General features: G+C 64.3%; 51 protein-coding genes (2 of these 51 only partly in view). 27 read left to right on the top strand and 24 right to left on the bottom strand.

What is annotated here, in order from left to right; translation table 11 throughout:
- The 3 genes from AB4068_RS08375 to AB4068_RS08365 form a co-directional block, all read right to left on the bottom strand.
- Positions 1–1,641: the 5' portion of an ABC transporter ATP-binding protein gene (locus tag AB4068_RS08375; RefSeq protein WP_307055851.1), read on the bottom strand. 189 nt of this gene lie to the left of the window's left edge; only the first 1,641 of its 1,830 coding nucleotides appear in the window; its start codon is at positions 1,639–1,641; its stop codon lies beyond the left edge, outside the window.
- Between the two features lie 154 nt (positions 1,642–1,795).
- The gene (locus AB4068_RS08370; RefSeq protein ID WP_441433130.1) at positions 1,796–2,758 is read right to left on the bottom strand and encodes a metallophosphoesterase; all 963 of its coding nucleotides are present in this window, start codon (positions 2,756–2,758) and stop codon (positions 1,796–1,798) included.
- Positions 2,751–5,063 (bottom strand): transglycosylase domain-containing protein, encoded by a 2,313-nt coding sequence (locus tag AB4068_RS08365; RefSeq protein WP_253257446.1) that lies wholly within the window; start codon positions 5,061–5,063, stop codon positions 2,751–2,753. Before AB4068_RS08365 ends, AB4068_RS08370 begins: the two co-directional genes overlap by 8 nt.
- On the opposite strand from AB4068_RS08365, the gene AB4068_RS08360 reads away from it, so the two are divergent.
- The 3 genes from AB4068_RS08360 to AB4068_RS08350 are packed head-to-tail and all read left to right on the top strand — an operon-like array spanning position 5,062 to position 6,685.
- Entirely contained in the window at positions 5,062–5,217 is a 156-nt protein-coding gene (locus tag AB4068_RS08360) for a DUF4177 domain-containing protein (protein ID WP_009359196.1), read from the top strand. The two genes, AB4068_RS08365 and AB4068_RS08360, sit on opposite strands and share 2 nt — an antisense overlap.
- 2 nt (positions 5,218–5,219) lie before the next feature.
- On the top strand, positions 5,220–5,756 hold the full coding sequence (locus tag AB4068_RS08355) for a RidA family protein (RefSeq protein ID WP_059389482.1): 537 nt from the start codon (positions 5,220–5,222) through the stop codon (positions 5,754–5,756).
- A 17-nt stretch (positions 5,757–5,773) separates the two neighbouring features.
- Positions 5,774–6,685 (top strand): NUDIX hydrolase, encoded by a 912-nt coding sequence (locus AB4068_RS08350; RefSeq protein WP_284990336.1) that lies wholly within the window; start codon positions 5,774–5,776, stop codon positions 6,683–6,685.
- An 85-nt stretch (positions 6,686–6,770) separates the two neighbouring features.
- Here the strand turns inward: AB4068_RS08350 and AB4068_RS08345 are convergent, their stop codons facing one another.
- Entirely contained in the window at positions 6,771–7,448 is a 678-nt protein-coding gene (locus tag AB4068_RS08345) for a Crp/Fnr family transcriptional regulator (protein ID WP_011775987.1), read from the bottom strand.
- 247 nt (positions 7,449–7,695) lie between these two features.
- On the opposite strand from AB4068_RS08345, the gene AB4068_RS08340 reads away from it, so the two are divergent.
- Positions 7,696–8,880, top strand: coding sequence for a MarP family serine protease (locus tag AB4068_RS08340; protein ID WP_284990337.1), 1,185 nt, complete (start codon positions 7,696–7,698; stop codon positions 8,878–8,880).
- Between the two features lie 34 nt (positions 8,881–8,914).
- Here AB4068_RS08340 and aroQ read toward each other — a convergent pair whose 3' ends face one another.
- From aroQ to AB4068_RS08315, 5 genes are all read right to left on the bottom strand, one after another.
- Positions 8,915–9,379 (bottom strand): type II 3-dehydroquinate dehydratase, encoded by a 465-nt coding sequence (gene aroQ / locus AB4068_RS08335; RefSeq protein WP_059389485.1) that lies wholly within the window; start codon positions 9,377–9,379, stop codon positions 8,915–8,917.
- Positions 9,380–9,526: 147 nt separating this feature from the next.
- Positions 9,527–11,716, bottom strand: coding sequence for an alpha-galactosidase (locus AB4068_RS08330; RefSeq protein ID WP_284990368.1), 2,190 nt, complete (start codon positions 11,714–11,716; stop codon positions 9,527–9,529).
- Positions 11,717–11,831: 115 nt separating this feature from the next.
- Positions 11,832–13,184, bottom strand: a complete 1,353-nt coding sequence (locus AB4068_RS08325) for an ABC transporter substrate-binding protein (RefSeq protein WP_059389486.1) — start codon at positions 13,182–13,184, stop codon at positions 11,832–11,834.
- Between the two features lie 51 nt (positions 13,185–13,235).
- The gene (locus AB4068_RS08320) at positions 13,236–14,195 is read right to left on the bottom strand and encodes a carbohydrate ABC transporter permease (RefSeq protein ID WP_059389487.1); all 960 of its coding nucleotides are present in this window, start codon (positions 14,193–14,195) and stop codon (positions 13,236–13,238) included.
- Positions 14,196–14,207: 12 nt separating this feature from the next.
- Positions 14,208–15,149, bottom strand: coding sequence for a carbohydrate ABC transporter permease (locus AB4068_RS08315; RefSeq protein WP_059389488.1), 942 nt, complete (start codon positions 15,147–15,149; stop codon positions 14,208–14,210).
- A gap of 228 nt (positions 15,150–15,377) precedes the next feature.
- On the opposite strand from AB4068_RS08315, the gene AB4068_RS08310 reads away from it, so the two are divergent.
- On the top strand, positions 15,378–16,580 hold the full coding sequence (locus AB4068_RS08310; RefSeq protein ID WP_306959269.1) for a Gfo/Idh/MocA family protein: 1,203 nt from the start codon (positions 15,378–15,380) through the stop codon (positions 16,578–16,580).
- A 13-nt stretch (positions 16,581–16,593) separates the two neighbouring features.
- Positions 16,594–17,613, top strand: coding sequence for a LacI family DNA-binding transcriptional regulator (locus AB4068_RS08305; RefSeq protein ID WP_441433129.1), 1,020 nt, complete (start codon positions 16,594–16,596; stop codon positions 17,611–17,613).
- A 19-nt stretch (positions 17,614–17,632) separates the two neighbouring features.
- On the opposite strand, the gene AB4068_RS08300 is transcribed toward AB4068_RS08305, so the two are convergent.
- The 6 genes from AB4068_RS08300 to acs form a co-directional block, all read right to left on the bottom strand.
- The gene (locus tag AB4068_RS08300; RefSeq protein WP_284990340.1) at positions 17,633–18,412 is read right to left on the bottom strand and encodes a DeoR/GlpR family DNA-binding transcription regulator; all 780 of its coding nucleotides are present in this window, start codon (positions 18,410–18,412) and stop codon (positions 17,633–17,635) included.
- A 29-nt stretch (positions 18,413–18,441) separates the two neighbouring features.
- A complete protein-coding gene (locus AB4068_RS08295) occupies positions 18,442–20,502 on the bottom strand; it encodes a beta-galactosidase (protein ID WP_441433128.1) in 2,061 nt (686 codons plus the stop codon).
- A gap of 5 nt (positions 20,503–20,507) precedes the next feature.
- Entirely contained in the window at positions 20,508–21,413 is a 906-nt protein-coding gene (locus tag AB4068_RS08290; RefSeq protein WP_059389492.1) for a carbohydrate ABC transporter permease, read from the bottom strand.
- Positions 21,410–22,414, bottom strand: coding sequence for a carbohydrate ABC transporter permease (locus AB4068_RS08285; protein ID WP_059389493.1), 1,005 nt, complete (start codon positions 22,412–22,414; stop codon positions 21,410–21,412). Before AB4068_RS08285 ends, AB4068_RS08290 begins: the two co-directional genes overlap by 4 nt.
- A gap of 14 nt (positions 22,415–22,428) precedes the next feature.
- Positions 22,429–23,745, bottom strand: coding sequence for an ABC transporter substrate-binding protein (locus tag AB4068_RS08280; RefSeq protein WP_306959257.1), 1,317 nt, complete (start codon positions 23,743–23,745; stop codon positions 22,429–22,431).
- A 197-nt stretch (positions 23,746–23,942) separates the two neighbouring features.
- Entirely contained in the window at positions 23,943–25,979 is a 2,037-nt protein-coding gene (gene acs / locus AB4068_RS08275; protein WP_441433127.1) for an acetate--CoA ligase, read from the bottom strand.
- Between the two features lie 422 nt (positions 25,980–26,401).
- On the opposite strand from acs, the gene AB4068_RS08270 reads away from it, so the two are divergent.
- From AB4068_RS08270 to AB4068_RS08260, 3 genes are read left to right on the top strand one after another with little or no spacing between them, the layout of a single operon-like run.
- A complete protein-coding gene (locus tag AB4068_RS08270; RefSeq protein WP_441433126.1) occupies positions 26,402–27,622 on the top strand; it encodes a hypothetical protein in 1,221 nt (406 codons plus the stop codon).
- Between the two features lie 11 nt (positions 27,623–27,633).
- Entirely contained in the window at positions 27,634–28,425 is a 792-nt protein-coding gene (gene nth / locus AB4068_RS08265; protein ID WP_284990347.1) for an endonuclease III, read from the top strand.
- Positions 28,422–29,102 (top strand): NUDIX hydrolase, encoded by a 681-nt coding sequence (locus AB4068_RS08260; protein ID WP_059389496.1) that lies wholly within the window; start codon positions 28,422–28,424, stop codon positions 29,100–29,102. Before nth ends, AB4068_RS08260 begins: the two co-directional genes overlap by 4 nt.
- A gap of 53 nt (positions 29,103–29,155) precedes the next feature.
- On the opposite strand, the gene AB4068_RS08255 is transcribed toward AB4068_RS08260, so the two are convergent.
- The 3 genes from AB4068_RS08255 to AB4068_RS08245 form a co-directional block, all read right to left on the bottom strand.
- Positions 29,156–29,356, bottom strand: a complete 201-nt coding sequence (locus AB4068_RS08255) for a YegP family protein (RefSeq protein WP_084784587.1) — start codon at positions 29,354–29,356, stop codon at positions 29,156–29,158.
- Positions 29,357–29,576: 220 nt separating this feature from the next.
- The gene (locus tag AB4068_RS08250) at positions 29,577–30,440 is read right to left on the bottom strand and encodes a CHAD domain-containing protein (protein ID WP_441433125.1); all 864 of its coding nucleotides are present in this window, start codon (positions 30,438–30,440) and stop codon (positions 29,577–29,579) included.
- A 44-nt stretch (positions 30,441–30,484) separates the two neighbouring features.
- Positions 30,485–32,179, bottom strand: coding sequence for a bifunctional 3'-5' exonuclease/DNA polymerase (locus AB4068_RS08245; RefSeq protein ID WP_441433124.1), 1,695 nt, complete (start codon positions 32,177–32,179; stop codon positions 30,485–30,487).
- A 309-nt stretch (positions 32,180–32,488) separates the two neighbouring features.
- Here AB4068_RS08245 and ssd point away from each other — a divergent pair, with 309 nt between their 5' ends.
- The 7 genes from ssd (at position 32,489) to AB4068_RS08210 (ending at position 38,110) form a co-directional block, all read left to right on the top strand.
- Entirely contained in the window at positions 32,489–33,622 is a 1,134-nt protein-coding gene (gene ssd, locus AB4068_RS08240; RefSeq protein ID WP_441433146.1) for a septum site-determining protein Ssd, read from the top strand.
- Positions 33,619–34,884, top strand: a complete 1,266-nt coding sequence (locus AB4068_RS08235; protein WP_441433123.1) for a TadA family conjugal transfer-associated ATPase — start codon at positions 33,619–33,621, stop codon at positions 34,882–34,884. The genes ssd and AB4068_RS08235 overlap by 4 nt, the downstream gene beginning before the upstream one ends.
- Before the next feature lie 176 nt (positions 34,885–35,060).
- Positions 35,061–35,726, top strand: a complete 666-nt coding sequence (locus AB4068_RS08230) for a hypothetical protein (RefSeq protein ID WP_370872163.1) — start codon at positions 35,061–35,063, stop codon at positions 35,724–35,726.
- A complete protein-coding gene (locus AB4068_RS08225; protein ID WP_306959241.1) occupies positions 35,726–36,358 on the top strand; it encodes a type II secretion system F family protein in 633 nt (210 codons plus the stop codon). The genes AB4068_RS08230 and AB4068_RS08225 overlap by 1 nt, the downstream gene beginning before the upstream one ends.
- A gap of 200 nt (positions 36,359–36,558) precedes the next feature.
- Positions 36,559–36,948 carry a DUF4244 domain-containing protein gene (locus tag AB4068_RS08220; RefSeq protein WP_306959239.1) on the top strand — a complete coding sequence of 130 codons (390 nt, stop codon included), beginning with the start codon at positions 36,559–36,561 and terminating at the stop codon, positions 36,946–36,948.
- A gap of 119 nt (positions 36,949–37,067) precedes the next feature.
- The gene (locus AB4068_RS08215; protein ID WP_370872164.1) at positions 37,068–37,586 is read left to right on the top strand and encodes a TadE family type IV pilus minor pilin; all 519 of its coding nucleotides are present in this window, start codon (positions 37,068–37,070) and stop codon (positions 37,584–37,586) included.
- A complete protein-coding gene (locus AB4068_RS08210) occupies positions 37,583–38,110 on the top strand; it encodes an Rv3654c family TadE-like protein (protein WP_441433122.1) in 528 nt (175 codons plus the stop codon). Before AB4068_RS08215 ends, AB4068_RS08210 begins: the two co-directional genes overlap by 4 nt.
- 64 nt (positions 38,111–38,174) lie before the next feature.
- On the opposite strand, the gene AB4068_RS08205 is transcribed toward AB4068_RS08210, so the two are convergent.
- Both AB4068_RS08205 and AB4068_RS08200 read right to left on the bottom strand, forming a co-directional pair.
- On the bottom strand, positions 38,175–40,499 hold the full coding sequence (locus AB4068_RS08205) for a DEAD/DEAH box helicase (protein ID WP_441433145.1): 2,325 nt from the start codon (positions 40,497–40,499) through the stop codon (positions 38,175–38,177).
- A 66-nt stretch (positions 40,500–40,565) separates the two neighbouring features.
- On the bottom strand, positions 40,566–41,261 hold the full coding sequence (locus AB4068_RS08200; RefSeq protein ID WP_059389501.1) for a GNAT family N-acetyltransferase: 696 nt from the start codon (positions 41,259–41,261) through the stop codon (positions 40,566–40,568).
- A gap of 125 nt (positions 41,262–41,386) precedes the next feature.
- Here AB4068_RS08200 and trhO point away from each other — a divergent pair, with 125 nt between their 5' ends.
- A complete protein-coding gene (trhO, locus tag AB4068_RS08195; RefSeq protein WP_059389502.1) occupies positions 41,387–42,280 on the top strand; it encodes an oxygen-dependent tRNA uridine(34) hydroxylase TrhO in 894 nt (297 codons plus the stop codon).
- On the opposite strand, the gene AB4068_RS08190 is transcribed toward trhO, so the two are convergent.
- Together AB4068_RS08190 and AB4068_RS08185 are read right to left on the bottom strand one after the other, a co-directional pair.
- Complete coding sequence (locus AB4068_RS08190; RefSeq protein WP_441433121.1) at positions 42,210–42,827, bottom strand: hypothetical protein; 618 nt, start codon at positions 42,825–42,827, stop codon at positions 42,210–42,212. The genes trhO and AB4068_RS08190 overlap by 71 nt on opposite strands.
- 43 nt (positions 42,828–42,870) lie before the next feature.
- The gene (locus AB4068_RS08185; RefSeq protein WP_441433120.1) at positions 42,871–43,308 is read right to left on the bottom strand and encodes a hypothetical protein; all 438 of its coding nucleotides are present in this window, start codon (positions 43,306–43,308) and stop codon (positions 42,871–42,873) included.
- Between the two features lie 101 nt (positions 43,309–43,409).
- Between AB4068_RS08185 and AB4068_RS08180 the strand changes: the two genes are divergently transcribed.
- The 8 genes from AB4068_RS08180 (at position 43,410) to proC (ending at position 53,470) form a co-directional block, all read left to right on the top strand.
- Positions 43,410–45,074 carry a DUF7059 domain-containing protein gene (locus AB4068_RS08180; RefSeq protein ID WP_441433144.1) on the top strand — a complete coding sequence of 555 codons (1,665 nt, stop codon included), beginning with the start codon at positions 43,410–43,412 and terminating at the stop codon, positions 45,072–45,074.
- A gap of 36 nt (positions 45,075–45,110) precedes the next feature.
- Positions 45,111–45,752: an ArsR/SmtB family transcription factor gene (locus AB4068_RS08175; protein WP_059389506.1), complete on the top strand. Its 642-nt coding sequence runs from the start codon at positions 45,111–45,113 to the stop codon at positions 45,750–45,752.
- 119 nt (positions 45,753–45,871) lie between these two features.
- Positions 45,872–48,598 carry a type I DNA topoisomerase gene (topA, locus tag AB4068_RS08170; RefSeq protein WP_284990357.1) on the top strand — a complete coding sequence of 909 codons (2,727 nt, stop codon included), beginning with the start codon at positions 45,872–45,874 and terminating at the stop codon, positions 48,596–48,598.
- Positions 48,599–49,177: 579 nt separating this feature from the next.
- Entirely contained in the window at positions 49,178–49,801 is a 624-nt protein-coding gene (locus AB4068_RS08165) for a hypothetical protein (RefSeq protein ID WP_441433119.1), read from the top strand.
- A 120-nt stretch (positions 49,802–49,921) separates the two neighbouring features.
- Entirely contained in the window at positions 49,922–50,413 is a 492-nt protein-coding gene (locus AB4068_RS08160; protein WP_441433118.1) for an SseB family protein, read from the top strand.
- A gap of 71 nt (positions 50,414–50,484) precedes the next feature.
- On the top strand, positions 50,485–51,549 hold the full coding sequence (locus AB4068_RS08155; protein WP_084784591.1) for a Ppx/GppA phosphatase family protein: 1,065 nt from the start codon (positions 50,485–50,487) through the stop codon (positions 51,547–51,549).
- Position 51,550: 1 nt separating this feature from the next.
- Positions 51,551–52,387, top strand: coding sequence for a sugar phosphate isomerase/epimerase family protein (locus tag AB4068_RS08150; RefSeq protein WP_059389509.1), 837 nt, complete (start codon positions 51,551–51,553; stop codon positions 52,385–52,387).
- Between the two features lie 252 nt (positions 52,388–52,639).
- Positions 52,640–53,470 (top strand): pyrroline-5-carboxylate reductase, encoded by an 831-nt coding sequence (proC, locus tag AB4068_RS08145; RefSeq protein ID WP_332602650.1) that lies wholly within the window; start codon positions 52,640–52,642, stop codon positions 53,468–53,470.
- A 15-nt stretch (positions 53,471–53,485) separates the two neighbouring features.
- Here proC and AB4068_RS08140 read toward each other — a convergent pair whose 3' ends face one another.
- Both AB4068_RS08140 and AB4068_RS08135 read right to left on the bottom strand, forming a co-directional pair.
- The gene (locus AB4068_RS08140; protein ID WP_171983496.1) at positions 53,486–54,124 is read right to left on the bottom strand and encodes a potassium channel family protein; all 639 of its coding nucleotides are present in this window, start codon (positions 54,122–54,124) and stop codon (positions 53,486–53,488) included.
- Between the two features lie 40 nt (positions 54,125–54,164).
- Entirely contained in the window at positions 54,165–55,598 is a 1,434-nt protein-coding gene (locus AB4068_RS08135; RefSeq protein ID WP_441433117.1) for a TrkH family potassium uptake protein, read from the bottom strand.
- A 111-nt stretch (positions 55,599–55,709) separates the two neighbouring features.
- On the opposite strand from AB4068_RS08135, the gene AB4068_RS08130 reads away from it, so the two are divergent.
- Together AB4068_RS08130 and AB4068_RS08125 are read left to right on the top strand one after the other, a co-directional pair.
- Positions 55,710–56,921 carry an acetoin utilization protein AcuC gene (locus tag AB4068_RS08130; RefSeq protein WP_441433116.1) on the top strand — a complete coding sequence of 404 codons (1,212 nt, stop codon included), beginning with the start codon at positions 55,710–55,712 and terminating at the stop codon, positions 56,919–56,921.
- A 96-nt stretch (positions 56,922–57,017) separates the two neighbouring features.
- Positions 57,018–57,054: the beginning of an ArsR/SmtB family transcription factor gene (locus AB4068_RS08125; protein ID WP_441433115.1), read on the top strand. It continues 548 nt past the right edge of the window; only the first 37 of its 585 coding nucleotides appear in the window; it begins with the start codon at positions 57,018–57,020; its stop codon lies off the right edge, out of view.

The following is a 57,054-nucleotide window of genomic DNA, read 5'->3' as shown; positions in this document are numbered from 1 at the left end:
CGCCACGCGGTCGGCGAGGGCAACGGTGGAGGGCCTGTGCGCGACGATGAGCGTGGTGGTGTCCCGGAGGACTTCGCGGAGCCTGGCTTCGACGAGTTCCTCCGTGTTCACGTCCAGGGCCGACAGGGGATCATCCAGCACGAGGACCTTGGGCTTCGCCGCGATGGCCCGGGCGAGCGCGATCCGCTGCCGCTGGCCACCGGAAAGGCTCAGGCCTTCCTCGCCGATAAGGGTCCCGACGCCGTCGGGCAGCGAATACGCGAAGTGCGCCTGCGCGACGTCGAGCGCTTCCTCAAGGGCTTCCTCGGAAGCGTCGGGCGCGCCGAGCAGCACGTTGTCCCGGACCGAGCTGGAGAACAGGGTGGTGTCCTCGAAGGCGACCGCCACCACGGTCCTCAGCTGCTCGACGCTGAAGTCTCGGACGTCGACGCCGTCGATGGTCACGGATCCTTCGCTCACGTCATAGAGCCGGGGAACCAGCTGGAGCAAGGCGCTCTTTCCGCTACCGGTAATGCCCACAAGCGCCATGGTTTCGCCGGGCCTGATGTCCAGGGTCACGTCGTGCAGGAGCCGGGCGCCGTCGTCGAAACCGAAACCGGCGGCCTTGAAGCTCAAGGCCCCGCGCAGTTCCTTGGGTGTCCTGGGGTTCGCCGGACTGGTGATGGTGTTGGGCGTGTCCATGACCTCGAAGTGGCGATCGAGGGCGGTCTTGGCGGTCAATGCCATGGCCAGGAGGGTCCCCGAGAATTCCACCGGTGCCGCGACCACCGCTGCGGTGCCGAAGAAGGCAACCAAGGAACCGATGCTGAGTTGGCCCATGGAGACGAGCAGGACGCCCGCCACCAGCCCGACGCCGAGCGCCAGCTCGGGCAGCAGTGTCACCACCAGCGTGAAGGTGGCTTGGTGCTTGGCCTTTGCGATCTCGGTCTGCCTCAGCTCCTCGGCCTGTTCATTGAAGTTCTCCAGTGCTTCGCGGCTGCGGCCGAACGCCTTGAGCACACGGATGCCGTGAACGGACTCCTCGACCGTGGTGGCGAGGTCGCCGGCCTGGTCCTGGCTGAGCCGGGTCACCAGGCTGAAGCGGCGGCGGAAGCGGAAGGAATAGACCATGATGGGCACCGCGGCGGCCAGGAAGATCAAAGCCAGCTGCCAGCTCATCGCGAACATCACCGCGACGCCGATCACCACGGTCAAAGTGGTCACCACCAGCATGATCGCGCCGAACGCCATCCAACGCCGCAGGAAGTTCAAGTCCGTCATCGCCCGGGACAGGAGTTGCCCTGACCCCCAACGGTCGTGGAAGGAAACGGTGAGGTCCTGCAGGTGCCCGTAGAGGGAAACCCGCATCCTCGATTCCACCGTGGTGGCGGGATTGATGACGAACTGGCGCCGCAGCGCCACAAGCCCGGCTTCGGCGATGCCGAGTGCCAGAACCACGACGGCGGAAATCCAGACAGCGTCGGTAGGACCACCAGGGTGGAGGGAGCCGTTGATCAGGACCCGCAGCACCTGGGGGATGGCAAGCGCCATGATGCTGGCCAGCAACGCGCTGACCAACCCCATGAAAAGCCGGGGGAGGATCGGTTTAACGTGCGGATAGAGACGTTTGACGGAGGTAAAGAATGAAGTCTGTTTGGCCATGCCCGCTTCTCAACAGCTTTGTCCCGGCGTTCCTGGGTTTTCGTACGACGCACGGAGGTAGTTTCCTATAGCAACTACCCTATGCCATCGCGTAACAGGATTCACAGCACCATTGCGTTGCGTGATACGAGGTATTCGGAACTGGTGGCGCTGGTTATTGACGGGGCGTCAGCGTCAGCAGCACTGCTTCCGGCTTGCACGCGATCCGGACCGGGGCGAAGCGCGAGGTGCCGATGCCGCCCGAGACGTTGACCGGCGTCGCGCGTCCGTTGTTCTCCCACTTATGCAGGCCTTTGGCGCGCCACGTGGGGAGATCGCAATTGGCAACCAGGGCGCCGTAGCCGGGGATGCAGATCTGGCCGCCGTGGGTGTGTCCGGCGAGGATGAGGTCCGCGGCGTCGTTCGTGAAGTGATCCAGGACCCGTTGGTAGGGGGCGTGGATAACGGCTACGCGCAGGTGCGGGCGGGAGTCCTGTCCCACGGTGCCGCGTGGCCAGCCGGTGTAGCGCTCCCGATTGAGATGGGGGTCATCCACTCCGGAGAAATCGAAGCGGATTCCGTTGATGGGCAAGGACTGGTGCCTGTTGGTGAGGTCGATCCAGCCCGACATCCCGAATCCTGAGCGCAGGCGCGGCCAATCGAGCTCGACCGGATTGTCCTTGACGCGGGACGGGCCGAGGAAATATGTGGCTGGGTTCTTGAACCGAGGGGCGTAGTAGTCGTTGGAGCCTGGAACGAAGACGCCGGGGAACTTCAAGAGTGGCCGCAACGCATCCAACAGCGGAACGACGGCGTGGGGGTGGCTGAGATTGTCGCCCGTGTTCACCACAAGGTCCGGCTCAAGCGCGGCGAGAGAACGCAGCCATTCGGCCTTCTTGCGTTGGCTTGGCACGAAATGGATGTCGCTTATGTGCAGCACCCGGACGGGAGCCGAGCCTTCAGGGAGGATGGGCACGGTCTCCTCGCGGAGTACGAACTGGTTCTTTTCCCAGAGGCCATAGGCGAAGCCTGCCACGCCAGCGGTTGCGCCCGCACCCGCAGCGACGGCAAAGCCGCGTCCGACGCTTCGGACGCGGCTTGCCAGCGATTCAATGACGGGCTTGGAGCCGCTAGCCATTGTTCTTTCCGTTGCCATTTCCATTGCCGTTCCCGTTGCTGCTCGGCTGGGTGCTCGGAGAAGTGTTGCCCGGAGTGGTGGTGCTAGGCGTCGAAGGCTTGAACCCGGGCGGGTCGAGCAGGTTCGACGGCGGAGCCGGGAACGGGTTGGTTCCATAAGTGGGAGCGACCTGGAGCATGTAGTTGGCGAACTGCGGACCAGCGATCATGTAACCGTCAATGCCCTGGTAGAACTTGCCATTGATGGTGACGTTCTGACCCGCTCGGTTCTGGCTGCCCAACGGATCGCCGAACCACGTGGCCGTTGCGAGGCCGGAAGTGTAGCCGGCAACCCAGGTGGAACCATTGGAGTCGTTGGTTCCGGTCTTGCCCGCGATGGGGAAGTTGGTCTTGGTGGAGATTCGAGGCTGGATCAGCGAGCCGGAGCCCTTATTCAGAACCTCTTGCATGGCGTAGGCAACACCATGAGCGACCTCGGGGGTGACCGCGCTCCTGCAGCTCGTGGACTGGGCCGGCAGCTTGGCGCCCGTCTGGTCGGTTACCGAGGTGATGGCGATCGGCTCGCAGTACGTGCCATTGTTGGCAAAGGTGGCGAAGGCGCTGGCCATGGTCAGTGGCGCGGTCTGGGTGGAACCAATCAGGTTGCCCAACGTTGTCATGGGAACCTTCGGGTTGGGATTGCTGGCGTCCGGCAGGCCGCCGTGGATGCCAACAGCATCGACGATCTTCTGGATGCCACACAGGTCAACCCTTGCAGCCGTGGCAAATGTCATGGTGTTGATGGAGTTGGCCAAACCATCCACCACTGTCATGGGCTTGTAATATCCACCCTCGGCGTTCTGGAGGTCATGGGTGCCATTGGTGCTGTCATACCAGCCGACCGTCGGAGTCGGGCAAGTGTTCTTCCACGGGAAATTCTGGGGATACCGCCGGACGGTGCCATCCAGCACCGTATTCATCGACTTGCCCTCGTTCAACCATTCGGCAAAAGTGAAGGGCTTCATGGTTGAACCGGGCTGGAATCCGCCCAGTCCGTTGAGGTCATTGCCGTTGGCATCCAGTTTGTCTACGTTGAAGTTCTGCTCGGCCTGGAACTTCCCGTCGGCCGGCAGCCAGACGGTATTTTGGGCCATCGAGATGATCTTGCCGGTGCCCGGCTGGACCGACACCAAGGAAGCGCCCCATTTGTCCGGGTTAGCGCCGGCGGAAGCATCTACCTGGGCCTGGGCCACGGCCTGCGCCTTCGGGTCCAGTGTGGTCTGGATGGTCAGGCCACCCCGCGAGACGCGGTTGACGCGATCGTCGATCGTCGCGCCGTAGGCCGGGTTGTTGTAGAGCAGGTGCAGTACGTAGTCGCAGAAGTACGCGGCAGTGGCGGAGTAGGGGCAGCCTTGGCGAGGTTGCGTCACCTTGGTGGTCACCGGCGTCGCGATGGCGGCGTCGTAGTCGGCCTTCTTGATCTTTCCCTGGTCCAGCATGAGGCCGAGCACCAGGTCGCGACGCTGCTTCGCGTGGTCCGGGTTCGTCACCGGGTCGTAGTAGGACGGGCTGTTGACGACGCCGGCCAGCAAGGCGGCTTGCGGCAAGGTGAGGTCCTTGGCGCTGGTGCTGAAGAAGAGCCTTGAGGCGGCCTCGATGCCGTAGGCGTCCTTGTTGAAGAAGACGATGTTGAGGTAACCCTCGAGGATCTGCTGCTTGGAGAACTTCTTCTCCAAAGCGATGGACAGCTTCATTTCGCGAAGTTTGTCGCCCACGCCTTTGTTCACGCCATTGAGCTTGACGTCGGCACCCTTGTTCTGGGACACGAGCGACTCATTAATGACGTTGTTCACGTACTGCTGGGTGATGGTGGAAGCGCCCTGTTTTTGCCCGCGCGCCGTGCTCACGATGGCGCGCATGATGCCGGTGGCGTCAATGCCGCCGTGCTCATAGAAGCGGCTGTCCTCAACCGAGACGATCGCATCCTTGATGAAAGGGCTCATCTGGTCGAGCGAGACCCGCGTGCGGTTCTCGGAGTAGATCGAGGCGATCTGACTGCCGTCCGCGGCCAGGATGGTGGTCGCCTGGCTGGGCGGGTTCACCTGAAGCTCCGCCGGCAGCGTGTCGAAGAACTGAATGGACCCACTCGCCGCACTGCCCGAAACGGCGGCCGCGGGAACGAGCAAGCCCGCCACCAGGACACCACAAATAGCGCTCACACCGAGGAATCCGAGGATCTTTCCAAGAGTGGTGGCAGTGTCGAATAGAGGGTTCCTACGAGTCACCATGTTCACCACTTTACCGGCAAGGGCTAGTCTTTCTTTCATGACCAAATGGGAGTACGCGACGATTCCGCTCATCATTCACGCTACGAAACAGATTCTGGACCAGTGGGGAGAGGACGGCTGGGAGCTCGTCCAGGTTGTTCCCGGACCCGACGGAAACGGACTTGTTGCATACTTGAAGAGGGAGAAGCAGTAACAATGACAACCCCCGCAGAAGCCACAGTTGGCGCGGATTCCACGGCTCCGGCATCCGCCGTCGAGCAGCGCCTTGCAGAACTGGGACTGACCCTTCCGGCCGTCGCAGCTCCGGTGGCCGCCTATGTTCCGGCCATCGTCTCCGGCAACCACGTCTACACCTCCGGACAGCTGCCCTTCATTAACGGCAAACTCGAAGCTACGGGCAAAGTCTCCAGCGGTGAAGAGGGCCTTTCGGACGAGCCCACGGTGTCTCCGGAAGACGCGCAGAGGTATGCAGCTGTCTGCGCCGTCAACGCCTTGGCCGCCGTCAAGAGTGTCATCGGGGACCTCGACCGCATCACGCGCATCGTGAAGGTCGTCGGCTTCGTGGCCTCCGATACCTCCTTCACCGGCCAGCCCGGTGTCATCAATGGTGCATCCGAGCTCCTCGGGCGTGTCTTCGGCGACAAAGGGCAGCACGCGCGTTCCGCCGTCGGCGTTGCAGTCCTTCCGCTCGACTCTCCCGTCGAGGTCGAGTTGATCGCTGAATTCAGCTAAGGAACCGGTTCACTCCATTGCCACAACTAGCCCGACGCTTGTTTGCGTTACCCCCTGAACTTGAAGGGGCTGCACGGAATTGGCTTGAGCTCGGCGAACGGGCCCCCCGCGCCGCGCGTTTTGCATCATCTGTTGTCCTGCTCCGCGATTCGCCGACCGGCCTGGAAACGTGGATGGGTTACCGTCCCGGTTCCTCGCCTTTGGGCGTTGTCGCGTTTCCGGGCGGCTCGCTGGAACCCTCCGACGACGACGCCCTCGGCTGGCTCGGCCCCTCGCCTCAGCATTGGGCAGAGACGCTGGGGACCGCCGACGTCGGACTTGCCCGCCGCCACGTGGTGGGCGCCATCCGCGAACTGTTCGAGGAGACCGGCGTGCTGCTGGCCGGCCCCGACTTGTCCTCCACAGTGGAGGCGACGTCCACTCCCGAGTGGATGAAGGCCCGCGAGGCCGTGGCGGCCCAGGACAAGTCGTTCACGGACGTCCTGGCCAAGCGCGGCCTGTCGCTGCGGACGGACTTGCTCAAGCCGCTGGTCAACTGGCTCAGCCCGGACTTCGCGCACAGGCGCTTCAATACCCGCTACTTCGCCGCCACTCTTCCCGTGAACCAGCAGCCATCGCTGCTGGCCAGCAAGGGTGTCTGGGGGCGTTGGGTGTGCGTTTCCAAACTCATGGCCGAGCGCGAGACCACTGCGCTTGGGGATGAAATCGGCCAGGAAAACACCGTTGGCTTGCCACTGGGCCAATTGCTGGTGCCGGGCTCGGAGATCATCCTTGAGAAGATGGCCGCTGCCCAGGGTTGCATTGCATACCTCAGCTACAAACGGAAGCCGCACATGTACCAGCCGCGGCTCGTTCAAGAGGATGGCGCGCTCATGCTCGAAGTCGAAGCGGCCCGGACGGTTTCAGGGGAGCCGCAGCGGGAACGCTGACGACACCCAAATCCGCTGGCGACACGAAAAATGCCTGGTGACTCCGGAATTCCGGGGTCACCAGGCATTTTCTGTGTCGTAGGAATTAACGGGAGCGCTGGCGGAGGCGCTGCATGTCCAGGATGACCACTGCGCGGGCTTCCAGGCGGAGCCAGCCGCGCTGTACGAACTCGGCGAGGGCCTTGTTGACTGTCTCGCGGGAAGCTCCGACCAGCTGGGCCAGTTCCTCCTGCGTGAGTTCGTGGGCCACCAGGACGCCGTCGGTCGCGGGCCGGCCGAAGCGGTCCGCGAGGTCCAGGAGGGCCTTGGCGACACGGCCCGGGACGTCCGAGAACACGAGGTCGGACAGGGAATCGTTGGTGCGGCGCAAGCGGCGGGCAAGTGCTTGGAGCAATTGTGCGGACACCTCGGGGCGGGTGCGCAGCAGGGCGTTGAGGCTTTCGTTCTTCAGGCCTGCCAGACGCGTTTCGGAAACGGCCGTGGCCGTCGCGGTGCGCGGGCTGGGATCGAACAAGGCCATTTCGCCGAAGAGCTCGCCCGGGCCGAGGATGGCCAGCAGGGATTCGCGGCCGTCCGGAGAGGTGCGGCCGAGCTTAACCTTGCCGGACACGATGAAGTAGAGCTGGTCACCCTGATCGCCCTCACGGAAAACAGACGCTCCGCGTGAAAGGTCCACCTCTGTGAGTTCGTCCGTCAGCAGACGGAAAGCGTCGTCGTCAAGGGTGGCGAAGAGGGGTGCGCGGCGCAATACCTCGATATCCATGAAATCTCCTGAGTAAAAGTTCGGCTGGGGCGCTTCAGCCATTGTTTCAGAATTTTGTCGCGTCTGTGACGTACTTGGCAGCCGAAACGCCCTAAATCACGCGGAAGAGGCCCAAAACCGCGCCTCAAACGGCCGGGAATGCCCTGCTCGGCAGGGGCTTCGCGATCTGGACGACGGCCTGCTTCCGAAGGGAAGCTGTCAGTCTGTGCAACTACAATTGGGGCTTACCCGGCTGTGAGGAGCTTTGGTGTTCGGCTTGACCATATTGGACCTGGCGTTGATTTTGACGCTTCTTTCCTACCTGATCTACGGACTGCGCAACGGCTTCTTCGTGACGCTTGGAGGAATCGCGGGCTTCGCCGTAGGAGCAGCCGCGGCCTTTATCGCGGTCCCGCTCGTCGGCGAGTGGGTGAAGGACAGCGGCTGGAGGCTGACTGCCATTATCGGCTCGGCCGTGGTCCTCATTGTCTTGGGGCACGGTCTGGGTACCTGGATTGGCCAAAGGGTCCGCAAAGCCTTGCGCATCCAGCCTTTGCACGCACTTGACCGCGTGCTGGGTGGTTTCGTCAGTTTGGTTGTTGCCGCACTCGTGATGTCCATGTTGGCTTTCAGCATCGGTTCCTTGGGCGTGCCCTTCGTTTCGCAGCAGCTGGCCGATTCCAAGGTGATCCGCTTCATCGACACCATGACGCCCACACCAGTCAAGGCCAGCGTGGCGCAACTGCGTTCCAAAGTCATGGGCAACGGCATTCCGCAGCTCATCGAGGGCATCGGCCCCGTTACTCCGGTGCCCGTTCCGAACACGAGCACCGACACTCCCGCACTCAACAATGCGGCCCACTCCGTGCTGAAGATTGCCGGGACGGCCTACCAGTGCGGCCAGAACCAGACAGGCTCCGGCTTTGTTGTCTCCCCTGGCCGCGTGGTGACCAACGCCCACGTGGTGGCCGGAGTGTCGCAACCTGTAGTGGAAATCCCCGACGGCGGTGCGTTGCCTGGTCGCGTGGTCTACTTCGACAGCCAGCGCGACCTGGCCGTCATCGCCGTCGACGGCCTCCCGACGGCGCCGCTGCAGTTGAGCCCGGATCTTCCGGCCGGTTCGCCCGCGGCTTTCGCCGGCTACCCGCATGGTGGTCCGTTCCAGTCCAAGCCGGCCGCGGTGGAGGGCATCTCGACCCTGCTGGTCCCGGACATTTACGGCAACAACCCGTCCCCGGAGCAGGTCTACAAGTTGGCGGGAGACGTGCAACCGGGCAACTCGGGCGGTCCGCTGCTGACCACCCAGGGACAGGTTGCCGGCGTTGTCTTCGCCAAGACCACTTCGGATGTGGCGGTGGGCTACGCCCTCACCATGGACGAGCTCTCTCCGGTGGCACAGCAAGCACCATCGCTCAGCGACGCCGTCTCGTCGGGCCAGTGCACCAAGAAGTAGGCCGCCCACCAAGGGACATGCTTAGTCCGAGGGTCTAGACCGCGGTGGCGAGGTAGTCGATGGCCAGCTTGTAGCCCTGGACTCCTGCGCCGACGATCACCGCGGAGCACACCGGGGACAAGTAGGAGTGGTGCCGGAATTCTTCGCGCTGGTGCACATTGGTGATGTGGACTTCGACGGCGGGAAGCTGCACTGCCGCGAGCGCGTCCCGCAGTGCCACCGACGTGTGCGTGTAAGCACCAGCGTTGATGACGATCCCGACGGCGGTCCCGCGGGCGCCATGGATGGCGTCCAGGAGGTCGCCCTCGTGGTTGGACTGGACACAGTCCACCGTGAAGCCGTTGGCCTCGGCGGCGGCCATGGCGAGCTGTTCGACGTCGGCCAAGGTGGACGTGCCGTACTTTTCCGGCTCACGCGTGCCCAGCAGGTTCAGGTTGGGGCCGTTGAGGACGAGGATGGTGCCGCGACCGGCTTCGGTGGCGGTGGGAGCTTCAGTCATGACTCCCAATCTATCGGTGCGCCGAGCCTGTCCGGCGTTTCTTACGCTGCCCGGCTGCGCCGCGGCAGCGTAAGAAACACCGAACAGCGTAAGAAACACCGAACAGCGTAAGAAACACCGAACAGCGTAAGAAACACCAAACGGCAGCTACACCGCAGTAATGCTGAGCAGCAACGCGTGCTCAGGGTTCAGGACAGGCACGGGGAGTCCCACCTCCGCAAGGAAGCGCCCGCTTGCCTCAGCTCCGGATGGCAGCCATGCCGGAGGTTGCACCTGGGTGAAGGTGCGGGCATAGTCCGCATCGCCAGGCGCGGGGAAAATTGCTTGCACCCTGTAAGAGCGCTCGGGGTCGAGGCCCGGAACAGCGATACGCCCGGGTTGTTCGGCGAACGACGTCCGGGTGCTGACGACGGCGAACAGCGCGGACGCGCCGTCGTCGGACACCACACCGTGCAACATCAGTGAGTCGTCGGGAACGTCCGCGCGGACCATCCGCCCGCTGTGGATGAGCCCCCGGTGCTCCTTGTACAGGCCGATGAAGCGCTTGAGCTCCTCGCGTTCGGCGCCTTGGACGTGGCGGACATCCCATTCCATGCCGAAATGCCCGAATAGCGCAGTGATGGCGCGGAAGGAGAGATCGTGCGTGCGGGCCGTGGTGTGCGAGGTGGTGGGGCCGATATGCCCGCCCACCAGTTCCGGCGGAACCACTACGCCGGTCCAGCGCTGGATGGTCTGCCTCTCGAGGGCGTCGTTGCAGTCCGATCCCCAGATCCGGTCGGTCCGCTCAAGGATGCCGAGATCCACCCGGGCCCCGCCTGAGGAGCAGCTTTCGATTTCGACGCCGGGGTGGGCCTTGCGGAGCTCGTCGAAGAGCCGGTACGCGGCGAGGGTTTGCGCGTGTACGGACGCACGGCCCGCATGGCCGTGCTCGGCGAGGTCCCGGTTCTGGTCCCATTTGAGGTACTTGATGTTGTTTTCCCCGAGCAGGGCGTCGATCCGCTCGAAGACGTACTGCCAGGCCGCCGGGTTGACGAGGTCGATGATGTGCTGGTGCCGCCATTCCAGAGGGAGGCGGCCGCCGTCCTTGTGGGAGAGTGCCGCGGGGCCCACGATCCAGTCGGGGTGCGCCCGGGCGACATCGGAATCCAGGTTGACCATTTCCGGTTCCACCCAGAGCCCGAATTCCATGCCATGGGAGTTCACGGCTTCGATGAGCGGTGTCAGGCCATCGGGCCAAAGGGTTTCGTCGACGTACCAATCGCCCAGGCCTGCGTGATCGTCGCGGCGCCCGCGGAACCACCCGTCGTCGAGCACGAAGCGCTCAACGCCCAGCTCCGCAGCGGACTCGGCGAGCTCGATCAGGGTGTCCAGCTTGTGGTCGAAGTACACGGCCTCCCAGGTGTTGAGGACCACGGGGCGGGGCTTGCCGGCGGGGAGTCCCGTGGAAGCCGCGGGAAGGACGTGATGCGGGCGCGAGCGGAACCAGCTGTAGAACGCTTCGCTGATGCCGTCGAGGCCACGGTCCGAGTAGGCGGCAAACAGGGCGGGTGTGGTGTAGCCCTCGCCGGGCTGGAGGACTACTTCGGCCGGGCCCAGGAGCTCGGAGCCGCCGATCATCGTGCGGCCATCGGCCACGGTGTCGGCGAATTGTTCGTGGTTGCCGCTCCACGCCAAGTGGGTGGCCCAGACCTTTCCGTGGCGGTTGCCGAATCCGGCGGTGCCCGCCGCGAAAAGCAGCGAGGAATCGTGCCCCGTGCGGCCGTGGCGACCCGTGCGCACCCACGTCCCTTGCTGCACGGGCCGGCGCTGTGGGTGCCGTTCGCGGCACCAGCGCCCGGTGAGGTCAAGGAGTTCGACGGCGTCCGGCCCCACCGGGAGGACGGTGGCGAGCTCGTCGAGCTGGAAGGGGGACGTGCCGTCGTTGACCGCGGTGTGGCGCAGCTCCAGAAGGCCGCCGGGGTGAAGGGTGAGTGTGGACGTCACGGTGATTCCGGCGTCGGGGTCCTTCTGGACAATCGCTGCGGAGGCGACGGCGGAGCTAGGGTCAGCCTGCACATCCACCACGCGAAGCCGGAGCGAAAAGTCCAGTCCCGGAACGCCGTCGGCGATTCGCTGGCCGCGCAGGCCCGGGCGGCCCAGCCACGCGGAGGAGCCCTGCGGGAGGAGTGCGGCCGGTACGTTGGCGTCGACGGCGGAGTGCGGAATGGGTTCGCCCAGGATGGCAAGGTCCGGGAGGGTGCTGCCGAGATCGGCACCCCAGTGGATGACCTCGGCCTCTCCGTTATCGAAACTGACCACCAGGCTTGTGCCGGCGGAACGGAGGTGGAGCGGGTCCATGGGCTGGTTCACTTTCAGAGAGTCGTGTGTCGCGTGATGCGGGAGTGGAGAGTCCGGGCGCCGCCGTCAAAGGAGTGAAAGCGGCGGCGCCCGGACTGGCTTGGCGGGACTGGTGTTACTTGAAGAGGTTGTTGACCTGGTTGTTGGCGTCGGAGAGGGAGCTGGCAGGCTTCTTGCCGCTCAGTACTGCATCCATTGCGGGCTTCATGATGCCGTCAACTTTGGCAGCCTTGTCCGCGATGGGGAAGAGGAAAGTGGTCCCGTCTTTGACCTGCTGGGTGAAAGCGGAGACGTCAACACCCTTGGCCGCGAACGCCTTGGCGGCCAGGTCCGAGGACGTGCTGATCGCCGGGAACACAACAGCCTTGTTGGCGACGACGTCCTGGCAAGCCGACGAGCCAAGGTACTCGACCCACTTGGTGGCCGCTGCCGGGTTCTTGGTGCCGGCCCAGATGGAATCGGCGAGGCCATTGAACATGGACGCGCGCTTACCGCTCGGACCAACCGGCGTGGGGGCGATTCCGGTCTGGATGCCCTTGTAGGCGGTGTACTGGCCGATCATCCATGAGCCGCTGGTATTGATTGCGGCCTTGCCCGCGCCGAAGTTGTCCGACACGCTGGCGCCTACCGTTGTTTCGAGTTTGGGCATGTAGCCCTTGTCCGCCAGTCCTGCCCACCAGGCGATGGTTTCCTGGAACTTGGGGTCGTCGTAGTTGAACTTGGTGCCCCACGGGTTCTTGTCGGTAGCGGTCCAGCCGGTGGTGGCTGCGAGGAAGCTCCATTGGGTCTGGCCCTGGCCGGAACCGGAGGACTCCAAGCCCAAGCCGTAGACGGCCACGTTGTTCTTGTCGAAGCCGGCTTCGTCTCCGCGCTTGCCGTTCTTGTCCACGGTCAGGTGGGCAATGGTCTTTTCGTAGCTGCCGCCGTCCTTGGGGTTCCAATCGAGCTTGGCCATCTGCTCGGCGGTGATCCCGGCGGAGTCAGTCATCGCCTTGTTGTAGAAGAGGCTGATGGTGTCCCAGTCCTTCGGGAGGCCGTAGCGCTTGCCGTCTTGGCCTACCCAGAGATCGGCCAGGCCCTTGTTGTAGCTGTCCAGCTTGACGCCGTCCTTGGCTACGGCATCGTCGAGGGCCAGCAACTGCTTCTTGGAAGCAAACTCCGGGTACTTGGACAGGTGGTCGGTGAAGACGTCCGGGGCGGTGCCGGACACGAAGCCGTTGGTCAGGGTGGTCCAGTAGTCGTCCCAGCCGCGCTGGGTGATTTTGACCGTGATGTTCGGGTTTGCCTTGGTGAAGTCGCTCGCGCACTGCTGGTATGCCGGGAGCTGGTTGGCATCCCACAGCCAGTAGTTGATCTCGCCCTTTGCTTCGCTGGAGACGGGGGTGGAACCGCCACAGGCGGAGAGTGACAGCGCGGCTGCGGCAGCGACGGCGACGGCGGCTGCGACGGTGCCAATGGATTTCTTCATGGTGGACCTTTCAGGGGGTTGCGATGGAACGGGGCGGTGCTGGGGGATGACTTACTTGATGCCGGAGAAGCCGATGGAGTTGACCACCTTCTTGCCGAAGGCGATGAAGAGGATCAGGACGGGCAGCGCTGCCACGAGGGTGGCGGCCATGAGCCCACTCCAGTCCGGCGCCCCTTGCGGGGACTGGGACTTGAAGACGCCCAGTCCCACAGTGAGGACGCGGACACTTTCGTCCTGGCCCACCAGGAGCGGCCAGAAGTACTCGTTCCACTGACCGATGAAGGTCAGCAGGGCCAGGGTGGCCAGGGGTGCTGCGGCGTTGGGGATCACGATCTGGAAGAAGATCCGGAGGTGCTTGGCGCCGTCGAGCATGGCTGCCTCTTCCACTTCGCGGGACATGCTCAGGAAGAACTGGCGCAGGAAGAAGATGGCGAACGGGGTCATGAACATGAAGGGCAGTGCCAGCCCGGCGAAGGTGTTGAGCAGGCCCAGGTTCTTGATCATCAGGAAGTTGGGCAGGGCGGTGAAGATCGGCGGGACCATCATGGTGGCCAGGAAGATCGCGAACACTTTGTTCCGGCCGGGCCAGCGCAGGCGGGAAAAGGCATAGGCGGCCATTGCGCTGAAGAACACCTGGCCTGCGGTGGTCATGGTGGCGAAGACGATCGAGTTGCGCAGGTAGAGCCAGAAGTTGATGTCAGCGCCGGAACCGCCTTCGGCGATTGCCTGCTCGGGGCTCTGTAGCCCGAAGACCCGCTGGAACGCGCCCCAGCTGAAGTCCGCGGGAAGGAGGTTGCCGGCGTTCGAGGCGAGCGAATGGTTGCTGGACAGTGCAGTCCGGAGCATCCAGAGGAACGGTGCCAGGGTGACCACGACGGCGATCGCTACGAGGACCCAGGCACCTGCGCGGCGCCAGTTGAAGGGTTTCGTGCGGGGGCGGCGCGATTGCGGAGAGCCGACGACGGCGGTGGCGGACTCGCGCGAACGGCGGGAATTGGTGGAGGTACTCATGGCGGGGCTTCCTTAGTCCAGGTCCGTCTCGTTGCCTTTGAGGAACTTCATCTGGATGAAGGCCACGAGGGCGAGAATGATGAAGAGAATGACGGACAGCGCTGAGGCGTAGCCGAAATCGGACTCGCCGAACGCCTTTTGGTAGATGTACATCTGGATGACCCGGGAGGCATTGACGGGTCCGCCTCCGGTAGTCACGGCAACGGTGTCGAAGACCTGGAATGAACCGATGACGGTGACCACAAGGACCAGGACCAGCACCGGGCGAAGGAGCGGCATGGTGATGCTCCAGAAGGTCCGGGTGGGGGAGGCGCCGTCAAGGTTGGCTACCTCGTAGACGTGGTTGGGGATGGCCTGCAGGCCGGCGAAGATCAGCAGGGCCGTGTAGCCCATGTGCCGCCACACGTTGACGAAGGCGATAGTCGGAATGGCCCATTGATCGCTGCCGAAGAAGGCGATGCGGGGCAGGCCCATCCAGTTGATGATCTCGTTCACGATGCCCAGCTGGTAGTCCAGCATCCAGAACCAGAGCAGCGCGACGATCACGTTAGCCACGAGGAACGGCAGCAACAGGACGCCGCGGATGAAGGTGGACTTGGCCACGCGGTGCATGAGGAGCGCGAGTCCGATGGCGATGACGGTCTGGAAGCCGATGTTCAGTGCAACGTATTGGACGGTGACGGCCATCGCGTTCCAGAACAGGTCGTCGCTGAAGATCGACGTGTAGTTCTTCAGGCCGATCCAGGTGGGATCACCCAGGATGCTGTACTCGGTGAAGCTGAGGTAGATGCCCCGGATGGTGGGGACGAGGAAGAAAAGAACAAAGCCGATCATCGCCGGGAAGATGAAGAGCAACGCGATCTTCAAGTCACCGATCCGGCGGATGCCGAACCTTTTTGGTTTGCCCGGTTGGGGAAGCGCGGCGGGCTCCGCTTGTTTGGCAAGGGTGGTCATCTTCGACCCTTTCCTGACTGTGATGTGGGTTACAACTGATGGAAATCTACACGAGTAGATATGAAGGGGTCAAGTGGTCTTGTGAACTTTTGTTCGATTATTTTGGATTTATTGCTTTTTATTGACTCGAGTAGATCCCAGTGATTCACTGGCCTGAGTCACTCGTCGAGCCTCTCCGGGCACGGCGATGGCATTCTGAAGCCAGCCACACGAATCGAAGGGCTAACAATGACGTTTTCAATGGGAGTAGTAGGCCTCGGCCAGTTCGGGGGCCAATTCGCCCACCTCTTCAAGCTCCACCCCGGGGTTTCCGCGGTCTACGCAGTGGACGAGCTCCCTGAACGGGCGTCCAAAGCTGTTGAACAGCTGGGGCTCGACGGCACTATGGGCAGTTTCGACGAGCTGCTGGCCTCCGACGTCGACGCCGTCGCTATCTTCACGCAACGCTGGACGCACGGGCCCTTGGTGATCAAGGCGCTGCGCGCCGGAAAGCACGTCTATTCGGCTGTTCCGATGGCAATCTCGGAGGAACAGATCGCCGGGATCATCGACGCCGTGCGTGAAACCAAGCTTGTCTATGCCATGGGAGAGACCAGCTTCTACAACCCCGCAACCGTCTATGCGCGCAAGCAGCACGCCGCCGGCAAGTTCGGCCGCATCTTCTACACCGAAGGCGACTACGTCCACGACATGGACCTGGGCTTCTACGAGGCCTACCAGTACAGCGGCGGCGAAAACTGGAAAGCAACCGCCAGCTACCCGCCCATGCTGTACCCGACGCACGCCATCGGAGGCGTGCTGGGCGCCATACCGGGCCACGCTGTGAGCGTCAGCTGCATCGGCGTCAAGGACGATCGCGGCGACGGCGTCTTCGACAAGGAAGTCAGCATGTTCGACAACGACTTCTCCAACGCCACTGCGCTGTTCGAAATGAACGACGGCGGCGCCATGCGCACCAACGAGATGCGCCGCGTCGGCTACCCCTCGCATATCCGCGAATCGCGCTTCCGCTTCTTCGGCACGGAGGCAAGCTTCGAACAGCTGGCCACCACCACGCTGTGGCAGGACAAGGAGGGGGTCTTGGACGTCTCGGACCAGGTGGAGACCAAGCCGAGCATGTCGGCCGATGACCCCTCGTTGGCGGACGTCGCCCCCGAACTTCGCGGTGCGTTCATCTCCGGCCTCGCTCCGGTGCACGACGCCGGACGGCTCCCCGTTGAATTCGAGGGAGCCCCCACCGGGCACGAAGGCAGCCACCAGTTCCTGGTGGACGACTTCGTCACGGCCGTGAACAAGGGAAGCCTTCCTCCGGTCAACGCGTGGGTGGCGGCGCGCTTCACGCTCCCCGGCGTCGTGGCGCACGAGTCCGCGCTCCGCGGCGGGGAACGGCTCCCCATCCGCGATTTCGGCGATGCTCCGGAGGCTTTGTAGCTAGCATGATCCAATGACTACTTCGGCAGTGCACACCCCGCGCGGACCGGTGACGCGCAAAGACGTGGCCCGGTACGCCGGGGTGAGCACCGCCGTCGTGAGCTATGTGGTGAACGGCGGCCCCAAGAAGGTGGCGCCGGCAACGGAAGCGAAGGTCCAGGAAGCCATCCGGATCCTGGGATACCGGCCGAATGCCGCGGCGCGTGCGCTCAAAATGGGATCCAACCAGACCATCGGCCTCGTGATTCCGGACTCCAGCAACCCCTTCTGGGCCCTGCTGGGACACGCTGTGGAAGTGGCTGCCGCCGAGCGCGGCTATGCCTTGCTGCTGACGAATTCCGACAACAAGCTGGACTCCGAACGCCGCCACATCCGCAACCTCGCTGACCGGCAGGTTGATGGCGTGGTCCTGGCCAGCGTCATGTTCGAACCTGATCTACTGGAGCTTTTCGGCACTGAAATCCGCTCGGTCCTGCTGAACCATGCCTCGATCGCCCCTGGTTTCAACAGCGTCGGAGTGGACCTTGAGGCCGGAGCCCGCTTGGCCGTGGAACATTTGATCGGCCACGGCCACACCAACATCGGACTCGCCATGGGCATCACGGCGGACAACGTGACGGACGGACGGGAAGAGGGGTGGCTGCGTGCTCTGCAAGCCGCCGGTCTGCCTCCTGGACCCCTTGCACGCGACGGTTTCGACCGCCCCGGGGGCTATGCTGCCGGACGGCGCCTCCTGGCCTCTGCCAACCGTCCGACGGCGATCTTCGCCAGCTCCGATATGCAGGCAATCGGGGTCCTGCGGGCAATCCGCGAGGCAGGTCTCTCCGTTCCGGAGGATATCGCCGTGGCGTCCTTCGACGGCTCGGTTGAGGCTGAATTCACCTGGCCGGCCCTGACCACGGTGGAACAGCCGGTGTGGGAGATGGCAGAGGCCGCAGTATCCGCGCTGGTGGGCGAGAACCGCAACGAACCCCCGCAGCACAGGGTCTTCCCCACCCAGCTCCGCATCCGCCAATCGTGCGGGTGCCCGTAACGCCTTCCCCGCCCACGCGTTAGTGAGCGGCGATCCTGAGCTTTCCGACGCCGTCGGCGAGGATGCGCCGGGCATCCTCGCCGAGGTGCGAGTCCGTCACGAGTACGTCGGCTTCCTCCAGCTGGGCAATCGATGCAATGCCCACCGTTCCCCACTTGCTGTGGTCCGCCAAGACCACCACGTTGCGTGACGCGCTGATGAACGCCCGGTTGGTTTCGGCTTCCTGCAGGTTCGGCGTGGTGAATCCGGCGTCCGCATCCATGCCGTGGACGCCCAGGAACAACATGTCCAAATGCAGTTGCTTCAGCGCGGCCGTCGCGATGGGACCCACCAGAGCGTCCGACGGCGTGCGCTCGCCGCCCGTCACGATGACCGGGAAAGCCTCCCGCGAACCTGAGGCGTTGTGGAAGAGATCCGCAATCCTGATGGAGTTCGTCACCACGGTGATCCGCGGGCCTTCCAGGAGTACCTTGGCGAGCTCGTAGGTGGTGGTTCCGGCGCTCAAGCCCACGGCCATGCCTTCGTGGACCAGGGTGGCGGCCTCGACGGCGATCGCGTGCTTTTCGTCGACCAGTTGGGTGGATTTCAGCTCAAAGCCGGGCTCGTGGGTCCGGGCATCGCCCGGTATCTTGGCCCCGCCATGGATGCGCTCGACGAGCCCGGACTCCTCAAGCGACTCGATGTCGCGCCGAACAGTCATGGCTGAGACGCCCAGCAGTTGCGCGAGGTCCGAGACGCGGACAACGCGTTCACGCTGGACGGCGTCGACTATGGCGGTGTGGCGGGCTGCCTGAAGCATCGGAGCCTTTCTGGACGGACGGCGGGTGGCTAGGCGGGAGTGGCGACGACGGCGACGCCTCCGGCAGTAAGGTTTAGCGTACCTCCGGTGGGTGTCCCGCCCAGGAGCTCGACGCCGTCGAGCGGCACCTCCACGTCCCGCGCGCTGTGGTTGATGACGAAAGTCCAGTCCTTGGTGCCGTTGCTCCTGCGGACGATTTCCACGTCTTCCGGAGGCTGAACGCCCAGGACCGGTGCCACTCCGGCGTCCGAGCAGAGGAGCTGGACGAGTTCGGCCAGCCCCTCGCGGCCCAAGGTCGTGGCGACGTAGTAGGCGGCACCGCGCCCGGCGGATCCCGCCCGGCGGGTCACCGCTGGCGAGCCGTCGACGCCGGTGCGTGCGCCGCTTGTGTCCGTGCCGCCGTCGAACGTGGCAAGAACCTCCGCCGCGGTTGCCTTCCCCAGCTCGCTCCAGACCGTCCCCGAGCCGAAGCGGCTCAAGCCCACGGCATCGCCTGAGCGCAGGGGGAAGAATTCCTCCATGCTGACGCCCAGCAGTTCGGAAAATGCCCCTGGATAACCGCCGCCGTTGACCGGATCCATCCGGATATGGTCGTTCTCGTCAACGATCCCGGAGAAATACGTGATCACGAGGGTTCCGCCGGCTTGGACATACTCGTGGAGCTTCGCGGCGGCCTCATCGGTGACGAGGTACAGCATGGGCGCGATCACCAGTTTGTAGCCGGAAAGATCGTCGGTGCTTTGCCGGATGTCCGTGGTGATGCCGGCCCGGTAGAGCGCATCGTGCCAGCGCCGCGTTTCCGGGAGGTTCCGCGCGTCTTCGCTGGGATGCGAGTCCAGTTCGGTGCCCCAGCGGGCGTCGGTGTCATGGATGATGCAGGCTTCGGCCTGGACCGTTGAGCCGGCCACCTCCGAAATGCTCTCGAGCGCCCGGCCCAGCTCCACCACTTCGCGCCACACTTTGCTGTCGCGGCCGGCGTGGGGGACCAGTCCGGAGTGGTACTTTTCGGCCCCGGCGCGGGAAGCTCGCCATTGGAAGAACAACACGCCGTCGGTTCCGCGGGCCACGTGCTGCAGGGAATTGCGCAGCATTTCGCCCGGCACTTTGGCCACGTTGCGGGGTTGCCAGTTGACTGCCGAGGTGGAGTGTTCCATGAGGAGCCATGGTTTGCCCTGTGCCCAGCCGCGGGTGAGGTCCGCCGTCATGGCCAGGTCCTGGAAGTTCCGTTCGTCGGCGGCAATCAGATAGTGGTCGTTGGACACCACGTCCATGTGCCCGGACCAGCGCCAATAGTCCACAGGGGCGTTCAGGCCCATGTTGAAGCCCATGAAATTGGTGGTGACGGGGTGCTTCGAATGTGCCCTGATGATGTCTGCCTCCGCGTTGAAGCACTCAAGCAGGGCATCGGAGGAGAACCGCGCGAAATCCAGTTGCTGTGTGGGGTTAACCCACGTTCCCGAACGGCGGGGCGGCAGGATCTCGGCCCAGTCGTAGTAATGCTGGGACCAGAAGGCCGTGCCCCACGCCTCGTTGAGCGCGTCCAGGCTCCCGTACCTGGCCTGGAGCCATTCCTGGAAGCCACGCTCCGCGTGCGGGCCGAAGTCCGGTTGGTTGTGGCAGCCGTACTCGTTGTGGACATGCCACATCACGACGGCGGGGTGACCCGCGTAGCGCTGGACGATCGCCGTCGTCAGGGCTGCTGCGGCCCGGCGATAGTCCGGCGAGCACGCCGCGAAGGCCTGCCGCGAACCGTAGCTTTGCCGGACGCCGTCGGCATCCACCGGGAGCGAATCGGGGTACTTGCGGCTGAACCACGGCGGGGGAGAAGCGCTCGCGTTCGCGAGATCCACGGTGATCCCGTTGGTGTGGAGCAGGTCCAGGATCCTGTCGAGCCAGGCGAACTCGTAGCGGCCTTCTTCGGGCTCCAGAAGGGCCCAACTGAAGATGCCGACACTGACCAGGTTCACTCCGGCTTCCTTCATGAGGGCGACGTCGTGTTTCCAGACCTCTTCGGGCCATTGTTCCGGGTTGTAGTCGCCGCCGAACGCGATCCGGCCGCCCAACTTGTCGACGATGTAATCCATTGCCATGCGTTTTATCCTTTGCTGGAACCGAGCGTGAGGCCGGCCACGAATTGGCGCTGCAGCACGAGGTAGATGATCAGGGTGGGTATCACGGTGATGGTGGCACCGGCCGCCAGGAGGTTGTAGTTGCTGAGGAACTCGCCCTGCAGGTTATTGATGGCCGTAGTGATGGGCAGCCGGTTTCCGCTTTGGATGAAGAGCAGCGGCCAGAAGAAATCGTTGTAGATGAAGATGACTTCCAGGGTTCCGAGCGCCGCGAGGGCGGGTCGGCACAGCGGCAGGATGATGTTCCAGTACTGCCGCCAGATCCCGGCCCCGTCCACCAGTGCGGCTTCCGTCAGGTCGGACGAGAGGGCCTTCATGTAGTTGGAAAGCACGAAGGTGCAAAAACCGATCTGGAACGCAGTGTCCACGGCGATCACCGAGATGTAGGTGTTGAGCAGGTTGCCGGAATCGCTGAAGGAGTACGGCAGCGTGACATGTTTGAACATCTCGAACAACGGAGCCGCCAGGACCTGCGGCGGCAGGAGGTTGCCGGCCGTGAACATGATCAGGAGCGTGACGTTGAACTTCCAGCTCACCCTGGAGACGGCGAATGCCATCATCGAGGCGAAGAACAAGGTCAGGAGCACCGAGGGGACGGTGATGATCACCGAGTTCAGGAGGTATTTCGAGAATCCGCCTTGGGTCCAGGCCGTGATGAAGTTGTCGAAATTGAAAGTGCCGCCAAGGCTGAAGTAGCCGTATTTGTCCGTGTCCGCCTTGGGACGCAAAGCCGTGAACAAGGACCAACCCAGCGGAATAAGCCACATGATGGCCATGACGGTCAGGAAGATGTGGGTCCCGTAGTGGCGTTTGCCGGAGTTCCTGGCGCCCGTGGCTGTTGTACGCGGGATGGGGTTGGCGAGGGTGCTCATGCCTTGCTCTCCTTGCCGAAGGTGCGGATGAGGTAGAAGACGATGGGGATCAGCGAGATGACCAGGAGAATGACCGCGAGGGACGAGCCGACGCCGATCACCTGGCCTTCGCCGATCAGGTTCTGGATCACCAGGGCGCTGATCAATTCAAGGCCGTTGGTCCCTCGGTTGATGACGTACACAATGTCGAAGGCACGGAGCGACTCGATGATCGTGATCACCACGATCACGATGTTCACTGGGCGCATAGCCGGGAAGACGATGCGGAAGAACGTCTGCGCGGCGCTGGCGCCGTCAATCGATGCCGCTTCTCGCAGTGAGGGGTCCACGCCTTTGAGCCCGGCCAAGTACAGGATCATGACGTAGCCCGCGTGGCGCCACGTTGCCGCAACCATGGCCGCCCAGATATTCACGTTCGAATTTCCGAACCAGTCCACGGCTTGTGGTGTGCCCGCCGTGCCCAGGAGGTAGTTCAGCAGTCCGCTGTCCCGGTTGTAGAAAAGCTGCCAGATGATGCCGATGAGGGCCAGCGACAACATGACCGGTGTAAAGAAGATGCTCTGGTAGATCTTGCTGCCGCGGATCTTCTGGTCCAGGAGCACTGCCAGCAGCAGGCCGAGGGGTGTTGCGATCAGGGCCAGGAAGACGAGCCAGAGGACGTTGTGTTGAATAGCGGGCCAGAACGGGGGATAGTCCTGGACCACGTAGTGGTAGTTGTCCGTCCCTGCGGCCTTGATGTCCTTCAGGTCCAGGCCGTTCCAGCGGGTGAAGCTCAGCGCGATGGAGAAGAGCGTGGGCAGCCAGACAAGCAGGAGCTGGATCAGGGTAGGCACGCCCACCATGATGGCGAGGACGAATTTGTCGCGGCGCGTGAGGCGGCGGACCCTGCCTGCTTTGCCGGTCCGCCTGCCGGTGCCGGGCTGGCTCTTGCCGGCCGTGGTTCGCCCGGCAGCACCGGGTTCGCTGTCCGGTGCTGCCGGTTTCTCGGCGGTAGTACTCATGGGGATTCCTTCAGCTACTGGGCTGCGTAAAGGGTCTTGGCCTGCGCTTCAAGGTTCTTGACGTCCACGGTGCCGTCCTTGATGAAGGACTGCAGCGCGGGGATCATCACGTTGTTGGCCATGGCAGGGAGGGCGTCACGGTCCAGGAACTGGCTGATGTACTTGGCGTTGGAGATGGTGTCTGCACACTTCTTGTTCAGCGGGGTGAACTTTGACGTGTCGGCGCCCTTGACGGTGGCGATGTTGGAGCCATCCACGGCTGAATAGGCGTTCTGGCCTTCGGCGGATCCCATGAACGCCAGGAAGTCGTGAGCCGCCTTGTTGTCGCCGCCCTTCTTGGACAGGAGCAATCCGTCGATGGGGGCCTCGACGGCGTCGGTGCCTTCCACCGCGATTTCCGGGAACGGGAAGAAATCGATGTCCGCCAGCACGGCGGGATCCGTGAATTGCTGGGTCACGAACGAACCCAACAGGTACATGCCGGTCTTCTTGGCTTCGAGTGCCTTGGCCGCGTCCTGCCAGGTCTGGCCGAGGGCGTTGGGGTCCTGGAACGGCAGGAGGGCCTTCCAGGTGTCGAAGACGTCGCTGACCTTCTTCTGGTCCCAGCTTTCCTTGTGGGCGGTCAGGTCCACGTGGAACTGGTAGCCGTTGAGGCGCATGTTGATGTAGTCGAAGGTGCCCATGGCCGGCCAGCCGTCCTTGTCCGCGAAGCCGATGGGGATGATGCCGTCGGACTTCATCTTGGTGGCCAAGGTCTTCAGCTCATCGAAGGTCTTGGGGACTGCGTAGCCCTTCTCGGCCCAGAAGCTCTTCCGGTAGAAGAAGCCCCACGGGTAGTTGTAGTTGGGGACCAGGTACATCTTGCCGTCCGGGCCGGTGGAGGCCTTCTTCATGGCGTCGGAGAAGTTGCTGCCGATCGTTGCCCAGACGTCGTCTACGGGAGCCAGGAGGCCCTTGCCCGCGTAGTACTGCATGCGGTAGCCGGCGAACCACGTGAAGGCATCGTCGGGGCTGCCCTGGAGGTAGGAGTTGATCTTGTTCTGGAAGTCGTTGTGCGGGACGACGTTGGTGGCCACCGTGATGCCGGACTTCTTGGTGAAGGCATCGGTGACGGCTTTGTAGGCGGCCTTGGGAACATCGTCCGAGGAACCCGAGCCGAAGGTCAGGCTGTTCGAGGAAGCTCCGGGAGCCGGTCCGGATCCGCCGGTGCAAGCAGCCAGCAGCGGAATGCCGGCGAGCCCAGCAGCGCCTATACCGAGCGTTTTCAGGATGGTGCGGCGTCCAGGGCCGGCGTTGTGGGCCGACTGGAACGGGTCAAGATTCGCTGCCATGTTCTCTCCCTTGAAAGCGTGGTGCTTGTGAGTTATCTCACGTAGAACTCGACTATAACCGCTCAAAAGAGAACATGAAAGAACTAAATATAACATTCTTGCGACGGTGGGTTTTAAGACAAGAACGGCGGTCCTCCCGGGAGAGAACCGCCGCCCTTGCGTGGTGCCTTGGCGCTTTTGTTTGCTTGCAGCAGGGCCTACTTCTTCAGCGACTCGGCGATCTGGGTCATGATGGTCGGATCGGACAGGGTGGTGGCATCGCCCACTTCGCGGCCTTCTGCGACGTCCTTGAGGAGGCGGCGCATGATCTTGCCCGAGCGGGTCTTGGGCAGTTCGGGGACCACGAGGATGTGCTTGGGTTTGGCGATGGGGCCGATCTCCTTGCCCACGTGGTTGCGCAGCTCCAGGACGGTGGCGTCGCCGCTGTTGACGGCGTCCCCGCGCAGGATGACGAACGCGACCACGGCCTGGCCGGTGGTTTCGTCGGAAGCCCCGACGACGGCGGCCTCCGCCACCCACGGGTGGGACACGAGCGCGGATTCGATTTCGGTGGTGGAGAGCCGGTGCCCGGAGACGTTCATGACGTCATCCACCCGGCCCAGGAGCCACACGTCTCCGTCTTCGTCTTTCTTGGCCCCGTCCCCGGCGAAGTACATGCCCTCGAAGCGGGACCAGTAGGTGTCCTTGAACCGTTCCGGGTCCCCCCAGATGCCGCGCAGCATCGCGGGCCAGGGTTCGCGGACCACGAGGTAGCCGCCGTGCCCGTCCGGGACGGATTCGCCGGCCTCGTCCACGACGTCGATCGCGATGCCCGGCAGCGGGACCTGCGCCGAACCCGGCTTGGTCGCCGTCACCCCCGGAAGCGGCGCGATCATCTGCGCGCCGGTCTCGGTCTGCCACCAGGTGTCCACGATCGGGGCAGGGTGTTCCTTCTTTTCCCCGTTCTTCCCGGCGTTGGAGCCGATGACGTCCCGGTACCACATCCAGGCCTCGGGGTTGATGGGCTCACCCACCGAGCCCAGGACCCGGATCGAGGACAGATCGTACTTGCCCGGGATGTCCCGGCCCCACTTCATGAACGTCCGGATCGCCGTGGGGGCGGTGTAGAGGATGGAGACCTTGTACTTCTCCACGATTTCCCACCAGCGGCCCTGGTGCGGGGAATCCGGGGTGCCCTCGTACATGACCTGGGTGGCGCCGTTCACGAGCGGGGCGTAGGCGACGTACGAGTGGCCGGTGACCCATCCGACGTCGGCGGTGCACCAGAACACATCCGTTTCCGGGTGCAGGTCGAAGACCGCCTTGTGCGTGTAGGCGGTCTGGGTCAGGTATCCGCCGGTGGTGTGCAGGATGCCCTTGGGCTTGCCCGTGGTCCCTGAGGTGTACAGGATGAACAGCGGGTGCTCGGCGTCATGCCCGACGGCGGTGTGCTCGCCCGAGGCGGCGCCCACGGTGTCCTCCCACCACTGGTCCCGGCCCTCGTGCCAGTCCACGGGCTGGCCGTTGCGCTTGACCACCACGACGTTCCGGACCGAATGGCCTTCCTTGGACAGGGCCTGGTCCACGGCGGGCTTGAGCGGGCTGGGCTTCCCGCGGCGGTAGGTGCCGTCGGCGGTGACCACGAGCTTGGCCTCGGCGTCATCGATCCTCGAGCGCAGCGCATCTGCGGAGAAGCCGCCGAAGACCACCGAGTGCACGGCCCCGATCCGGGCACAGGCCAGCATGGTGATGACGGCTTCGGGGATCATGGGCAGGTACACGGCCACCCGGTCGCCCTTGGCCACACCGAGCGACTCGAAGGCGTTGGCGGCCTTCTTGACCTCTTCGGTCAGCTGCGCGTAGGTGTAGGAGCGGGTGTCGCCCGGTTCGCCTTCGAAATGGATGGCCACCCGGTCCCCGAGCCCGTTCTCCACGTGCCGGTCCAGGGCGTTGTACGCGGCATTGACCTTGCCGCCGACGAACCACTTCGCGAACGGCGGGTTGGACCAGTCCAGGGCTTCGGTGAAGTCCGTGTCCCAGTCCAGCAGTTCCCGGGCCTGCCTGGCCCAGAACGCGGGACGGTCCGCATTGGCTTCCGCATAGACTTCGGCGCCGACTACCGCGTTGGCCGCGAACTCAGGGGTGGGCGCGAACTTCCGGTTTTCGTGAAGAAGGTTTTCGAGGGCGTCGCCGTTGCCTGCCCCGTCGGATCCGGGTGCAGCGGTGGTCGTCGATCCATTGGCGTCCTGGGACATGTGAACCTCATCATTCATCGATCTCTGCCGCGCGGTTGTCCCGTGTCGGGGCCGCCCCACGCGCCAATCGTGCACGGCGTTGGGCTGCGGCGCCTCACGGGATTCCGCAAAGAGCTTTTCCGGAACCCACCTTAGCGTTTTGAGCCGACAACAAGTGTCTGCGGTCACAATCCGGACCGTGAGCGGCCGGTGATTCGCGCCGAACGGTGCTGAAGGCTTTCGCTTGGCTCCCAAGGCGGGGAATATTACGGCGTGGCGTGCCTGCCTCCGCGCCGATGCCAACTAGTGGACTGTCAGATGCGTGGCATAGGCTGAAGAGGTCTCGAGACGCGAGAACTTGCCGCCCGGTCCGGCCCGGAAATTACTGGGTGCAGCCTTGGGCGGCGGCGTCCGGAACACCGCCGTACTAAGGAGATTTGCACATGAACCAGACGAGCCAAGGTCCGAAATACGGTGCACTCGCGCCCGGGTCGGCCCCCGAAGCAGCAGCTGGATCCGGGGCGCCAGAGCCCGGCAGCGTGACCTCCCCGAAGTACCAGGCCGTGCTGGGTCCGTTCACTATCCGGGACCTGACCGTTTTCGGCTCCACCTTGGTGATGTTTGTGGGGTCCCTCCTGCCGATGTTTGGCGGGCGCTATAACTTGTGGAACCTCGACAACCTTTTCTTCCTGGCACTCGGGATCATTCTTCCCCTCGTCGTTACCGCCTTGTTCGTTGCCCGGCGCCTGCAGCCGGGGAACATCGTGAGGATCGGTTCCCTTTCGACTGACCAGTTCGCTTCCGTCGTGGCGTCGTTCGCCCTGACCCTGTTCTTCCTGTCCGCAGCAGGCGCGTTTACCGTCTTCGTGCTCGTCGGACTTATCGGCTCTCTAGGTCTTCTGGCCGCGACGGTCCTGGCTCCCCACTTGCCGTTCCTCCGCGACGATTTCCAGGACCGTGCAGAACAGCCAGCTCACGTTGTGGCCCGGGAATCGACCGTTCCAACCCGCAAGCCTGCGGTGCCGAAGCCGGCCAAGCCCAAGCCGGAGCCTGCCAGCACGGCACCGGCCAGCTTGGCAGCAGAGGAGATCCCCGCCGCTGCCGCGCCGGCACCTGCCACAGCCGCGCCTGTCGCTGCCCCGGAAACGGCCGCTCCTGCGGCCACCAACGAACCTGTCCCTGAACCCGCAGCCACCGAAGCCGCCGCCGTCGCGCCTGCCGGGCCGGCCGCCGTCGTACCCGCCGAGACTGCAGTTGCCGACCGCGGGCGGGAGGTGTACGCGCCGACGCCCGAGGAGCCCAAGCACCTGCCTACTGCCACCATGGCTACGCCCATTGTCGGCGGTCCGGAGGCAGGCTCGGGACCCGCCACCCAGCACATCGGCACGGTCGATCAGCACCGGGTTCACGAGCCCATCGGCGCCACCGTCGATCCAGCCACGCGAACGGACGAATCCGGCCACGCCTCCGGGTACGAGGCATTCTGGTTCGCCGTGGCCCATCCCCGCGTCGTTGTCGACGAGCACACCGGCATGCCCGCCTTCACCATCGAACCGGGCGCGTGGGTCCTGGCCCTCGAAGACCGCGGCGCGGAATTCCTCGTGCAGGATACTGACGGCAGTGTGGGCGTCCTGCGCGATCTCAGCCACATCGAACGCGGCTAGCCCGGCCCGCCGTGGACACCGTCGTCGAAACCCCGCTGGCTTTGAAGCGGCGTGCGCGCAAGATCAACAAGGCGCTTGCTGAGCTCTATCCCTACGCCCACGCTGAGCTTGATTTCCGGAATCCGTTCGAGTTGGTCGTGGCCACGGTGCTGTCCGCCCAGACTACCGATGTGCTGGTCAACCAGGTCACCAAGATCCTGTTCGCACGCTATCCGGATGCCCGGAGCATGGCCGAGGCCGAGCTTGCCGAGCTGGAGGCGATCCTGCAGCCCACCGGCTTCTTCCGTGCCAAGGCAAAGAACGTCCTGGCGCTCAGCACGCGTTTGGTGGACGAGTTCGACGGCGAGGTTCCCGGCCGGCTGGAAGACCTGGTGACACTGCCCGGCGTCGGGCGCAAAACGGCGAATGTGGTACTTGGCAACGCGTTCGGTGTCCCGGGAATCACCGTAGACACGCATTTTGGCAGGCTCGCGCGCAGGTTTGGCTGGACGACGTCCGAGGACCCGGTGAAGATCGAGTTCGATGTCGCCGAGCTGTTCGAGCCCAAGGACTGGACCATGCTGTCCCACCGCGTTGTTTTCCACGGCCGCAGGGTTTGCCACGCGCGCAGGCCGGCGTGCGGAGCGTGTGCAGTGGCCAACTGGTGCCCGAGTTACGGTGAAGGCGAAAAGGATCCCGTCAAAGCAGCCAAGTTGCTCAAATACGAACTGGCGCCCGGCAACGAAGCGCTTCTCGCACAGTTGCTTGCCGAGACCCACCGCGCGGCGGAGATTCGCATGGAATCGCAAAGGAGGCCGGCATGACGGCGCTCGAGGATCTCGTCAGCCTCATCACCAGGATCGATTCGGGCCTCCATCCCGGCCCTGATCCACGGATTGCCGCTGCAACCGTCGATCCGGACAAGGCACGGAAAGCGGCCGTGCTCATGCTCTTCGGCGTCTTGGACGACGTCCCCGCCCAATCCGGGAAACCAGTGGCCCCCGCGGACTTGGACGTCTTGCTGCTGGAGCGCGCCCACACCCTGGACGACCATCCCGGGCAGGTGGCGTTCCCAGGCGGCAGCATCGATCCCGGGGATGAGTCAGCCGTCGCGGCAGCCCTCCGGGAAGCGGTGGAGGAGACAGGCCTGGACAGCGGTGGCGTCCAGGTGCTGGGTGTCATGCCGGAACTCGGCCTGATCCGCAGCAATTTTGTGGTCACGCCGGTCTTGGCGTGGTGGGCGTCGCCGTCGCCCGTGAGGGTGGTGGACTACGCCGAATCCGCCCAGGTGTTTCGCGTACCGGTGCGTGATCTCCTGGATCCCGACAATCGATACACCGGGACGCTCACGAGGCTCGGCCGGACTTTCTCGAGCCCGGTCTTCCAAGTCAACGGGCTCGTGGTCTGGGGTTTCACCGGGATGGTGCTCAGCGGTTTGTTCGACGCTTTGGGCTGGACGGTTCCGTGGGACACGGAGCGCGTGCTTGAGATCGAGATCTAGCCTCTAGCAATGTGCCTTGCGCAGGCAGACCGCTCGCCCGCCACTGGCTCCGGCTATGCCGCGCGCCGGACGGTTTTTGAGCGATCCACGACGATGCCCGTGGCGGCATTTTCGCGCACGGCGTTGATGCCGTCCACTACGGCTTTCAGGTGTTTGAACCGTGGCGATTCCGCCACCAAGGTTCCATCGGCGGCCGTCAACCGAAACCGGTAGCCGTCTTCGCCGTCTTTGAGAATTTCGAATCGTCCAGCCATTTTGCTGTTCCCCCTTGGATACTGCCCGCACAGTGACTTGCGCAGTGAGTGCGTCTTTGCACTGTGGCGCCCCTCACGTCGAACGCCACAAGACGAGACTATCGAGAAGGAAGGGGCGTGCTGAAGTTACTTTGGGGTACATTACTTGCCCGGGTCATGCCGGGTTCGTTTCCGCCATATGACTCGCTTTCGGGGCCGCCGGCGGTTATGGTTCCGGGCTTCAAAAGATCAGTGCGCGCCGTGGTGCCGGCACCGGATATTCGGCGATTGCCATCCGGAACTCTTCCTCCGCGCTGAGTCGCCGCCGGACCTCCATCGATTCCAGCCTCTGGGCATCTTCCGCGTCGACGCCGGGGTTTTTCGCCAGTTCCCTGATCCATTCGCCGGCCACGACAGCGTCATGTTGCTCACCCAACAACCGCTGCAGGGCGATCGCCGGTTGGATCACGCCCGAAGCGTGATGGCTGAAGGCGTCTGCAACTGCCTCCAGTGAGTAACGGAGGCACTTGACGTCTTTGCGCGCCTGGTGGAGTGCGGCGTTACGGACCTCCGGGTCGTTGCTGCCTGCCTGCTCCGCGAGGCTGTGCTGCAACCGCTCCCACCGGCCTTGGAGGCGCTCCGCGAGGTCCGCCGTCGGGTGCTTGTATTCCCTTGCGGTGGGCACTTCCAACAGGGCTGCCCTTGCGGCCCGCACCGTGCGTTTGCTGCGCTTGTGCCCACCCAGGGCAGCGGCCAGCCGGGCGCTGGACGCTTCCAGTTCCTCCACGGCCTGGCGCACGGTCCCGGGGTTTTTCCACGAGTCCTTGGTGTCCAGGGACAGCCGTATCCTTTGCGCCAGGACATAAGCGTCCCTGGACTCGCCGAGCGAAGTTGCGAGCCAACTGACTTCCTCGCGGGCGGTCCGGGGGAGTTTGGGAATCATGCCGCGATAACAGCTAAGCACTGAACGGAGCCGGCGAAGGGCGAGCCTGGCGTTGTGTACGGCTTCCGGATCGGCCGCTGCAACCAGCGGCAATTGTCCTTCCAGAGCGGTCAGTTGGAAGGCGATGTATGCAGCCAGCGGTGCGTGGCCTTTGTGTCCCACGGGGCAATCGTCCTCTGCTGTCGGGCGCGGGGCAATAGCGCCGATTACTTCGCTTTGTCGTAGGAATCGACGACGGCGACGCTCACCGGAAATTCCACCGGAACCCGCCCGAACAGCAGTTCCTTCGCTGCGGCTGCGGCCTCTTCGATGGCCTTGATGCACGCTTCCACCGACTCTGCAGGCGCGTGGACCATGACTTCGTCGTGCAGGAAGAACACGAGTTCCCCGGCAGGCAGGCCGTCGGCACGCGCGGTGCGCAACCGCCGTCGAAGTTCGGCAAGCCAGCACGACGCCCAGTCCGCCGCGGAACCCTGCACCACGAAGTTCCGCGTGAAACGGCCCCGCGAGCGGGCGATGCTGTCCGCACGCCGCTGTTCTTCCGCCGTCGTGGATTGTTGGCTGCGGATCCAGCGTTCCGACGGCGGCGGGCTGCTGCGCCCCAACCTTGAGGTCACGGTGCGGCCGCCTTCGCCGTCGCGGGCTGCCTGTTCCACGAAGCCGACTGCCCGGGGATAGGTCCGGGTCAACTGTGGCATGAGGCGCCCGGATTCGCCCGTGGTGGCACCGTAAATTGCGCCCAGCAGGGCGATCTTGGCCTTCGAACGGTCGCCGCCGAAACCCTGCGCGGCGATACCGGCGTACAAGTCCTTGTCCCGGGCAGCCTCGGCCATCTTCGAATCCTGCGCGAGCGCCACCAGAACCCGGGGTTCGAGCTGGGAGGCGTCCGCGACGATCAATTTGTGCCCCGGGTCGGCATGCACCGCGCCCCGGATCTGGCGGGGGATCTGCAACGCCCCGCCTCCCCTGGACGCCCAACGACCGGAAACCACGCCCCCCACCACGTACTCGGGGCGGAACCGCCCGTCGCTCACCCACGCGTCCAGCCACGACCAGCCGTTGGCAGCGAACAAACGGGAGAGCTTCTTGTACTCCAGCAGTGGCTCGATGGCAGGATGCTTCGATTCCTTGAGTTCCCACTGGCGGGTGGTTTTTACTTCGATCCCGTTCCGATGGAGTGCACGCATGAGGTCCTGGGGTGAATCCGGATTCAGCTTCGGAGAGTGGAGAATCCCGCGAAGCTCGTTGCAGAGAGCTTCGAGCCTGGCCGGCCGATGGCCGGCGGGTGGGCGGGGACCCAAGTGGCCTTCCAGGATTTCTTCGTGCAGCGCCTCCTGCCACGGCACACCCGTGAACTGCATTTCGGCGGCGATCATGGCACCGGCGGATTCCGCAGCCAGCAGCAGTTTCAATCGGTGCTGCCGGCCTTCTTCCTTGGAAGCCTGGCCGAGCGCATGTTGCTGGGCCGCGAATTCGGCCCGGATCTCGTCCAGGCTTGGCTGGGTGCTGCGCGGGACCAAGTCGTCGAACAGCGCGTCCTGCTCGGCGGGCGGCGGGGGAGGCTGGAGGACCCGCGGCGGAACCGGCATTTCGTCGTCTTGCGTGAGCTTTTCCGCGCTGCGGGCATAGTCCGTGTGGGCCGTGAACTCAGAATGCACCAGAATGGCGCGGCAGAGTGTGAGGTCGTGGCAACGCTCCAATTCCACCCCGGCCTGGAGCATCGCCGGGTACCAATCCTGCGTCCGGTTCCAGACCCAGCGCGGACGGCTCTTCTCCAACCCGCTGACGACGACGGCGAGATCCGCCTTTCGGACCGCGCGTGGCTCCGCCACGGCTACTCCGGCAGCGTTGATTTCCTGAATGGCTGCGCCGTCTGGATGGGCGGCGAGCAGCAGGTACATGCTGACAATTCTGCCCTGTGATTCCGTGGAAGCTTGCACTTTGCGGACAGTTGCCGTCCGCAAGCTTGTGGCCTGGTGCAGTGTTTGGGGGCGATGCTGTCCGGGGTGCAGTGTCCGGGGCGATGCAGTCCGCACGCGGACCCGTCCCCCACAGGGGTCGTTGTGGGTGCTTTGTCCACATACGCCGATACGGGCCTTCAATGCCCGTGGTGAAACGGAAAGAGTGGCTTCATGAGCGGGCAACATCTTGAGCGGAACCACAGACCCGGCGGAAGCCGGGCTGCCGCTGACGGCGCGCGCGGTTCGACGGTGCTTCAACGTGGCCACCCCCTTCCCGGAAGATCCGGTCCACGGTCCGGGACGAAGCCAGATCGGGACTCCGGGGAGCCGTGGCTTCCCGCCAGTTCCGGCGATGTCCTTCTGGTGACGGGGAACGTCCGGCTACAAGCCGAAACCGAAAGGATCGCGGCCGCTGTCGGTGCCAGTCTCCGGACAACGATGGATCTATCGGCAGCCTTCCCCATGTGGGATACGGCGAGGATGGTGCTTCTTGGCAGCGATATCCGCGACCTTCCGCCCCGTCGTCGTGCACCTTCCGTCTTGCTGGGCCTCAACGGTGAAGGGGACTCGTTGTGGCATTTGGGAGCGGCCCTGGGGGCCGAACGTGTGGCCGTGTTGCCGGAAGCCGCAGCCTGGCTGGCGGAGCACCTCGGTAGCTCGGATGATCCAGACCCCGGAGGGTTGGTGCTCGGCGTGACAGGAGGATGCGGCGGTGCGGGTGCGTCCACGGCTGCGGTCTGGCTGGCGCAGGAAGCGGCCGTCCACGGAATCCGGACGCTGCTGGTTGATGGCGATTCGCGCGGAGGAGGCCTTGAGCTTTGCCTGGCAGCTGAAGATGCGCCAGGACTGCGCTGGCCCGATCTCGCCGATGCCAGCGGCAGCATCGGTACCGGGCAGCTAAGCGACTCATTGCCGATCGCCGGCGGATTCTCCTTCCTGTCCTGGCCGGGCAGCCGCGACCGCCCTCTGGATGTGGAGCCCGGGGCCGTCGCGGCCGTCCTTGATGCGGCGAGGCGGGGATATGAGCTGATCATTGTCGACATCGGCCGCGGAACGGAGTCGCTTGGCAGCTTTGCCTGGGACTGCGACAGGATTCTTCTCCTGGCACCGGCCCAACTCCGCGCAGCCGTCGCCGCGGCCAGGCTTCTCCAGGAGCTGCCGCCGGTGGACACAGCCTTGGTGGTCCGTGGAAATGCCGGTGCTGCCCTGGACGGACCGCTCATAGCCGAGTCACTGGGACTGCCCCTTCATGGCTTGCTCCCCGAGCTCCGCGGCACCGGCGCGGCCGCTGAGCTCGGACGCCTTCTGGAATTCGGCAAGCGCAAGGCCGTGCGTCGCTTTGCGGAATCCGTACTTCAACTACTCGACGACGGCGCAGTATGAGTGCCCCTGGGTTTCCAAACGGCGAGCGCCGTCGCAACACGCGTCTCCTCGACGCCGCACTCCTTGAAAGCGTCCGGGAAACCGTCATGGCCGACGCCGGTCCAGTGACTCCGTCACGCGTGGCAGCGGCCGTCCATGCCACGGGCAGGCTACTCGGGACCGCGGGGGCGCTCGCCGCCGTCGAATCCATCAGCGCCGAACTGAGCGGACTTGGACCTCTCCAACAGCTCGCCCGCGATGCCTCAGTGACGGACATCTTCGTGAATGGCCCGGACTCGGTGTGGTTCGACCGCGGCAAGGGGCTGGAGCGGGCGCAGGTGCACTTCGACGGCGAACCTCAAATCCGTGCCTTGGCCTCCCGGCTCGTGGCGGCCGGTGGACGCCGTTTGGACGACAGCTCGCCGTGCGTCGATGTCCGCCTGGACGGCGGATACCGGGTGCACGCAGTGTTGCCTCCGATTTCCACTGCCGGAACTTTGTTGTCCGTTCGGATTCGGCGCGAGGAGGTTTTCTCGATCGACGAGTTGCGTGCGGGAGGCATGTTCGGGGCACCGGTCCAGCAGGTGTTGCAGGCCATGGTTGATCGCAGGCTGAGCTTCCTGATCAGCGGTGCCACCGGTTCCGGAAAGACCACATTGCTGTCCACGATGCTCGGCTTGAGCAGCCCGCATGATCGGCTCGTCCTGATTGAGGACGCCTCGGAGCTGAACCCGGTGCACCCGCACGTGGTTTCCCTTGAGTCCAGGCACGGGAACCTTGAAGGCGGTGGCGCTCTCGATCTTGGCGAACTCGTTCGGCAAGCACTGCGGATGCGGCCGGACCGGTTGATCGTGGGTGAGTGCCGGGGCGCAGAAGTCCGTGAGCTGTTGACGGCACTCAATACCGGCCACACGGGTGGCGGTGGCACAATCCACGCAAACACCGCCTCCGCGGTCCCGGCCAGGCTGGTGGCGTTGGGTGCGCTCGCAGGCTTGAGCCGGGAAGCCGTTCAACTGCAGCTTTCAACGGCATTGGACGCAGTGGTCCACGTCGAGCGGACGCCGGCCGGCAGAAGAGTTTCCTGCATTGGATTGTTGGCGGTGGGCGCGTCCGCCCCATCGATCGTGCCTGCCGTGGAAATGCCGGCGGGTGTTGCTGTCCCTGGTCCCGCTTGGGGGGACCTCGCAGATCGCCTTGAACTGGACCCTGGGCTCCTGCCCGGGCCCCTGCCCGGCTCGCAACGACCGATCTCGCGCCCGGATCACCTTGGAGCTGTCGCGTGAGCGGATTCCTCATTCTCGTCCTGGCGGCCGCTGCATGGGTTTTCTTCCAACCGTCCCGGCGACTTGGCAAACGGGTAGTGCGTGCCCTGCCTCGTGCTCCCTTGCATGGGGCTGGCGCTGGCGCTGGGGCTGGGGCTGTGGCAGGGGCCGGGGCCGGGGCAGGCGCTGGGGCACGCGTGCCGGTGCGGCGCTCCCGCGCGGACGCATTGCCGCTCACGATACTCGTACAGCAGTTGGCCGCCCTCCTCCGGGGCGGCCGTTCGACGTCGCGCCTCTGGGAGGAACTCTGGATTGTGCATGGACCCAGGGATCACCGCATTCGTTCGGTCGACTCGGAGGACCGCAAAGTGCGAGCTAAGGCCCTGGCATTACCCAAGGTGTCGGATGGGTCTCTTCAGGTTCTCGCAGCGGCGCGGGCGGCATCGATGAACGGGGCCTCGGTCGCCGAAGCCATCAGATCGTCGGCAGCGAAGAATCTTAGGGGGAGGAGTCCGCTGGAACATCGAATCTGGGGAGAACTTGCCGCCTGCCTGGACGTCGCGGAGGCGAGTGGTTGTCCATTAGCCGACGTGCTGACCAGATTCGCCTCCCAGCTTGAGGCCGAGGACGACGCCGGCGATGCCCGGCAGACTGCCTTGGCCGGCCCGAAAGCCACTGTGCGCCTTCTGACATGGCTGCCGGTGTTCGGCTTGGGGCTGGGCATGATGCTTGGGGTGGATCCGTTGGGGGTCCTGTTGGCCAACGGCTTGGGATTGGCGGCGCTCGCGGCCGGGGGTGTCCTGACTGTCACCGGCAGAATCTGGTCATCCCGGTTGGTGCACGTCGCGGCGGGCGTTGACTGATGGGCTCGGCATTCGCAGCCATCGCAGTGTCCCTCGTGCTGGTCTTTGCGGCAATTCTCGGGCTGGCCTATCAAGGACGAACCCGGCGGCGCTCAATCCTCCGGACACTTCGCGGCCCACTCGGAAGCAACGGCCCGATGAACAACACCAGCCGGGGCGAGGCGGCGGGCACTCTCCGGAATCCCGATGGGCAGGGAGGCTTGCGCAATGTGCCCATGATCCTTGAGTTGGTGGCCGCCATGCTCGACTCCGGGGCGGGCCTCGGACGGTCCCTTGAGTTGATCGCCGGATGCGCGTCCCCGCAGCTTAGCCGCTCCCTGAAGGCGGTGGTTGCTGCCCTCGATATCGGAACGGACTGGGAGACGGCATGGCGGAGTGCGGGCCAGCAGTGCGCTGAAGCGCGCAAGCTCAAGGATGCGCTCGCCTTCGCCGCCCTGACCGGCGCACCATCCTCGGCGATCCTCTTTGCCCAGGCAGCTCGACTGCGGCGTGAAAAGTTCAGGGTGGCGGAAAAGCGCGCTGCCGCGCTCGGAGTGAAACTCGTGATTCCACTGGGTCTGTGTTCCTTGCCGGCCTTCATCTGTCTTGGTGTGGTCCCGGTGCTGTTGGCCATGCTTCCGTCCGGGGGATAGCTGGCGGCCCCGCCCGGGGGGATTGCTGGCGGCCCCGCCAGGGGCGGCGCCCGAGTCCCTCGCAAGCCAGTTTCCCTCCACAGGAACGTTCAGAAGCGAGTTTTCCACTTAGGAGATTTGGGGCCTTTCGAAGCCCACATGCCAACGGAAGAGTCGAAGTAGAGCCGGCGGCCAAGCCGGCCCCGCAGAAAGGAACCGAAATGAACGCAACCGTCGATACCGCCCAGGCGCCGCAGGACGTCCATGCCCCCCGGGCTGCCCTGGCACTCGCCCAGGCATCTCCTCCTCGGCCGGAGGCCGAGGTCCTCGAATTGTTCCCGGGCGCACAGGGAAGCAGGCCCGTTCGGCTGCCAACCCACCCGCATTCCACCGCCGAAGCAGGCCGTGCGCGGCCGAGCGACGGTTCTGCCGTTCCGAGACGGTCGAAGGTGCGGCTCATGGGATCCGAGCTTGGGATGGCGACGGCCGAATATGCCATCGCAACCCTTGCCGCCGTGGGCTTCGCCGGACTCTTGGTGGTCATCCTTCGCAGCGAGGAAGTACGTGGCTTCCTCCTCAACCTCATTCGTAGCGCGCTCTCCCTGCCATGACACCGCGGTGGGGTTCAAAGCGCCATGCCGGGAATTCGATCCGTCAGTTGGCATTGGTTTGGGGGCTCGCCGTAAAGCTAGCCCGGGCGGCTGGCGTTATGCGGCAGCGGACTCCTTCGATCAGACGGCCTCCTTCGACGGAGAAGCTAGATGGCACGCGCAAGCACCGTAGGCGAGATGCTTTCCTTGCGAGGGGCCGTGGCGCCGTCACCGCTGAATTCGCCGTGGCACTACCCTCTGTCCTGCTTCTCTTGGCCCTGCTTCTCGCGGGATCGGCCGCAGGGATTACACAGCTTCGCTTGGAAGAGGCGGCCAGGGCGGGTGCCAGGGCCCTCGCCCGGGGAGACGGCCATTCAACCGTCGACGGCATCGTTCGGATGCTGGCAGGCGATGCTGCCTCGGCCGTCATTGCCGAAGACGGCGAATGGATCAAGGTCACAGTCTCCGCCCGGGTCGTCGGCCCGTTGGGCTCCTTTGTCCCATGGAGGCTTTCGGCGACGGCATCGGCGAGGGGAGAGGCCCCGCAGTCGTCGGCGGCCACCGTTCCGTTCCTCACTGCCCGGGACGGGGTTGTGGATTTCAGGGGTGCTGTGACGATGGCAGGGCTCCAAACCGCTGTGGAAGAGGTCGCGGCGTGAGGGCAGGTAGCGCCCGCGCCGGCGACGGGGGTCCGGTTGCTGAAAACGGTTCGGGAACCATCCGCGCTAGCGGTGACGCTCGGGTTGCTGAAAACGGTTCGGGAACCATCCGCGCCAGCGATAGTTGCGGCGAGACTGCGCGCGGCGTGAGGGCAGGTAGCGCCCGCGTCGGCGACGGGGTTCGGGTTGCTGAAAACGGTTCTGGAACCATCCTGGCTGTTGCTCTGGGCCTCGTTGTCATGGCCTGCTTGGCGGCGGCGCTGACCCTGGCCCAAGCCATGGCGATGGCCCACCGCGCAGCGTCTGCCGCCGATCTCGCGGCGCTCGCAGGAGCCGACGCGGCCCGCGGCCTGACAACCGGAGATCCTTGTTTGCTCGCCAGCGAAACGGCCGCGCAGCATGGAGCTTCGTTGACGGCGTGCACGGTGGGCGTAGGCGGGATCGTGGAAGTCCGCACTGAGCTGGACCGCGGCGCAGTCTTCGGGACCGCGACCGGCAGAGCCCGGGCCGGTCCGCCGCCCTAGAACCGCCGCCCTAGAACCGCCGCCCTAGAACAGCGCCCTAGAACCGCCGCCCTAAATCGTGCGCCTAGGACGCGTCGCGCAGCAGCACGTCGATCAGGGTGACCGCTGCGTCCTTGTCGAGCGGATTGTTCTTGTTGCCGCATTTGGGGGACTGGACGCAGGAAGGGCAGCCGGTGTCACACTCGCAGGCTTTGATGGCGTCCCTTGTGGCGGTCAACCACACTTTGGCTTTTTCGAAGCCGCGCTCGGCAAATCCGGCACCGCCTGGATGGCCGTCGTACACAAAGATCGTGGGAACTCCGGTGTCGGCGTGGAGCGCTGTTGAGACTCCACCAATATCCCAACGATCACTTGAAGCGACCAGCGGCAGAAGCCCGATGGCGGCATGCTCGGCGGCGTGAAGGGCACCCGGGAACTGGGCCTCGACAAGGCCTGCGCTAGTCAGCGAACGGTTGTGGACCACAAACCATACCGCCTTGGTGAAAAGATCCCTGGCCCCGAGTTCCAGCGGTTCTTCCCCCAAAACCTCGTTGGAAATCAGTGCCTTACGTTGGAAGGAGACTACCTGTGTTGTTACTTTCACTTCGCCGAAGTGAACCGCGATGTCCCCCCATTCCATGGTCCGGAGAGTCTGCAGGACCTCGATCTGCGTCACGTCCCGTGCCGTGGTGTAGTAGTCCGGGTTGGTTCGACGAACCACCACGCAATGGTCCTCTTCGTTCAGTTCCTCGACCAAGTAGCTGTCGCCTTGGTGCACATAGATCGCGCCCGTATGCGCCTGGTAGTGCGTCTGTGGCGAGTCCATGGTGCCTAACAGGGAGCCAGTCTCGGAGTCCACGATGCTTACGGGGCCGCCGCCATCTGCGCGGAGGTTTACCATGGCCGCGGCGCTCTCGGGATGGGTCCAGAACCAGCCCGCGGCCCGTTTCCGCAGGTACCCCTGTTGCACCAACTGATTCAGCAGGGATTCGGACGTCGACCCGAACAGCTCAAGTTCAGCCACACCGATCGGGAGCTCGGCCGCTGCCGCGCACAGATGGGGGCCGAGCACGTAGGGGTTTCCGGGATCGAAGACGGTGGCCTCGACCGACACGTCAAAGATCGCCTCCGGATGGTTGACGAGGTATGTGTCCAAAGGATCGTCGCTGGCCACGAACGCGGCAATAGCGTTTTGGCCTGCCCGGCCGGCCCGTCCGATCTGTTGGAACAGGGAAGCCCTCGTCCCGGGCCAGCCGGCTACCAGCACGGCGTCCAGCCCGGAAATGTCGATACCCAATTCCAATGCCGACGTGCTGGACACCCCAAGCAGCTCACCGGAACGCAAAGCCTTTTCCAAAGCCCGTCTCTCCTCGGGGAGATAGCCGGAGCGGTACGCAGCAACCCGCTGGGGCAGGCTGGGATCCACTTCGTCGAGGAGGCGCTTGGTGATAGACGAAATTGTCTCCGCGCCGCGCCTGGACTTGATGAAGGCGATGGTCCGCACACGGGAGGACACGAGGTTGGCCAGCAGGTCCGCGGTCTCGGCGACGGCGGTCCTGCGGGATTTTGCCCCGTTTTCGCCCTTCAGCTCGGTCAGGGCAGGTTCCCAGAATGCCACCGTCGTGGAGCCATGAGGTGAACAGTCCTCGGAAATTTCGCGGACGGGGGTGCCGATGAGCCGGGCGAAGGATGTGCCCGGGTCCGACGCAGTCGCCGACGCCGCAATGAACACCGGTTCAGGAAAGGAGGTGCCGGCACCGTAGTAGGCACAGATTCGCCGGAGCCTCCGCATGAGGTTGGCGACGTGGGACCCGAACACCCCGCGGTAGCTATGGGCCTCGTCCACGATGACGTACCGGAGCCTGCGGAAGAAGCGGGCCCACCACATGTGGTTGGGCAGGATCCCGAAGTGCAACATGTCGGGGTTTGCGAGGATGAAGTTGGCATGATCACGGATCCAGCGGCGCTGGGACTGCTCGGTGTCGCCGTCGTAGGTTTCAGCCCGGACCGTGGGGAGCTTGAGCGCGCGGATCGCTGCCAACTGGTCGGCTGCAAGTGCCTTGGTGGGGGAGAGATACAGGGTGACGGCACCGTTGTCGTGGATCTTGCCCGGCTCTGACTGCACCCGCAACTCTGAACGATGGATGGCGTCGAGGGCAGGCAGCTGGTAGGCGAGCGACTTTCCGGAGGCGGTCCCGGTGGCAATGACGACGTTTTGGCCGGAGTGGGCGAGCTCGGCTGCTTCGATCTGGTGCCGGTACGGTTCGTGGATGCCCAAGGATCCGTAAGCGGCAACCACATCGGGGTGGGCCCAGCCCGGCCACGCCTCGTGGACCGCCTGGCGAGCTGGAATGGTGCGGACATGTCGCAACTGCTCCGGGTCCGGGCTCCTGCCCAGAAGGGAGATCATCGATTCAGTTGCGTTCACGTGAACATTCTGTCATTGCGCCGGAAACCGACCGGCGCCGAACCTCGGCTACGCCACAGACAGGTCAGTCTCGTCGACCGATTTGGTGGACATCATGAGCACCTGGCACACGTGCTTCCAGCCAAGGTGGGAGTAGAGATGCTGTCCGTCCAAGGAAGCGAGGAGCAGGCCGCTTTCAACATCGTATTGAAATGCCTGCGCGGCGAGGGCTTTCATGATGAAACTGCCCAGTCCCCGGCGCTGGTAGTTGGGCTCGGTGACGATTTTGTCGAACACCGCTGTCTGCTTGACTACGTATACCTGTCCGCTGGCCGCCACCTCTTCGCCGGCATGGACCACGGCGTAGTGGACGCCCTTGCTTTCGGAAGTGGTGAGCTTGAGGTCGTCATCCGAGAGCCACGGATCCTCGGCATCTTGCGTCCCCATGTCCACGATCATCATGGTCTGGGAATCGGAGGTGACGTTCAAGCCGTTCTCGCGAGCCAATTGGGTGTAGCGTCCTGCGTCGTTCGTGAGGATCGTCAAAATGCGGGTGTCCGCCTGGGCGGTCTTGGCGGCCAGTTCGGCGAACTCGTCATCCGAGGGGTCGTAGGCAAAGTATTCCCAGTCGCCGGTTTTGTCTGCACGCAGGGCTGCCGGGAACCGGCCTTCCTTTCGCGTTTCGTAACTCCGGGACCCGGCCCAGCCAGCCACCCAGACGTCGAGCAGCTCAGCGATGTCTTCAACCAAGGCTTCGTGACTCATGTAGAGAGACTATGCCAGCGGTCTGGGAATCAACAGGGGCCGTCAGTAACAGCTCCATTAACACTTAGAGTGACCGAACGGCGGCCCGACTCATGGGTTTGGGGCCAGCAAGTACCCTTAAATACGTGGCTTTAAACAGAATTGTGCTCTTCTATGGCTTTACTCCGATCGCTGACCCGGACGCCGTGCGGCTCTGGCAGCGCGCCCTGTGCGAGAAGCTCGGCCTGACCGGGCGGATCCTTATTTCGCGGGACGGCATCAACGCCACAGTTGGTGGGGAACTGAACAACGTCAAGCAGTACGTGAAGACCACCAAGGAATACAAGGGCTTCCACGATATCGACTTCAAATGGTCCGAAGGCGGCGCCGACGACTTTCCGAGGCTCAGCGTCAAGGTTCGCGATGAGATCGTGTCCTTCGGCGCCCCCGGTGAACTGAAGGTGGACGAGAACGGCGTCGTCGGCGGTGGCACCCACCTTCAGCCCGAAGAGCTCCACGCACTGCTGGAGGAAAAGAAGGCTTCAGGGCAGGACGTGAAGTTCTTCGATGGACGGAACGCCTTCGAAGCCCAGATCGGCAAATTCAAGGACGCGATCGTTCCCGACGTCGCCACCACACACGACTTCATCAAGGAACTCGACTCGGGAAAATACGACGATCTCAAGGACCAGCCCGTAGTCACGTACTGCACAGGCGGAATCCGGTGCGAAGTCCTTTCCAGCCTGATGGTGAACCGCGGCTTCAAGGAGGTTTACCAACTCGACGGCGGGATTGTCCGCTACGGCGAGACCTACAAGGACCAGGGCTTGTGGGAAGGTTCCTTGTACGTTTTCGACAAGCGCATGCACATGGAATTCAGTGAGGATGCCAAGACCATTGGCCAATGCGTCCGCTGCCAGGCGCCCACCAACAAGTTTGAAAACTGCTCCAATTTGAGCTGCCGCAACCTCACGCTGTATTGCGCCGAATGTGCCTCGAGCCCGGAAACGCTGCGTTGCCCGGAAGGCTGCGCGGCCTAGCCCCGGTCATCAGATCCGGCTCACCCCGGTACGCGAAGTTTGCCTGCGCATTTGCGGTGATCGTGATGCCCAGGACGGCGTCTGTCTCCAGTTGCAGGACCTTGACCCTCGTGGTGCCGCAGCGCAGCATTACCTCGATGAGGACTTCGCTCCCGTTCCGCACAGTGAATTCGGTGCTGCGGGTACCTCGGCACGCCAGAGTCACTGCATACGTTCCCCCAGGAAGCTGGGTGGTCTCTTCGTCGCGGGACTCTCCAGCGGACAGCAGGTCGAAGCTGCTGTAAAAGGACAGCCCGTTCACGTCTGGAAGCACGTCTTGCGCCCAAGCCTTCAGCGCATCGCCCGTGACGGTCTGTCCAAGGGCCGGGTCGCGGGTCAACACCGGATCCGTGATCACCGCCGACGGCGGACTGCTCGCCGCGGCACGGCCGTCCTCGTAGGTGTATTCGCACGAGGCCAAAGTGCCGCACGCGAGCACACCACAAAGCACGACGGCGGGAATCGCCGGCGGCGTCGTCGCAACCTTCAGGGCGCGTGCCCACCCCATAGTCCGACTCTACGCCCGGCCGCAGCCGGGAACGAAGCGGCAGTTACGAAGCCGGTACCAGTTGGTATGCGTAGATCACGGGTGCATCGACGCTGCTTGTGCTGATGCTCAGTGGGCCGGCCGAGGGAATCTTGATGCGGGACGTTTCGCGGCTGCCATTGCACGCAGCCCCGGCCTCGGTGATCTGCGTGCCACCCGAGGAAACGTCGAAGAATGCCTTGCCGCCGCCGTCGCAGGCCACAGTCAGGGTGTAGCTTCCGGCAGCGACATTTGCGAAGTTCTTGACCAAGGGGTCACGGTTCGGGATTTTTCCTGAGTCCTCCAGGACCACCCCGGCCGCCGACGGCATGGTGGTCGCCTTCCACGCGGGGATGTCGGCGTTGGAGACAGATCCGCCGGAGGAGCACGCCGTCATCGCCAGGGTGGCAGCGCCAACGACCAAAAGAGCAGCGCGACGCCAAGTGGAGGGGTGAAATGCCATGATTCAACGCTACCTGCTCGAATGCCTCCCCGCCGACGCAGGCGATCACGCGGCCGCCCACCCACCAGCCCGGATAGACTTGCACAGTGACTGATCCCGCAATGCCCGCCATCTTTGGGACCGCCCCGAAAACCACCACCCTCGACGCTCCCCGCAGCGACCTTCCCGAGCTGCTCACGGCGCTCGCCGACGACCTGCGGAACGTTGGCTACACCGTGGACGGAGTGGCAGGACTTCTTGGGGAGTCCGCCCACGCGGCCCTCGCCCGGGATCAGCTCATCCCTGCACTCATCGCCACCGAACCGGCTGACTCCGCCGGAGACCCGGCGACGGACGGCGCGAAGGCCGCGCTCGCCGTCGTCGTGCGCTTGTGGCTTCTCGCTGTCCCGCAAACCGAAGACGACGTCGACACCGCCCTGCCGCGCATCCGCACCTCGGGCCTGGTGGAACTTGGCTTGGTAGAGAAGAACGACGGCGGTGCTGTCGCGGCGAAGGTGGATTTGCGGCCGTACGGCTGGGAATGCGACTCCGGAGCAGACAACAGCGGGAGCGGCGGCGCGGAACTGTGGGTTTCCAGCGATCTCGCCGCCCACCAGCAGCCGGGCGTGCTCCGGCATGACCATGTGCTGGGCATCGGGCAGGCATCCACCACCCTTGTCCAGACCACGATCCGGCGGCACTCGAAACGCGCCCTTGACCTCGGGACGGGCTGTGGAATCCAGACTTTCCACCTCCTGCACCACAGCGAGCATGTCACCGCCACAGACATCTCCGAACGGGCCCTCGCGTTCACCCGCTTCAACCTGATGCTCAATGCCGAGGCCCTCCACCTGGACCCGGCCGATCTCGAGTCCCGGGTGAGCCTGCGGCTGGGCTCGCTCCTGGAACCGGTCGCGGGTGAGACTTTCGATTTGGTGGTGTCCAATCCGCCTTTCGTCATTACCCCGCGCAGTGCCGGCGAGCATTCTTCGGATCAATTCACCTACCGCGACGGCGGCCTGCCCGGCGACGACATCGTGGCCAACCTCGTCCGAACCTTGCCCGACGTCCTGGCGCCCGGCGGCACGGCGCAGATGCTCGGCAACTGGGAAATCCCTGCAGGCAGCCGCTGGAGCGAACGGCCCGCGTCGTGGCTGGCAGGGTCCGGCACGGAGGCATGGTTCATCCAACGGGAACAGGTGAGTCCGGAGCTGTACGCGGAGACCTGGTTGCAGGACGCCTCCGAGGGCCGCGACCGTAAGCTCTACCGTGACGCCTACGCCGCCTACCTGCAGGATTTCGCGTCCCGCAACGTGGACGCCATTGGCTTCGGAATGATCTGGCTGCGGCGGCCCGAAAGCCCGCGTCCGGGAGATGCGCCCGCCCGCTTCGAGGAAATCACGTACCCCATCGAGCAACCGATCGGCCCGCACCTCGCCGCCGCCGTCGAACGCGCCGATTGGCTCGATGCCCACGAACTCTCAGAGGCCCACTTGGTGGTGGCCGAGGACGTGACCGAGGAACGCCACCAGCGGCCCGGCGCCGAACACCCCGGCGTCATCTTGCTGCGCCAGGGCGCGGGACTGCGCCGGACGAACCTGTTGAGCACCGAGCTGGCCGGTTTCGTGTCGGCATGTGACGGCGAGCTGTCCGTCCGCCAGCTGATTGGCGCCTTGGCCGCCCTCCTGGGTGGAGACGACGACTTCGACGACGACGCTTTCCGCGCAGGTCTGCTCTCCGACGTCGGTAACCTGGTCCGCGACGGTTTCCTGCTTCCCACGGCATAGGACATTTGCGGCGCCCCCGGCGGATAAACTGTTCCGGTGAATGAAGACAATGGGGTATCCACCGGGCTGGCATCCCCGAAGCGCCGGAAACGGCCCGAGAAGACGGTGGAGATCACCGACCCAAAAGCGATCCGTGCCCTTGCGCATGCCGCCCGGCTTGAGGTCATCTCGGAACTGTATTCCACGCAACTGAGCCGCACGGCCACAGAGCTCGCCGCGCAGACCGGGCTCACGCCGAGCGCCATGAGCTACCACCTGCGGGCCCTCCAGAAATGGGGCATCGTTACTGCCGCGGACAACGAGGGCGATGCACGCGAACGCCGTTGGAAGGCCGCGGGTTCGGACTTCACCATCAAATCCGGCGGCAACGCTCCGAGCCCGGAGATCGCCGTCGTCGAACTCGAACTGGACGCTTTCCGGCGTCGGGCGACTGCATTCACCCGGGCCCGTGGTGAGCGGCGCCAGCGGGGCGAGGCCGCGAACGAGGCAGCCGCCATGGTGTTGTCCAGCGATCTGCTGTACTTGACTCCGGATCAGCGGACGGATCTCAAGGCCAAATTCCAGGAACTCATCAGGTCATATGAGCTCGAGGATCCCACGCGGATTCCCGAAGGAGCGGTGCGAATCGCTACGATGTGGTCGATGATTCCGGACGACCGGACGCCGGCTTCAAGCTAACCCAGAACACTGTTCCTCCACAGCACTTGTGCACATGGAAACGCACGATTCTGCAAAATATGGTGAACTAGGCCAATATGGGCACGAGCCCAAGCAATTCATTTTTCTGTAGGAGAACCGTGCCCAGCAAGGCAAAAACCGGCAAGAAACTCGTGATCGTGGAGTCTCCGGCCAAGAGCAAGACCATCGCCAAGTACCTGGGCGAGGGCTTCATTGTCGAGGCCTCGATCGGCCACATCCGCGACCTCCCGCAGCCCTCGGACCTCCCTGCAGAACTGAAGAAGACCTCGGTTGGCAAGTTCGCCGTCGACATCGAGAACGACTTCAAACCGTATTACGTGGTGTCTCCGGACAAGAAGAAAAAGGTCGCCGAGCTCAAGGCCCAGCTGAAAGACGCTGACGCGCTCTATCTCGCAACCGATGGGGACCGCGAGGGCGAGGCCATCGCGTGGCACCTCCTGGAGGTCCTGAAGCCCAAGGTTCCCGTCTACCGCATGACCTTCGGTGAAATCACCAAGGAAGCCATCCACCGCGCCATGGACAACCTGCGCGACGTTGACAGCGCCCTCGTGGACGCCCAGGAAACGCGCCGCATCCTGGACCGCCTGTACGGTTACGAAATCTCCCCGGTGCTGTGGCGCAAGGTTGCCCGCGGCCTGTCCGCCGGCCGTGTGCAGTCGGTCGTGACCCGCATGGTGGTCGACCGCGAACGCGAACGCATGGCATTCAAATCCGCATCGTACTGGGACCTGACCGGCCAGTTCGGTACCGGCTCCGCTACGTTCAAGGCGAAGCTCGCTGCGGTCGACGGCGCGAAGGTAGCCAGCGGCCGCGACTTCAACGACGACGGCGTCCTCACCTCCGCGAACGCGGTGCACCTCAACGAGGAACTCGCGACGTCGTTGGCCGCCGGACTCGAGAACGCGGACTTCCGCGTCCGCTCCGTCGACACCAAACCGTACACCCGCCGTCCCGCGGCGCCGTTCACGACGTCGACCCTTCAACAGGAAGCCGGCCGCAAGCTGCGCTTCACCTCCAAGAGCACCATGCAGATCGCCCAGCGCCTGTATGAAAACGGCTACATCACTTATATGCGTACCGACTCGTCCGCCTTGAGCGACGAAGCCCTCACGGCGGCACGCCGCCAGGCCGCCGAGTTGTACGGTCCCGAGTACGTGCCGCAGTCTCCCCGGGTCTACGCCAACAAGGCTGCGAACGCGCAGGAAGCCCACGAAGCCATCCGCCCCGCGGGTGACTCTTTCCGCACCCCGGCCCAGGTTGCAAACCACCTGACTGGCGATGCTTTCCGGCTCTACGAACTCATCTGGAAGCGCACCATCGCCTCCCAGATGGGCGACGCCAAGGGCTCTACCGCCACCATCCGCCTCGGCGCAGTGGCTACCGATGGGCGCGACGCCGAATTCTCGGCCTCCGGCACGGTCATCACCTTCCCCGGCTTCCTCGCAGCCTATGAAGAAGGCAAGGACGAGAGCCGCGGCGACGACGACTCCGACGAAGCCCGGCGCCTTCCCAACGTGGCCAAGGACGATTCCCTCACGGCTTCGGACATCATTGCTATTGGCCACGAGACCTCGCCACCGCCGCGGTACACGGAAGCATCCCTGACGGCGGAGCTGGAAAAGCGCGGCATCGGCCGCCCGTCCACCTATGCGTCCACGATCTCCACCATCCAGGACCGCGGCTACGTCCGGAAGCAGGGGTCTGCGCTGGTTCCCAGCTGGATCGCCTTCTCCGTGATCCGCCTGCTGGAGCAGCACTTCACCGACTACGTGGACTACGAATTCACGGCAGACATGGAAGGCGACCTGGACAAGATCGCCAACGGCCAGGCTGTAGGGGCCGCTTGGCTCAAGCACTTCTACTATGGTGAAGACGCCGATCCCGGCCTGCTGAGCATCGTCAACAACCTTGGTGAAATCGATGCACGCGAGATCAACTCGGTGCCGATTGCCGAGGGCATCACGCTGCGCGTCGGGAAGTTCGGCCCGTACTTGGAAAGTTCGATCCCCACCGTCGACCCCAAGACCGGCGAAGTCGTGGAGTCGGCGCGTGCCAACGTCCCCGAGGACCTCGCTCCGGACGAGCTCACTGCGGCCAAGGCCGTGGAGCTCATGGAAACGGCTGCCCCCGAGGAACGCGTCCTGGGCGCGGACCCGCACACCGGACACACCGTGGTTGCCAAGAACGGCCGATACGGCGCCTACGTCACTGAGATCATCCCGGAGATGACCGAGGAGCAACTGGCAAACCAGCCCGTGGAGTACTACAAGAACGGCAAACCCAAGCCGCCGAAGAAGCCCGTCAAGGCAAAGCCGCGCACGGGTTCGCTCTTCAAGTCGATGTCCGTTGATTCGGTCACGCTCGACGAAGCCATTCAGCTCATGAGCCTGCCCCGCGTGCTCGGCGCGGACGCCGAAGGCAACCCCATCACGGTGCAGAACGGCCGTTTCGGGCCCTACCTGAAGAAGGGCACGGACTCGCGGTCCATCGGATCCGAGGAAGAGATCTTCACCATCACCCTGGAACAGGCGCTGGAGATCTACTCCCAGCCAAAGCAGCGTGGTGCGCGTGCCGCCGTACCGCCCCTGGCTGAGTTCGGTCCGGACCCTGTCTCGGAGAAGAACATCGTGGTGAAGGAAGGCCGTTTTGGCCCATACATCACCGACGGCGTCACCAACATCACCGTTCCGCGCGCCACGTCCTTGGAGGAGCTGACCCGGGAGCAGGCCATCGAACTGCTCGCCGAGAAGCGCGCCAAAGGCCCGGTCAAGCGGACCACCACGGCCCGCAAGGCGCCGGCGAAGAAGGCTGCGGCAAAGAAGTAGCTCGCCACGAGATCGTGGGTGTGGGCCGGGGGCTGCGTTCTGGAACGCAGCGCCCGGCCCACACCCACGTATTGGGTTTCCTGGGTTTCCACATAGCTTGATTGGCCGCTTCCGGGCTCTCCGCCGCTCACCGAAACTGGTGCGGTGAACAGTTACGGAAACAGCGACTCCGTTGTCCCGGTGGACCCGCTCGCGGAAGTTTGGGATTACTTGGAACCGGCGAAATCCCCGGCACTGTCCGCACCACGGGGCCCTCAAGCCGCCGCAGTTCCAGCGCTCACGAGCATTGGCGCGCCTCCGCTTCCGGATGGGAACATGTGGCGGACAGAGGAGTTGCTGTCCCAAGGACTGAGCAAGCGACGTATGAACGAACACCTCCGCTAGGGCTCACTGGTAAGGGTCCGCACGGGAGTCATGGTCCGTGGCACGTTCTGGCGTGGGCTTTTGGACGATGACCGGGAGCGCGCCCGGTTGGCGGCGTATTGCCATAGGACCCTCCGCGTCACGGCGGATGGGCTTACGTTCAGCCACACCTCCGCCGCCCGTCTGCACCGTTTGTATTTGTGGAGGGCTGATCAATTGATCCACGTCATCATTCCGTACCACGCAGCGAGCGGATCCCATGCGGCCGACGTCAGGGCTCATTCAGGCCTCCTCCTGCCTGGGCAACGGATCGAGATTGATGGACTTCCAGTGACAGCACTCGACCGCACCGTTCTGGACTGCGCACAGATACTGAACTATCGGCAGGGCCTGATTCTCTTGGACCACGGCTTGAGGCTCGGATGCAACCGTGAGTGGCTCGAGTCAGCGTGTGCCGGTCTAGTCGGTGCCCGGGGAGTCACGGCGTTCCGAAAAGCCTTGGCCTTCGCGAACCCATTGTCCGAATCCCCGGGCGAGACATTGACGCGGGACGCTATCGCGAAGCTCGGATTCCCGGATCCCGTGCTCCAGCTGCGGGTCCAAACACCTCGTGGCGCCTACCGGTTCGACTTCGCGTGGCCGCACCTTCGAGCCGCGCTCGAGGTCGACGGCAAGGCAAAGTACTTCGACTACAAGCCAACTGCGGAAGTGATCTTCGAAGAGCGGCAAAGGGAGGAGCTGCTGGCCGAGCAGGGCTGGCGAATCCTGCGTATTGATTGGAAAGGTCTCTTCGACGAACGCGGCCTGAAGGTGCGCCTGCTCAGGCTTCTTCGGGGGTGAGATCGTGGGTTCGGGCCGAGGACTACGTTCCGGAACACAGCCCCCGGCCCCCACCCACGATCTCGACGGCGAGACAGCCGGGAATTGCTTCCGGCGGGGAAACCGTGATCGAGTGGAACCATGACAGATCAGCCTGCAGCCCCGGAATCCCTGCCCTTGAACGACCTTGAGTCCAAGCTCGCAAAGGCCGGGCAACCCGACGCGAACCCGGTGGACGTCATCCTGTCCTTCCTGAACAACGAGGTCTACATCCTGAGCACCGACTCCCTGGATAAGCCTGACGCCGCCGTGGAGCCTCTTGTCCTCGCCAACTCCGAGGGCCAGCCTGTCCTCGCCGTGTTCAGCCACCCGAGCCGGGTGGAATCGCACTTCCTCGAAGCCGCGCCCAACGTCCTGGGCACCCACGGTTCAGCGATTCTGGACAGCATCGGCGACGAGCTGGGCTTGGTGATCAACCCCGGCAGCGAGCACGGCTTCGAGATGGGCCCCGAAGGCATTGCGAACGTCCGCCGCGACTTTACCCGCGCGGACGAAGCCGAAGAAGCCCACGAAGCCACCGCCCCGGCCGCAGATGTGGACGCGGAATCACGCACCGGCGGACCCCGGGATTAATTGACTAACCGCCGGCACGAATCGGCAGTCGTAGTTGCTTCACACGCTTCGAATCGGGGAATAATGGCAGAATGCGTCTTGGCGTCCTAGACATCGGTTCCAACACCGTCCATTTGCTTTTGGTGGACGCGCATCCGGGCGCACGCCCGGTCGCGTTTGCCTCCCACAAGCGACCGCTTTCGCTGGTTCAGTTCCTGGACGCCGACGGTAACATCAACGACGCCGGACAACACGAGCTCATCGAATTCGTCCTCGAAGCGTGGGAGTTCGCAGCCCGCCACAAGGCCGAGGATCTCCTGGCATTTTGTACCTCGGCCATCCGCGAAGCCACCAACGGCGTCGAGGTCCTTGCCCGGGTGAAGCACGAGACCACTGTGACCCTGCAGGAACTGACAGGCAGCGAAGAAGCGTCCATGACGTTCTTCGCGGTCCGACGCTGGTACGGCTGGGGCGCCGGTCCGATCCTGGACCTGGACATCGGTGGCGGCTCCTTCGAAATGGCGTTTGGTCAGGACGAATTGCCCGAGCTCGCGGTGTCAGTGCCGCTTGGTGCCAGCCGTTTGACGAGGGACTGGCTCCACAATGACCCGCCCACGGCAAAGAGCGTCAAAGAGCTGCGCAAGTATATTCGCCACACTCTCAAGCCGGTGGTGCGCGAGTTCAAGCAATTGGGCCGGGCCAACCTGGTGGCCGGGACCTCCAAGACCTTCCGTTCGCTTGCACGCATCGCAGGGGCTGCCCCCAGCGGCGCCGGTCCGTACGTCAAGCGGGAACTCCACGCCACGGACTTGGGCCTCTGGGCCCAGCGGATCTCGGCGATGACCGTCGAGGACCGGCTCTACCTCCCGGGCGTCTCGGATGCACGGGCGGCGCAGATCCTTGCGGGGGCGCTCGTCGCTGAGGCCGCATTGGAAATGTTCGAGTTTCCCAGCATGGAGATCTGCCCTTGGGCCTTGCGCGAGGGATTGATCCTGCGCCGGCTCGACCAGCTGATCTTCGATGGCCCGCTAGCCCCGGCTCCGCATGTCGGGCTCGGAGGCGCGGTACCGGTACCACGCCTGGGCGCCAACACCGGAACGGCCGCGCCAGCGGCAGTATCCATACCAATCCCCATCGCCGGGAGGCAGGCCAACTAACATGAGCACCGACGTCGAGCATTCCGAAGAAGACACGCCGAGGATTCCGGTGGCGCTTTCCAGCGCCTCTGTCTATCCGCTCAGCGTCCATGACGCCTTTGCCGTGGCCCAGGACCTGGGGTACGACGGCGTCGAGGTGATGGTGACCAACAACGCCACCAGCCAGAACCCGGATGCACTCATCCAGCTAAGCCATCGATACGACCAGCAGATCGTCTCCATCCACGCGCCCACCTTGCTGCTGACCCAGCAGGTTTGGGGTCCGGCGTGGAACAAGATCGAGATGTCCTGCCAGATGGCGCGCGAAGTCGGCTGCAACACTGTGGTGGTCCATCCGCCGTTTCGGTGGCAGTCGAACTATGCGGAGAACTTCGCTGCCGGTGTGCGCGAGATCGCCGCGATGTACCAGGTGCACATCGCGGTAGAGAACATGTATCCGTGGCGTGTGCGCGGCCGGGAGGCGCTCGCGTACCTTCCGCACTGGGATCCGATGGGGCAGGATTACGACGACGTCACGTGGGACTTCTCGCACGCCGCCACCGCGGGTGCCAACAGCCTTGAGGCGATCCGGGCGCTCGGGAGCAAGCTGCGCCACGTCCACCTCACCGACGGTTCGGGCTCGGGCAAGGACGAGCACTTGATCCCGGGTTACGGGACCCAGCAGTGCGCCGAGGCGCTGCAGTATCTCGCATCCAACGGATTCGAAGGCACCGTGGTTGCCGAGATCTCCACGCGCAAGGCCAAAGCCGCCGGCGAACGCGAAGAGTGGCTCGCCGAAACGCTGCGCTTCGCGCGCCAGCACTTGGGGGCGCCCCTCGTGGGAGCCTTCGAGATCTAGGTTCCTTAAACGAGAAAGCACCGGCGGTCGATACGGGAAAATGGGGGGAAACCCGTTCGACCACCGGTGCTTGTGGCGGACATCCCCATGCCCGCCTCATCACTCGCACCCTCAATGAGGTAACTACTAAGTTACGGAGCGATATTGGGTGCAGCCTGCAATAATCTTGGGAACTAGCTGGGAATCCTCGGCGCCTCTGGACGGTCCTGCATTGGTTCTGCAGCGGAGCAGCTGAACTGGCATCATGGAGCCATGAGCAACCGAATCGCATTCCTTGGCTGTGGGTCCATGAACGAGGCCATTCTGGGGGGCCTGTTGGCTGCCGGAACGGATCCCTCGGACGTCGTCGCCACCGTACGCCGCGCAGAACGCGCCGCCGAACTGGCCGAGCGCCACCATGTCATGACCATCGCTGGGGCCGAGGAACCAGATAACAACAAGCTGGCCACGAAGGGCGCTTCGGTTGTCATCCTGGGTGTCAAGCCTGTGGGCATTGCCGATCTCGCCCGCGAAATCTCACCGTCGCTCGCCAAGAACACCATCGTGATCAGCGTTGCCGCCGCCGTGTCCATCGCCCAGTTGGAAGCAGCCCTGCCCGCGGGCCAGCCCGTCATCCGCACGATGCCCAACACGCCCGCCAAGCTCGGACGCGGGGTGGTTTCCGTTTCGCCCGGGACCAACTGCACCCCCGAGCAGCTCCAGCAGGCCAAGGACATCCTCGCTGCCGCGGGCACGGTCGTGGAAATCCCCGAGGACCAGGTGGATGCCCTGTCCGCCATCAGCGGCTCGGGCCCCGCGTACGCCTTCTACCTGGCTGAGGCCATGGCTGCCGCCGGCGTCGAACTTGGCCTGGATCCCGAACTCTCGCTCATGATTTCCCGCGAGACTGTGGCCGGTGCCGGTTTTATGCTCGCTGAGCCGGGAGCAGACCCCACGGCCCTGCGCATCGCCGTGACCAGCCCCAACGGCACCACCGAACGCGCCATCGCGGCGTTCAACGACGGCGGAATACCCGCGATCATCGCCGACGGAGCCCGCGCCGCAGCGGCCCGGGCCGCGGAGATCACACAGCAGCTGGCTTAGTTCCTCCCACTGGAGCTACGGCCGCGCAGCGAACCGTTCCAGCAGGTCCACGTGCCCTGACACAATCAGCATGTCGCGGCCGGAGACCTTCGTGTCCGGCCGGGCGTAGGTGAAGTCCTCGCCCGGGGATTTCACGCCAACAATGGTCACGCCGTACTTGGAACGGACCTTGGACTCATCCAGCGTGAAGCCCACGGTTTCCTTGGGCGGGTACATTTTCACGATGGCGAAATCGTCGTCGAACTCGATGAAGTCCAGCATGCGCCCCGAGACAAGGTGTGCCGCGCGCACTCCGGCGTCGGCCTCGGGGTAGATGACATGGTTGGCGCCGATGCGCGTGAGGATCTTGCCGTGTGAGGCCGTGATCGCTTTCACCCAGAGGTGTTCGATGCCCAGATCCACGAGGTTCACCGTGATGAGCACCGAGGACTCGATCGAGGTTCCCACACCCACTACGGCGGAGCTGAATTCCTGCGCGCCGAGTTGGCGGAGGGCATCGATGTTGGTGGCGTCCGCCTCGACCACGTGGGTCAGCACGGAAGCCCAATTCTGGACGAGCGTGCGGTCCCGTTCGATGGCCAGGACTTCGCGTCCCTGCTTGACGAGCTGCTCGGCGGTGGCTGCACCGAATCGGCCCAAGCCGATCACCAGCACGGGCGCGTTGTGCGCCGGCCGGTTGGGGGCGCCTGTTGAATTAGCCAATGATCGGCCTCTCTTCCGGGTAATGGAATAGCTGCCTGCGCTGGCGGAGGGCCAGGGCGGAGGCAAGGGTTATGGTGCCGATGCGGCCGGCGAACATGAGGGCGGCGAGGACGTAGACCCCCGCCGGCGGCAGCTCCGCGCTGAGGTTCGTGCTGAGTCCCACGGTGGCAAAGGCTGAAATGGTTTCGAAGAGTACCCGGTCCAGGCTGGCGCCGCTGATGGCCAACAGCAGGAATGCGGATACGCATACCAAGGTGGCGCCGGCGACGATCACCGAGATGGCTACCCGCATGGTGCCCTCGGGGATCGTGCGGCCGTAGACCTTGACGTCGTCGTCGCCCCTGGCCTCAGCGACGATGGCGAGGAACATGACCGCGATGGTTGTCACCTTGATGCCGCCGGCCGTCGACGCCGAACCGCCGCCGGCGAACATGAGCGCGTCCGACAGCAGCCTCGTGGTCGAATCCATGTGCCCCTGGTCGACCAGGTTGAAGCCACCGGAGCGCGTCATGACCGAGGCGAAAATGGAATGCGTGATCTTGTCGCCGACGCTCATGTTGGCGATGGTGTTGGTGTTGTCCCACTCCATCAAGGCCCAGAGGACTGCGCCGGCAATGAGGAGGATCAAGGAAACCTGGATGGTCAGCTTGGTGTGGAGGCTCCACTTCCTCCAATTCAGGCCGTGCCGCCGGAGCACCAGCATCACCGGAAAGCCGAGGCTGCCGAGGAACACGCCAAGCATGAGCGGCACGAGAATCCACAGATCGGTCTCGTACGGCACGATTCCGTCGGAATGGGGTGTGAAACCGGCATTGTTGAAGGAAGAGATCGAGTAGAAGACTCCGTGCCAGACGGCCTGCCAGAAGTCCTCGCCTAGCGTCAGGAACCGGGGAATCATCGCGATGGCCAGGACGGCCTCGATGGTCACGGACGTCGAGATGACGATCCGCAACAATGTACCCACTTCGCCCAAGCGGCCGGCGTTGTTCATGGCCTCCTGGGCAATGAGCTTGCCCCTCACACCGAGCCGTTTGCTGACCATGAGCGCCAGGAGGGAGGCGAGTGTCAGGGTTCCCAATCCACCCACGAAGATGCCCACGAGAATCACGAGCTGGCCGAAGAAGGTCCAGTGCGTCGCCGTCGACACAACCGTCAAACCGGTCACGCACACGCTCGAGACAGCGGTGAATAGGGCCTGGTGTATGGGAGTGACCGCACCGTCGGCCGAGGCCGCCGGCAGGGAAAGCAGGCCGGTGAACACGAGAATCGCGAAGACGTACGCCGTGAGCGCCAATCGGGCCGGTGAGGAGTTGGCGATGTTGTCGATGAAGTCGCGGATACCCGTGAAAATCCACAGGCCTCCCCGCTCCGGCTGGACGGTTTGCCAGCTGGCCGGGTCTAGGGACCTCGACTGGCTTTGAGTCATGGCAGTGCTGTTCGCTTCTGGTCGATTGATTCTGCTTTCCTGAGTAGTAAACCACTAATCGCCCGCTGTAACGGGGCAGGTGCGTTCCGCCGCTCGGGTAGCCTGTCATTGATGACTTCCTGGGCAGGCCTCCGTCCGTCCCCGCTGCCAACGACGGTGGCGTGGGATCCCGCCATGACCGCATACAATTTCGGTCCCTCGCACCCGATGGCCCCCGCGCGGCTTGAGCTGACGGCCAGGCTCGCCGCGGCGCTCGGACTTTTCGACCTGGAGCATGTGTCCGTCCAAGCGCCTGAGGTCGCGTCCGACGTCGACCTCCTGGCAGTGCACAGCGCCGAATATGTCGCCGCGGTGCGGCGTTCAAGCGAAGATCCGACGACGCCGGACCCGGAACGCGGGCTCGGCACCGAGGATGATCCAGCGTTTGCAGGGATGCACGAGGCCAGCGCCCGGCTCGCCGGAGGGTCCTTGCTCGCGGCCGAGGCGATCCTGTCCGGGACCGCGGTCCGGGCCGTCAACTTCGGCGGCGGCCTTCACCATGCCTCCCGAGAGCGGGCCAGCGGCTTCTGTATCTATAACGACGCCGCTCTCGCCGTGCAGAGGCTGCTCGACGGCGGTGTCCGGCGGGTCGCGTACATCGACGTCGACGCCCACCACGGCGACGGCACCCAGAGCATCTTCTGGAACGACCCCAGGGTCCTGACGATTTCCCTGCACGAAAGCGGGCTCTCGCTGTTCCCGGGAACGGGATTCGCCAACGAGATCGGCGGCCGGGACGCCTTGGGGACGGCCGTCAACGTGGCGTTGCCTGCGTGGACGGGGGACGCAGGGTGGTTGCGCGCCTTCCATGCCGTGGTACCCCAACTCGTGCAGGCCTTTGAACCTGAAGTCATTGTGAGCCAGCACGGCTGCGACTCCCACAAACTCGATCCCCTCACGCACCTCAACCTGAGCGTGGACGGCCAGCGCGAGGCGGCCGACGCCGTCGCGGGCCTCGCCGCCAGGTTCTGCGAAAACCGTTGGATCGCCACCGGGGGAGGGGGGTACGACATCACGGGAGTGGTACCGCGCACTTGGAGCCATTTGATCGGCATCGTGGCCCAACATCCTGTCCAGCTGACGGCTCCGGTTCCGGAGGCTTTCCGGAGCCATGTCAGGGAAAAGTACGGGGATACGGTTCCCGAACTCATGGGCGACGGCGTGGACACCTGGTGGCGTTCGTGGGAGGTCGGCTATGACCCGGCTGACGCCGTGGACCGCACCATCATCGCCACCCGCAAGGAAATCTTTCCGCTTTACGGTCTGGATCCCTGGTTCGACTGATAGCTGCTCGGCCGGCCGCGCAAGGCTGGGTCAACGCCGCGCGCATATGCGAAATAGTTGATGCCTTTTGGCGTATATGTCGCTAGGGTGGGAGGCATGGTGACTGACGACGTATTTGCCGTCATTGCTGAGG

The organism is Arthrobacter sp. 2RAF22 (assembly GCF_052115325.1).
Taxonomy (GTDB): Bacteria; Actinomycetota; Actinomycetes; order Actinomycetales; family Micrococcaceae; genus Arthrobacter.
This window is presented reverse-complemented; position numbering and strand designations above follow the sequence as displayed.

What these genes read in the sequence shown, in the direction of transcription:
- AB4068_RS08370 (WP_441433130.1), bottom strand. Translation starts at nt 2,758, where the DNA reads ATGGCTAGCGGCTCCAAGCCCGTCATTGAATCGCTGGCAAGCCGCGTC.
- AB4068_RS08360 (WP_009359196.1), top strand. Translation starts at nt 5,062, where the DNA reads ATGACCAAATGGGAGTACGCGACGATTCCGCTCATCATTCACGCTACG.
- AB4068_RS08365 (WP_253257446.1), bottom strand. Translation starts at nt 5,063, where the DNA reads ATGAAAGAAAGACTAGCCCTTGCCGGTAAAGTGGTGAACATGGTGACT.
- AB4068_RS08355 (WP_059389482.1), top strand. Translation starts at nt 5,220, where the DNA reads ATGACAACCCCCGCAGAAGCCACAGTTGGCGCGGATTCCACGGCTCCG.
- AB4068_RS08345 (WP_011775987.1), bottom strand. Translation starts at nt 7,448, where the DNA reads ATGGATATCGAGGTATTGCGCCGCGCACCCCTCTTCGCCACCCTTGAC.
- aroQ (WP_059389485.1), bottom strand. Translation starts at nt 9,379, where the DNA reads ATGACTGAAGCTCCCACCGCCACCGAAGCCGGTCGCGGCACCATCCTC.
- AB4068_RS08330 (WP_284990368.1), bottom strand. Translation starts at nt 11,716, where the DNA reads ATGGACCCGCTCCACCTCCGTTCCGCCGGCACAAGCCTGGTGGTCAGT.
- AB4068_RS08325 (WP_059389486.1), bottom strand. Translation starts at nt 13,184, where the DNA reads ATGAAGAAATCCATTGGCACCGTCGCAGCCGCCGTCGCCGTCGCTGCC.
- AB4068_RS08320 (WP_059389487.1), bottom strand. Translation starts at nt 14,195, where the DNA reads ATGAGTACCTCCACCAATTCCCGCCGTTCGCGCGAGTCCGCCACCGCC.
- AB4068_RS08315 (WP_059389488.1), bottom strand. Translation starts at nt 15,149, where the DNA reads ATGACCACCCTTGCCAAACAAGCGGAGCCCGCCGCGCTTCCCCAACCG.
- AB4068_RS08310 (WP_306959269.1), top strand. Translation starts at nt 15,378, where the DNA reads ATGACGTTTTCAATGGGAGTAGTAGGCCTCGGCCAGTTCGGGGGCCAA.
- AB4068_RS08305 (WP_441433129.1), top strand. Translation starts at nt 16,594, where the DNA reads ATGACTACTTCGGCAGTGCACACCCCGCGCGGACCGGTGACGCGCAAA.
- AB4068_RS08300 (WP_284990340.1), bottom strand. Translation starts at nt 18,412, where the DNA reads ATGCTTCAGGCAGCCCGCCACACCGCCATAGTCGACGCCGTCCAGCGT.
- AB4068_RS08295 (WP_441433128.1), bottom strand. Translation starts at nt 20,502, where the DNA reads ATGGCAATGGATTACATCGTCGACAAGTTGGGCGGCCGGATCGCGTTC.
- AB4068_RS08290 (WP_059389492.1), bottom strand. Translation starts at nt 21,413, where the DNA reads ATGAGCACCCTCGCCAACCCCATCCCGCGTACAACAGCCACGGGCGCC.
- AB4068_RS08285 (WP_059389493.1), bottom strand. Translation starts at nt 22,414, where the DNA reads ATGAGTACTACCGCCGAGAAACCGGCAGCACCGGACAGCGAACCCGGT.
- AB4068_RS08280 (WP_306959257.1), bottom strand. Translation starts at nt 23,745, where the DNA reads ATGGCAGCGAATCTTGACCCGTTCCAGTCGGCCCACAACGCCGGCCCT.
- acs (WP_441433127.1), bottom strand. Translation starts at nt 25,979, where the DNA reads ATGTCCCAGGACGCCAATGGATCGACGACCACCGCTGCACCCGGATCC.
- AB4068_RS08270 (WP_441433126.1), top strand. Translation starts at nt 26,402, where the DNA reads ATGAACCAGACGAGCCAAGGTCCGAAATACGGTGCACTCGCGCCCGGG.
- AB4068_RS08260 (WP_059389496.1), top strand. Translation starts at nt 28,422, where the DNA reads ATGACGGCGCTCGAGGATCTCGTCAGCCTCATCACCAGGATCGATTCG.
- AB4068_RS08255 (WP_084784587.1), bottom strand. Translation starts at nt 29,356, where the DNA reads ATGGCTGGACGATTCGAAATTCTCAAAGACGGCGAAGACGGCTACCGG.
- AB4068_RS08245 (WP_441433124.1), bottom strand. Translation starts at nt 32,179, where the DNA reads ATGTACCTGCTGCTCGCCGCCCATCCAGACGGCGCAGCCATTCAGGAA.
- AB4068_RS08235 (WP_441433123.1), top strand. Translation starts at nt 33,619, where the DNA reads ATGAGTGCCCCTGGGTTTCCAAACGGCGAGCGCCGTCGCAACACGCGT.
- AB4068_RS08225 (WP_306959241.1), top strand. Translation starts at nt 35,726, where the DNA reads ATGGGCTCGGCATTCGCAGCCATCGCAGTGTCCCTCGTGCTGGTCTTT.
- AB4068_RS08220 (WP_306959239.1), top strand. Translation starts at nt 36,559, where the DNA reads ATGAACGCAACCGTCGATACCGCCCAGGCGCCGCAGGACGTCCATGCC.
- AB4068_RS08205 (WP_441433145.1), bottom strand. Translation starts at nt 40,499, where the DNA reads ATGATCTCCCTTCTGGGCAGGAGCCCGGACCCGGAGCAGTTGCGACAT.
- AB4068_RS08200 (WP_059389501.1), bottom strand. Translation starts at nt 41,261, where the DNA reads ATGAGTCACGAAGCCTTGGTTGAAGACATCGCTGAGCTGCTCGACGTC.
- AB4068_RS08190 (WP_441433121.1), bottom strand. Translation starts at nt 42,827, where the DNA reads ATGGGGTGGGCACGCGCCCTGAAGGTTGCGACGACGCCGCCGGCGATT.
- AB4068_RS08185 (WP_441433120.1), bottom strand. Translation starts at nt 43,308, where the DNA reads ATGGCATTTCACCCCTCCACTTGGCGTCGCGCTGCTCTTTTGGTCGTT.
- AB4068_RS08180 (WP_441433144.1), top strand. Translation starts at nt 43,410, where the DNA reads ATGCCCGCCATCTTTGGGACCGCCCCGAAAACCACCACCCTCGACGCT.
- AB4068_RS08160 (WP_441433118.1), top strand. Translation starts at nt 49,922, where the DNA reads ATGACAGATCAGCCTGCAGCCCCGGAATCCCTGCCCTTGAACGACCTT.
- AB4068_RS08155 (WP_084784591.1), top strand. Translation starts at nt 50,485, where the DNA reads ATGCGTCTTGGCGTCCTAGACATCGGTTCCAACACCGTCCATTTGCTT.
- AB4068_RS08150 (WP_059389509.1), top strand. Translation starts at nt 51,551, where the DNA reads ATGAGCACCGACGTCGAGCATTCCGAAGAAGACACGCCGAGGATTCCG.
- proC (WP_332602650.1), top strand. Translation starts at nt 52,640, where the DNA reads ATGAGCAACCGAATCGCATTCCTTGGCTGTGGGTCCATGAACGAGGCC.
- AB4068_RS08135 (WP_441433117.1), bottom strand. Translation starts at nt 55,598, where the DNA reads ATGACTCAAAGCCAGTCGAGGTCCCTAGACCCGGCCAGCTGGCAAACC.
- AB4068_RS08130 (WP_441433116.1), top strand. Translation starts at nt 55,710, where the DNA reads ATGACTTCCTGGGCAGGCCTCCGTCCGTCCCCGCTGCCAACGACGGTG.